This window comes from Flavobacterium arundinis, assembly GCF_038289855.1.
Classification (GTDB): domain Bacteria; phylum Bacteroidota; class Bacteroidia; order Flavobacteriales; family Flavobacteriaceae; genus Flavobacterium; species Flavobacterium arundinis.
Map to the genome: position 1 here is coordinate 641,198 of NZ_JBBYHR010000001.1, position 42,298 is coordinate 683,495.

The window sequence follows — 42,298 nt, forward strand, 5'->3', positions numbered from 1 at the left end:
GCTTCTGAAACCGAAAGGCTTGCGGTAAAGGAAAACAACGATGGACGCACTTATGTGCTCTACCTCCCCGAAGGCGAGATACACGAGCTTGGGCTTATGTTCCTGAATTATGAGTTCCTGCTAAAAGGCTATAACGTTATTTACCTTGGCGAGAGCCTACCGGCTGAAAATATCAGAAACCTGAAAAACTATTTCAATAATATCACGTTTATATCGTATATTACCGTTGCTCCGGAAATGAAGGCTGTAAACGATTATATCGAAGGCCTGAACCAGCAAATTCTTAATGATGACGCAACCAAACTATTGCTGTTTGGCCGAAATACACAGTTCATCCACCCTAAAAACCTGGGAAGCAATATTACCATATACGCGTCCATAAAAGATTTTGCAGAAACAATTAGCTAAAAACACAAAGGCAAAAATGAAAAAGTCCATAAAAATAATCGGTTCCGGGTTTTCGTCCCTTGCAGCAGCCTGCTACCTGGCACAACAGGGGCATAACGTTACCGTTTACGAAAAGAACGCCACCATAGGCGGGCGCGCAAGGCAGCTTAAAAAGGATGGCTTCACTTTCGACATCGGCCCTACATGGTATTGGATGCCCGATGTCTTTGAGCGCTTTTTTGCCGACTTCAACAAAAAACCGTCTGATTATTACGAACTGATAAAGCTTTCGCCCGCATACAGCGTTTATTTTGGAGAAAGAGAATTCATTACCATTGCCAATAACCTTGACGAGATCATTGCTACTTTCGAAACCATCGAAAAAGGCAGTGGCGCAGAACTGAGGGAATTTATAGATGAAGCCAAAAGCAACTACGACATCGCCATCAAGGACCTCGTGTACCGGCCCGGAGAATCGCCAATAGAGCTGGTTACCCCGCAGACAATGATGAAAATGGGACAGTTCTTTGGCAATATCTCCAAGGATATCCGGAAGCGCTTTAAAAATAAAAAACTGGTACAGGTGCTGGAATTCCCTGTGCTGTTCCTGGGTGCAAAACCCAGCGATACGCCATCGTTCTACAGCTTTATGAACTATGCCGACTTTGGCCTTGGCACCTGGCACCCCAAAGGCGGCATGTATAACGTGATCCTGGCTATGGAAACCCTGGCTAAAGAACTTGGAGTTACCATAAAAACCAATTCGAATATTGAAAAAATAGGGGTAAAAGACGGCAGGGCAACACATTTGGTTGTCAATGGAAGCACTGTAGAGGCTGATGTGATCGTGACCGGGGCCGATTACCACCATTCGGAAACATTACTGGATGAGGAATACCGCGGCTACTCTGAGAAATACTGGGAGAAGCGGACGTTTGCACCATCGTCGTTATTGTTTTATGTAGGCTTTGATAAAAAGATTACGAATACAGAGCACCACACGTTGTTTTTCGATACCGATTTTGACATTCACGCAAAGGATATATACGACATCCCTAAATGGCCGGAGGAACCGTTGTTTTATGCAAGTTTTCCATCGAAGACCGATAATGATGCGGCACCCGAAGGATGCGAGGCAGGTATCTTCCTGATACCGCTTGCACCGGGGCTTGAGGACACTACCGAGTTACGGGACCGCTATTTTGAAAAGATCATAACCCGCTTTGAAAAACTGACACAGCAGGAAGTGAAGCGCCATATCATGGTTAAGGAGTCTTTTTGCGTGAACGATTTTGTAAAGGAATACAATTCCTACAAAGGGAATGCTTACGGGCTGGCCAACACCTTGTTCCAAACCGCTTTTTTACGACCGAAGCTGAAAAGCAGCAAGGTAAAGAACCTCTATTTTACCGGGCAGCTCACAGTACCCGGTCCGGGCGTACCCCCTGCCCTGATCTCCGGGAAACTGGTGGCCGGGCTGGTAGCCAAACATAGCTTTAAAGACAATAAAACAACTGAAATACCAAGCCTATGAAATCGATTTTTGACACTATATCCTACAATTGCAGCAGGAACATAACACAGGCGTACAGCACCTCATTTTCACTTGCTGTAAAAATGCTGTCGCCCAGCATCCGCAGGGATATTTATAACATATACGGCTTTGTAAGGCTGGCCGACGAGATCGTGGACTCTTTTCATGATTATGATAAAGAGCAGCTTTTTGCCCGCTTTGAGAGCGACCTTGAAAACGCACTCAACGAGAAGATAAGCCTCAATCCCGTGCTTAATGCTTTCCAGCATACCGTTTATAAATATGGCATCGATAAAAGCCTTATCGACGCTTTTATGTTAAGCATGAAGCAGGACCTTGTGAAAAAAGAGTACCATACCTTTGCCGAATACAACCAGTATATTTACGGAAGTGCCGACGTGGTGGGACTGATGTGCCTGAAGGTGTTTGTAAATAATGACAACGAACGCTATGAAACCCTCAGGCAGCCCGCAATGCGGCTTGGTTCGGCATTCCAAAAGGTAAATTTCCTGCGTGACCTCAAGGCGGATATGGAAGGGCTGGAACGCAACTACTTCCCGACGCTGAACCTCAGCGAAATGAATGACGAGACCAAGCGCGCCATTGTTGAAGAGATAGAGGCCGACCTGCATGAAGGCTACAAAGGCATACTGCAATTGCCCACCGAAGCAAAATTCGGTGTATACACTGCCTATGCCTACTACAAAAAACTGTTGAAAAAATTAAAAAACACGCCGCCGCTCGAAATCAAAAATACGCGCATACGGGTACCCAATTACCAGAAAGTAGGACTATTAGCGCGTTGCTATGTGAGCTACCAACTTAATTTCCTTTAAATTATGACTGCTATACTGTGGATTAATATTTTAGTCTTTTTTCTTACCTTTTTCATGATGGAGTTTATGGCGTGGTTCACGCACAAATATGTTATGCATGGCTTTTTATGGTCGCTTCATAAAGACCACCACCGCAAAGACCATGACTCCTGGTTTGAGCGGAATGATACTTTTTTCATTTTTTACGCTGTGATAAGCATCGGTTTCTTTTTGCTATGGCAGTATGACATCCTTCAAATAGGCCTCGCCATTGGGTTAGGCATATTCGCATACGGCCTTGCCTATTTTATGGTGCATGATATCTTCATTCACCAGCGGTTCAAAATGTTTCGCAACGCAACAAGCCGCTACGGGAAGGCTGTGCGCCGCGCGCACAAGATGCACCATAAACATTTGGATAAAGAGCATGGCGAGTGTTTTGGAATGCTGCTGTTTCCTGTTAAATACTGGAAGAAATAATTTTTACCACTTGATTTTTCAGATGGATTTTTGATTAGATTTATTCCAAAATAATCCACCATGAAAACCATCGTTACCGGGATACTTTTCCTGGTAGTACTGTTTAGTTTCAACACTCCAAAAATAAATTTTCCTAAAGCAAAAACAGTTTATACTGAATTTAGGGCTGACTCCGGTTACATCAAAAAAGGCGAGGCTCTCAGGCTGCTGGCACAGGCAAAGTATGACCTTGGTTACGAACAGGAAGGAAGGGATACCCTCGATTTGCAAGCCAGTAATTATAAATTTTCGGATACTTTGGGGAAATACTATAAAATAGATAATGGCAATTATCTTGCTTTTCTTCCTGAAGTTACCCATCCGGACAGAAGGGTTTATCTTCTCATGGAAACAACCCGGGATGGTATTGTGTTACGCAGCGAACCGTACTGGTCCGGTATGTACCAATGCTGTTGGGATAAGCCATACGAAGGGATCGAAAGATATGGCAATAATTATTTCGGGATACTATCATGTGGCACCGGCTCAGCGCATTGTTCTTCTAACATTCACCTTTTTAAAGGATTTGCACCCCAAAGCAATAGTATATGCAGTTATCTGTATACAGGTTGGTGTGTTGGGCGCGAAATAGCCTGCCTCCTTACATCCGATATGGAAATAAAAAATGATACCGTTACCATGCACTATACTATGGAGCACCTTAAAGAACGCCGCAACGGTAAATACAAAACAGTCGATTCAGAGAAATTCGATATCAAATATGTGGAGCGCGAACAGGGATGGGTTGCGCTGGACAGTACCAAGATATATGAGTTTCCGAATTAATAAAAATCCCCCGAAAGCCTTCACTTCCGGGGGATCTTGTTACTAACCTTAACAAACCTATTTCTTTTTCATCAAGTCCTCTAAGGGCTTAAACTGCTCCATATCCATAGGAGCTTTTTGCAGCAGACCGACAATCGTAAGCACATTATTAGGAGTCATGTTATCTCCCAGCACGCGCACCACGCCAAACCCGGTATCCTGATTGCGTACAAAAACCACAAACTCTTCTATATGCTCATCGTCTCCTTTGGTACTTACAGAAGCGCCGCTTTCGCCATTATTGATCTTTATGAGCTCTTCATACTCCCCTTTCACAAGGCCTCTTACTTTTTCCAGTTCCTGGTCATATTTCTTGTTGCTAACATCAAGGCTGTCCTTCTTATACATAAGCACGTTGAACTTGTGGAGCGATTCCACCGCTGCTTTTTCCTCGGGGGTAAGCTTGATTTCGTTTGTCTTTATAAACGTAGGTGCAATATCCAGGGTTATAAAACCCGGAGTTTCGCTTTTCTCAACATAGTACTTCTGTAGTGACGGTTCCTGCGAACAGGAGGCAATTGCCAACAGCATAATGCCGAATAGATACAGGCTGCTTTTCATGAATCTTATTTTTTTGTTTTAGATGCTTTTTTCAATTCCATACCTCCGGGAAGGCTCAGTTTATCGGTAAGAAGCGATATCTGGCTAATGTCAAAATTACCGGTAAGCGACATGATCACTGTTTCCTGCTTACCACCATCCATAAACATCAGGAGTTCGCGCACCTGGGAAGCCTTTGCACCCGATTTCACATAGATCTTGATGTTCCTTCCGCCCTCGCTCATACGCATCAGTTCATCCATCGGGCTTTTCTTAAGGTAGGTATCGACTGTTGCTTTCATATCGGCGCCGTATTTTGCATTGGTAGTCCTGAATACTTTCAGGTAGTCCAATTTTTTGATCAGGTCGATATATTGCTGATAGTCTGCTTTATCCTTCCCTGTAGCCTTGACTTCAGACATCAGCTGGAACATTTTTTTGTTCACCACCACGCTTTCAATACCTGTCTTGTCTTCAAATTTGTCGAAGGCAGTTATCTGTGCGTGCATCAGTACAGGCATCAGGGCAAGTACCACAGCTATTATTAAATTTTTCATTGTTCTGGTTTTTAATTTTTGTTTTTGGTGTTTTTGGGTGTGCGCTAATTTACTGCTTAAACGCTTCAATATCTTTCAGGTCAAGCGTGCCCGTAAAAGAAACCAGCACCATATCGTTATCTTTAGCGTTTTCGATAAATACAAGCCCTTCTTTTATGATCGACTCTTCTTTCCCTTGGGTTACATAAATTTTTATTTTGGCACCGTCTTTAGTAACGCTCATCAGTTCGGTAAGCGGGTTTTTCTTTACATATTCGGTTACCGCTTTCTTCATGTCGTCCTTATGTTTTTGCTCTTTGGTAGAAAACACTTTCAGCCCTTCTATATTTTCGGCCATATCCAGGTATTTCTGGGCTTTGTCGTTGCCCGAAACTTTTACGTCTTTCATCATCCGGAACATTTCTTTATTAACCGTTACCGATTCTATACCATCCACATCCTGGAATTTATCAAATGCTTTAGTCTGTGCAAAGGTTATAAAAGGCATCGCTGCCAATACTGCTGTAATTATGAATTTTTTCATTTTTCTATTCTTTAAATATTGTTTTTCTTGATTTTTCGTACTCTCCAATATAATTCACGCTCTCAACCCCCACATTTACATTTTTGGAAAGCATGTTCAGCGCTTTCTGCGTTTCCCTGAAGGCTATTTCCGGGTCGTCATAGGTGCCAAGTTCTGCCTGCGAAGGCTGCTCGCGGTTCAAAAAGGTAAACATGCCCAGCATCACCACAACACTCGCTGCCACCGATATCCATCCGGTGTAACGCCTTTTGGTCTTTAACGGTATCTGTTTTTCAAATTGCTGTGTGCCGGCCTGGGCAAAATACCCGAACATTGGCCTGTACTGCTCCAGGTGTGGCGCCACATCCGGTGAAGAGAAGTAGATCTTAAGCTCTCTCTCTTCGGCAGTACTGGTCTCTGCATCAAAATATTTATCCAGTAGTTTTTCAATTGTTCGTAATTCCATAGCTGTGTGTTTTTAAAAGTTCCTCCCGCATCGTTTTCCTCGCCCTTGACAGTGCCACCCTTACGGCGGTCTCGTTCATGTCCATTATTTTGGCTATTTCTTCAAATTCATATTGCTCGATATCCCGCATCTGCATGATCAGCTTTTGCTGTTCGGGCAGTTTCCCCATGATCTTCTCTGCCCATTCCCAACTGTCCCTGTCCTCTGCCTGCTGCTGCAACCCTGCCTGCCTGTCGGTATAGTTACTGTGCACTATCCGCATTTCGGTTGCCCTTTTAGACTTAAGCTGGTCCAGGCAGTAATTCTTTGTCATGGTCATGGCCAGTGCTTCAACGCTCGAGTAGCTTTCCAGCTTCCCTTTATTGTTCCACAGCTTCACCAGTACCTCCTGCGTAGCGTCTTCCGCTTCCTCATTACTCACAAGGAGCCGCTTTGCCAACCGGAATACCCGGTCTTTAAAGGGAGAGATCACTTTTATGAACTCTGATTGATTCATTACTGATGGTGGTTTGTTATCGGTTTATAAAAGGAAGACGAATTGGGATAATTTTTGTTACAAGCTATATCAAAAATATTTAAATTTACGTTCTACTAAAAATCGCTATAATGAAAAAGATGAGATTATTACTGGCTTCGCTGCTGGTTGGCGCCTTTGCCTTCCAGGCCTGTGAAGACATGGACGACAATGCTGTACCTGTAAACGACTTTATATGGAAAGGCCTTAACCTGTATTACTTATGGCAGGCCGATGTACCCGATCTCTCTGATAGCCGCTTTGCCAACCAGGGCGAGCTTAATTCTTACCTTGAAACGTTTTCCAGACCCGAGGACCTTTTTGAAAGCCTGCTGTACCAACGAGGCGTTGTAGACCGTTGGAGCGTGATCGTACCCGACTTTAATGTGCTTGAAAATGCATTGCAGGGCGTGGTGAAAAGCAATGGGGTGGAATTTGGCCTTGTATATACGGATGATACCCAAACGGCTATTTTCGGTTATGTGAGGTACATCATGCCCGACTCTGATGCTTCCACGAAAGACATTCAAAGGGGCGATATTTTTTATGCGGTAAACGATACGCCGCTGACGGTTTCTAATTACCAAAGCCTGCTTGGCGCCGACAGTTACACCCTTAACCTTGCCACCTATAATGATGGCACTATAACGCCAAACGGGACAACAGTTAGCCTGACCAAAACGCAGTATGCAGAAAATCCTGTAAATACTGTACAGGTGGTACAGCAGGGCAGCCACAGGATAGGCTATTTTATGTACAATGGCTTCTTCAGTAATTATGATGCCGACCTGAATGCTGCATTTGCACAGCTGGCTTCGCAGAATGTTACCGACCTGGTGCTGGACCTTCGCTATAATTCAGGCGGCTCGGTAAGGACAGCCACCTACTTGGGCAGTATGATAACCGGGCAGTATAACGGACAGCTTTTTGCCAAACAGCAATGGAATGCAAAGCTGCAGGCCTACTATGAAGGTAATAATCCTGAAGCCCTGGAGAATCATTTTACCAACCAGCTATCGGGAGGGCAGTCCATCAACAGCCTGAATATGTCTAAAGTGTATATACTTACCACACAGTCAACGGCATCGGCAAGTGAATTGGTGATCAACTGCCTTAAGCCTTATATCGACGTTGTTGTTATTGGCGATACCACCACGGGAAAAAATGTTGGGTCGGTAACACTATACGACTCACCGGATTTCTCTAAAGATAACCGCGATGGAAGCCACCGCTATGCCATGCAGCCAATTGTGCTTAAAACGATCAATGCTGACGGGTTTGGCGATTACAGCGCCGGTATTACTCCTGAGATTGAGCTACAGGAAGACTTCGGCAACATGGGTGTGCTGGGCGACCCCAACGAACCGTTGTTTGCTGCGGCCATAGGCGATATAACAGGCAACGGCCGACATGGCCTATCTCCCGCTAAAAAACATAAGAAATTTAGGGATTCGAAAAACATGCAGCGCTTCGGTACTGAGATGTATGTTGATAAGATGCCGGAAGGTTCTCTGGATTTGGTAAAAATCGTACAATAATGCGGGATACTTTTAGCCTGAGCGTAAACATAAATGCACTCCGGCCAGACTTCAGGGTATTTGCAACGTACTTTTTTGGAGATGATATGTATAACTATGACTCCGAAGGGGATAGTTTTCAGGTTACAAGCAAAAGCTGGACAGAACTCTACATGTGTTCAAGGGAAAATGAAGCGTTATGTTTCGATATCTGGAAAATTAATGACGAACCATTGGTTTTTAAAGTAACATCACAAACAAAAGAAATCGTAAACAGGATCGCTTACTTTCTGTCAAGGGAAACAGATGGCGAAATAATAGATGATGAAGGCAATGTAGTATCTGCTGAAAATATAATACAGGGAATGGGAAACTTTGATCTTGCCCAACGGCTGGAACTGTCTGATAATAGTATCTGGAGAAAAGCTACAGAAGATAATCCTTTTCCAAACTTAAATAAATGACAAAAGGCTTCCGCAACGGAAGCCTTTCGTTTTGATTGATGATTGATCTTAATCGATTACTCGTTAAAGTAAAAACCTGCAGGTATTACACCTACAGTGAAGGTGTTTTCCAATGCGCCGGTTAGCGAATAAGTGTACACTTTCCCATTCGAATTGTAATCCATTGCATCGCCTACATAAATGTGCCCGCCTTTAACAGCAAAGCTGTAAACACCGTATACTCCCTGCTCTTCAGTAGTGAATAAAGGTTCTGTTGGCAAAGCAGTAGCATTTACCGGTATAGCGAAAATATTGGAATCTACGGTGTAGTAAATTTTGTTATTCTCGATAACAAGGTTCGAAGGGTGGCTTCCCGCACTTAAATTAAGTGTGCTGGCAACTGTGTTATTGCTAAGGTTGATTACCTTCAGGCTGCCTGCTGTCTCTGCACCTGCCCATGAAGGCTTGCCTTCACATAACACATAAAGTTTGCCGTTTTCCTCTTCCATCGTATTCGGCACATCACCAACTGCTATGCTGGTAACAACCGCATTAGTTGATGCATTAATAACCGTAACGGTATTGCCGTAGCCATACCCTCCTTTGTGGGTAACATACAGCTTACCATTTTCCTCAATGATCCTTTCCGGCCCTTCAGCAACACCGATTTCCGATGTGATAGTGTTATTAGAAAGGTCTACCACAGCTACAAAGTCATCAGTAGTGTCGGTAGCATCGCCCCAGTTGGTCACAAAACCTTTTCCGTTATGGAAAGCGATATACCTTGGATTATCAAGGTCGCCGGTAATAGTAGCCACATGCGCAAATGTGTAGCGGTTAACGATCTCTATTTTGTTCGAGAAATTCATTACAATATAAGCCAGGTCTCCGTTAAAGCCGATGTCCTGCCCGGTATCGCCAAGAATATTCCCGGGATTCACACTTGCAAAAATGTTGTTTTCCAATACAAAATCATTCGAGAGGAAAGACACCGAAGCATCGCCGTGGCCAAAACCGCCCTGGTTCAGGATAAGAACGCCATTGTCATAAGCGCCGGATGGTGCATTGACGGAATCGTCATCGCTACAGGACACGAAAAAAAGTGATCCTGCAAGCGCTGTAAGAAGTAGTTTGTTTAGTTTCATTTGTATTAGAATTTAAAATTAAGGTACATGTTATAGTTTCGTCCGGGCATAGGGCGCACGGCTACATTTTGGTATTCTTCGTTCCAAAGGTTATTTACCTGCGTTCCTACGGACAGTCCCAAAAACACTTTGAAAGTATATTCGGCGCCAACACCCGAGACATTGAAGGCATCAAGCTTGTATGCGTTATCGGAACTGGTAAATACTTCCCCGTTAAACAGGTGGCGGTAGTAAGCCGAAAAGCCTTTATAGCCATAAGCAAGCGATGCTGTAGCCTTATGTAAAGGCACATAGATGAGCTGCTCGCCTTTGCCGTCTTCGCGGGAAATGGTGTAGGCATACGTACCGGTAAGTTCCAGCTGGCCTGCCCCTGCTTTCTTTTTCCAGCTGATAACAGATTCCAAACCGTAGTTGTTAACCTTACCAACGTTTTCCGGCCTCCAGATACCGCCCGTAGAAGGCAGCCAGCGCAGCATATCGGTCAGTTTTATATAATAGCCGGTAAGTGTAAACGTGAAGTCATTGAACCGGAAAATATTGCCCAGTTCAGCCTGGTAGGAACTTTCGGGCCTGAGGTTGGGATTGCCGCTACCCTGCCAGTAAAGGTCGTTGAATGTGGGTATCCTGAAGTTACGGGAGGCGTTCAGTTTTACATTGTAAAAGCTCGCCAGGGCAATGTTAGTTCCCGCCGAAAACAGCAACGGGCTTTCATACGCATTGGTAATCTCTTTACGGATACCCAATTCGTATTGTATTTTTTGTGTAACCTGGTGCTTCATCAAAAGGCTCCCTGAAGAAATATCCCTCTTTTTCGAAAGGATATCCGAACCCTCGCCGTTGTTTTGGGTATAATCAATGATTGTATTGAGCTTTATCTTGTCCGATACATCATAGGTAAGGTCGTACTTGCCAATAAAGGTTTTTACATTCCCGAATGTATAATTGTCATTCTCGAAATTCTCAAAGTACTTGTACTTTTCCTCGAGGTAAGCCACCTTTACTTTGGAGGTAAAGCGGTTGTAAAAGCCATCCCATTCCAGCAGGTTCCTTGTGTTGGTATCATCATACATGCTTCGGGACGGTGCGGCCAGCGTGCGGGAAAAATGCCTGCTTCCATCATAGGCATAGCTATAGAGCTTCAACAGGTTTCTGTCATTGATTTTATAGGCGAAGGCAGCGTTAATACTGGTATTATGATATTGCCCGTTTTCATTCTTACTATTCCATCCCGGATAACTGTAATCGTTATCAGAACTGTTCCTGCTGATGCTTACACCTGTACTGAATTTTTCCGTGGAAGCTTTCAGGTTGTAATTCGCCCCGACTGTATTGAAGCTCCCATAGTCAAAGCGCAATTCATTTGTAAACCTGTTATCAAATTCCAGTTCGCTGTCCAGGTGTACACTCCCTCCAATAGCACTGCTGCCATAAATAACGCTTCCCCCGCCTGCCCTTACGGTGACTGAGTTAAAATCCCTCGCATTAAGTGTATTGAAATCGGTTTGCCCGTTTAGCTGCGAATTGATATTGATACCGTTCCAAATTACGGCGGTCTGTGATGCAGAAGTGCCACGGAAAGATGGCGATGAAACCATACCCAAGCCGTTTTCCTTAAAATAAATTACCGTATTGTATTGCAGCAAAGACGTGAGAGAAACTGCATTCCTGCGAATAACGGAGTCGGTAAGCTTTTGGGTGGATTGCGTTGCCGAGAAATCGTGCAGCTGTGTGTCGGAAATAATGACTTCCTTCAACTGCACAACAGCATTGCCCTGCGCCAAAATAACATGGCACAGCAACAGCATAAACGGTAAGACGCATCTTTTAAGTGTCATAATCCCTGAACCTTTCTTCCCGAAGGTCCGATATTAGTTACACCTAAGGCAGGTCTCCTGGCTTGCGTACTGTTGTTTACCTTCCCGTCCTTGCGGACAGTGGCTTGTAGTTAACAACAGCCCCCCAATAAATCGGGATAAGCTTACAGTTGCGGGAACAGCCCGGGATTTCAACCCGGTTCCCTTTTAATGCGGCACGCCGAAAATGCGCCGCAACCTTAAGTCGGGGCAAATATAGTATTTATATGTAAATAAAATTTACCCACACGATAAAAATATGCCTTTAAAGAAAATGCAAAAAGGGCATCCGTTTATGGATGCCCTTTTGTTATTTAAGTTGGCCTATTATCGCTTAAGTGCGAAGTGAGCCTTGAATTCTTTCGTTACGTCTCCTTCTGTGTAGGTAACCGTGAACCAGTAGTCATCGGCAAGTACAGGGTAACCGTTAAAGGTACCGTCCCATCCTAATCCTGCCGGAGATATCTGTTTCATTAATTTACCATAGCGGTCAAAGATATAGATCTGTACGTTATCAAAATTCTTCATACCGATGATATTCCAGTAATCATGGTAACCGTCACCATTTGGCGTAAAGAAGTTAGGGTAATCAATAACACTTACATCTTCAAGTAACATATTGAACTCATCACATGGATCATCTGTTGAAATATCACGTACATGAATCTCGTGCGGCCCGGCATACACATTGGTAAACACGTTAGAGTTCTGCCAAGGACCGTTATCAAGCTGGTACTGGTATTCACCATAACCCTGAGCCAGTACGGTAATGATTTGCTCATCGCTAAATGCGTTGCTCACCACATAACCAATCCCTATAGGGCTTGCAGGGCCACTGCGCAGTACTGTTACCGGAGCAATCGGGTCAGATACACACCCTGTTGCGCTTGTAGCTACAACAGTATATTCACCCGCAGCGGTTGCTGTATACGTTGGTCCGGTAGCATCCGGTATCACAACGCCATCATGGTACCATACAAAGGTATGCGTAGCATCAAGGCCGCTGTCCATCGGATGAGGACGAAGCACTTCCTGTGTATCAAAATTCACACATATAGTTCCACCGGCAAGGCTTGGCTCAGGTATGCGCTCAACAAAGAGCTCTAAAGTAGTCACCTCGTGGCATCCGCTTACGGTTGACTCATTGGTTACCCTTACCCAAATCATTTGGTAATCCGGTGTATTTTGGTACGCCGTAGGGTTTGCTATAGCGTTTGTTCCTGCTTCAGCATCCTCAGGTGTGGTATAGTATGTTACACTATAATTAGCAGGGTTCTGGGTGCCAAGGGCATCGTCATCTGCACGTGTAAGATCGAACGTAAACACGCCGTCGTTAGTACCATCGTAGTCACATTCAAAGAACGTTTCTGTTACCGGATTGGCTATTGCAGCTTCTTCCACCAATAGTGTAAGCGGCGCTGTTATAGTACATTCTGTATCATTACGCTTCACCTCTACAAGTATGTTCTGCACGTTAGGAGAACTTGTGTTGGTATAGATGTATGGCATTGCAGTACCAAGTCCCTGCGCAGCTGCATCGCGGTAGAAGGTAACGGTATAATCTGCAGGATCGGCGCCAGCCCCAAGGATCTCGTCCATATGGGTATTGAAGTCGAATGTAGCGATACCATCTGTATTCTGCTCACATATTGCATAAGGCGCAATCACACCTGCTACACCAAGTGCAGGTAGCGGATTCACGATAAGTTCAAACGATACTACCCGGAAACATACAGGGTTTGTTGAATCCTGCGTATTAGCTTCAGCCCTTACCCAGATGGTTGCATTGCCGCTGTTATAAGCAGTAATGTTGGTTATCTGGTTTGTCCTGTTGTTAGCATCTTCTTCGGTTTCATAGTAGGTTAATACCATGTTGAAGTCGTTATCCCTTATGTCGCTTTCAGCATCGGTAAGGTCAAATATCTCTTCTCCGTCAGGCGAACCGTTCACGTCGCACAGTACAAGCGGATCAGGATTTAAATCCGGTTGTGGCAGCGGCAGCACTTTTATCGTCAGCGTTGTATAGCTTTTACATCCTTCCGGTGTAGTAACCATTACATAAAGTGTCCTTGGGTTGATGAGAGGCGGAACGCCAGGCTCACTGTTTTGATAAGCCTCAGGATTTGATATAGGAGTTGCCCCTGTAACAGTCCTAGGATTTTGTTCAAAATAGGTAATTGTATTGCCCTGGCCTATTCCGTAGATACCCAGTATCTCATCGTTTTTCACGGTAAGGTCAAATAGCGTTATACCGTCATTTGGCAGGTCTTCATTACATAAAACCAGCATTGTCGGGGTAGTAAGGAGCAGTGGCTCATTAAGTTCCAGATCGAAACTTGTAATACTGAAACATTCAGTGCCCGGTGTCTCAACCCTTACCCAGATCGTCTGGCCGTTGGTACCATAATAATTCGATGCATTAGTGATCCTTGGCGCACCATTCTGAGCGTTGGCTTCGCTGGTAAAGTAATGTATCGTTAGCGTTGAAGGGTTTGTACCCATAGCAGTATGGATAATTGTATCCTGCTGCGTAAGGTCAAAATAAGCCCTTCCATCCTGGCCGTTGTTATCCTGGTCGTCGCATAATACAAGGTCTTCAAGGTCTTCCGGAGCGATTGGCGCAGGCGACACTGTAAGTGTAATCACATAAGGAGTGTTGCTTGTACAGCCTGTTACCAGGTTCTCTACCCTTACATACAGCATCTCTACAAATGGATTAACATTATGATAGTTAGTTGTATTCGGTATAGCATTCACATTGTTGATGGCATCCTGTTGTGTATGGTGGAATGTTACCTGAAGGTTTGGAGCGCCATTTACCATATCAACCACTAAGGCATTAAGGTCGAATTCGCCAATACCAAGTCCGGTCGTATCACAAACAGTAAGTTCTTCGGCAGTCGGAGGAACCAGTACCGGAAGCGGCTCTACCCTCACGTCAAGAAGCACTATCCTGTAGCAGCCGGTTGCTTCAAGTTCCACTTTTACAAAAATAGTCTCAACAGCACCATTGTTGGTATAGGCTTCAGGATTACTTATCGCATTTATACCTGCTACCGCATCGTCATACGTGTGGTAGAAAGAGGTATTGATACCTTGTTGTGGTACACCGGCAACAGTAATGATCTCATCTATTTTAGTGGTAAGATCAAATACTTCAATTTCATTGCCCGGGGTGTCATTGTCACAAAGCGTATATGGCACAGGATTATTAGCAACCGGAAGCGGGTTCACGATAAGCTCAAGTTCCATTACGTCATAACAGCCAGTAGCGTTATTGCTTACCCGTGCCCATACTGAAGCTGTAGCGCTTGGCCAGCTTGCAGGCGTATTAATACGGTCTACACCTGTACCATTTGCAGCACTAGCCGCATTTGTATAGAATGCAATGCTGAATTGTGCAGGGTCCATTGGGCCTAATATCTCTGCTTCCTTAGTTGTAAGGTCGAATATAGCTATACCATCAGTATCATTTGTCCCGTTATCGCAAAGTACATACGGCTCCGGCTCAACAGCCTCAGGTACAGGATGTACGATCAATTGCAACGGCACGATGTCAAAACAGTCGGTAAATGCGCTTTTTACTACTATATATACGGTTTGAACGCCACTTGTAGTAAGTGCAAATACATTCGTATAATTAGATGTATTCTGTATCGCATTTGTTCCAAACTGCGCATCTTCAATTGTTTCGTGAACAGTAAGCGTCACCGCACCGCCCATAGCATCCATAATACCCTGAAGGACAGGATCCATATTAAATGCCGTTACATCATCATTATTGAAGTCACACTCTTCCAATGGGGCAACGTTAGGCGCTATCGGTGCAGGAAGCACTTCAAGGCTGGCAGTCGTGATAACAACACATTCTGTAATTACATTTTCAACCCTTACATAAATAGTAGTATTAGGCGAAAGGTATGTTGATGGAAGATAGTTATCCGGTGTTGGGTTCTGTGCGTCATTCAGTGTAGCATAGTACGCAACTGAATAGCCAGATGCACCCATAGTAACTAAAGTTTCAATTTGAGACAGGTCGAAAAGTCCCTCACCAGGCTGCTCTTCACAAGCATACAGAGGTTCCATATTAGTATCTACAACCGGAAGCGGGTTCACCACAAGCTCAAACGAAGTTGTATTGAAACATCCTAAACTGCTTTCAAGCCTTACCCATACTGTTGCAGTACCACTTTGGTAATTTGCAGCATCGGTTATTTCAGCTGTCTCGTTGATAGCATCCAACTGGGTTGGGTAATAGGTTATAGTAACATCGGGATTATTGGTCACTTCGGCCGCCTTTGTAGTCAGGTCGAAGAATTCCACACCGTCTGGCGAGTTATTGTCATCACACAGCACATAATCACTTATTGGTGAAACCGCAGGTTTTGGCAATACCGTAAGCTGTAGTGGCTCTACAGCGTAGCAGTCTGTAGTGCTGGTCGCTTTGATAGCCCTGATATAAACCGTAGATGTAGAAGCCTGGTAGGTATCAGGCTGCTGGATAGGCTCAAGGTTATATTGTGCATTGAATGCGCTGGTGTGGTAAGACACTACAACACCGCTAGCACCATTTACAACTTCTGTACCTGCCGGTGTTAAGTTAAACACAGCAACCCCATCAAAATTATCGTCACATTCTTTGATCTCGGTAGCAGGCACCAGTACAGGCCTTTTATCAATTTTTACACGGAACTCATATTCATCGCTGCAAAGTACTGTAGCGGCACTTCCTGTTTGCTCGTATATATATAGTGTAATGTTATCAGTAATCTCATCCCCTTCATTATATTGTGTACCTGTACCTCCCTGGCCGGTATAATAATGCTGGCCCGGTGTACTAAGCGGGTCAAGGAAGAAACTTTCGCAGGCTTCAACCCATACAGGCTCGTCTACCACAGGAAGCGGATTTATCGTAACCGTAAAACTTCCCTGGTCGGTACAGTTATTTGGTGTTGTATTGGACTGTGCATATACATAAACGGTTTGCGAAGTAGTCAGCACCGTTCCCGGAGCAAGTTGTGTACCTGTACCGTTTGTACCTGTAAAATAGTTACCCACAGTAAGCGGAGGAAGCGTATACCCCTCATCGCTGCATGCGTACGCATCAGCAGGAACTACTACAACAGGCTTAGGAGTAACTATAAAGTTAACCGAAGAAGTTGCATAACAATCTTCACTATCCACATTAGTTACCCGAATATAGACCGTCTGGCCGTTGGTAACAGGAACTGCGGTAGGATTGGTCACAAGTGCAGTATTGTCTGTAGCACCGCTCAATGTAGTATGATAGCTTACAACAAATTCGTTGGGATCCTGCCCTGCGAGTGCATCGCCATCCAGCGATGTAAGGTCAAAAATCTCTGAACCGTTATTATCATTGTCACACATTTGCTGGTCGGCAGGAGAATTCGCCTCCGGAGCCGGATCAGCCCTTATTATGAATGATGTGATCTCATGACAGTCACTGAAGTAATTGGTTACCCTAACCCAAATTTCTTCCTCTGTACCATCCGTCTCATAAGATGTAGCATCTGATGCAAGGATAGCATTAAAACCATTGTCAGCATCAAATGCTGTATGATAGAAAGTTACCTCATTAACCACAGGATCCAACCCATTAAGTATCTCATCATTGTTCTCTGTAAGGTCGAAAGTGTAAGGTGGCTGACCCACAGCACATACAATAAGATCATTAGGCTCTCCTAATATTATAGGGTCGCGGGTAAAAGAGGCAGATTTTGTATATGTACATACAGTTGACTGATAGGAAACATTTGCTGTAAGCGTAAAAATAGTGGTGCCAACGGGAAGCCCACCAGCCGTAGTATTCAAAGATGCAGGGTTTGCAATACCACCAGCGGTAGCTGTCCAAATAAAGTTGCTGGAGGCATTTACAGTTATTGGAGTACTCAATGCAGGCGAAACCGGTACCGAGAAAATAGATGCCGAAGCAGCCGAACACGAGTTGTCGTTAATAACAGAGTTAATATTGCCCGAAGCATACGTAATAGAAGATGTAGCATTACATGTAGCGTCCAGGTTATTAAAAGTAATAGTTGCATTGGTTAACGCACCCACATCTGCGCCGATACAGTCATATATCTGTACGGCCCATCCACCCTGAGCAGCATTAATACCATAAAGCGGAGCCCAGTTAATAGGTGTAGGCACAAGAGGGCTGCCGGCCATATAGCCACCCCAGGTTCCGCTAAGGGGAACATCCGGCGTACAAACATCGATATAATTGGTCGATGTATTATTGAGCGTAAAGTTGATAACATTATCGGAACTGTTACATATACCACCTCCCGGATTGCCTGTAACACCCGGGTTAGGCATCAGGGCTATTGTAACCCCGTTTGGAGCCACAAGGTAAAATGCAAGGTCGGAAACATAGGTATGCGTAGCATTGAATGTTACGCTTATTTGTGTAAGTGGTGTAATGATCGCTTCCGGAGGCGGTGGATTATAGTACGTAAAAGAACCGTTTATCTGCAGGCTTCCCAGCAGGTTAGACGTATCACAACCTGATGGCTGCGAGGCAGCAGTCATTTGCGCATTCATATTCCAAACCCACGCATTATAACAGGCGATGAGGGTATTCGCAGCGCTGTATACCTGCACGCGGTAACCATCACTGGCAAGGTTAGAGATTGTTGAACTTGTCCCTGTCTGCGTAGTCAGGGGCGCCCATGATGAATTGGTCTGGTTATGGTAAAACCATTTGAAAGTAAATGGCCCTGCACCCGAAGGAGAGGTCGCGGTAAGGCTTCCGGCGGTAGTGCCAAGCCCTTCGCTACACCAAATATAAATGGGGTCATTTGGTGCGCCATTAGTATATGCCGTTACAGCCGAACCTGAATTTCCGTTGGCAACTATTTGCGCACTAAGGCTAACAGATAACAACAGGAAAAGTCCCAGATAGATAATTTTTTTCATTCTTCTTTTTCTTTATTATTTACTGCCCGTTTTTCACAGCCTCAATTCTTTGCAAAACCCTTTGTTTCTCCTGTTCGTAAACAGTAATCCTTTCAGGATCCTCTTCTTCCCGGGCCAATGTCAATTTTCTATCAACATCATACAGCCTTGATTCCAGTTCCGATTGCGACAGCTCCAAAAAAGTTGGAGCGGCCTCCCTGACCTGGACAAAGGGAGTTGCAGAAGCTTCCTGGGGATTTGCAACACCTACACTTTCATAAATAACAACTCCATTAGGTTCTGTCCTTACTACCTTAACACCGCTTTTGTTTTCCTGTGCATGGCAAACAAAGGCAAGCATAAGCGTAACAGCAAGCATATAACATTTTTTCATAGGGTAAATAATTTTCTAATTTTAATAACTCAAATTCCGTTTCAGATTGCCACCTTTTTTATATGTAACTTATGCACAGGCTACAATCACAATAGCTTCAACGTTATATTGAGGTGCGAAATTTACATAAATTTGACTCAAATAAAACACAAATAGGGTTATTTTTTTATATACAACAGGTGTATTTGCATTTACCCTATGTGTTTTTTCTAAAAAATTCCATTTTTAACAATTTACACCTGAACTGTGATTTTTACACCGTTTTTCATTTTAGCAACAATTACATAACGCTAAAAAAACCCCTATAAGTATCCGGCGTACAATCAACTTTTATAATTATCTTTGCCTGCTGATTTTTCCCTGTACTAATAAAATAAAAATAATGATCCATAACGACGACAGCAAAGACGAAAAAGGAGATAACCATATTGCATCGAGTGCGCAAACACCGGTAAGGCCGGATGCTTTTGATATGACTGATGATGAAAAGATTGCATCGATAAAAAAAGACGTAGAAAACATATTACATACCCTTGGTATGGACCTTACCGATGACAGCATTAAAGGCACTCCTAACCGTGTGGCAAAAATGTTTGTCAAAGAAATATTTGGCGGGCTTAACCCTGCAAAGAAGCCGGGATCCTCTACATTTGAGAATAAATACAAATATGGGGAGATGCTGGTAGAAAAAAACATCACCGTATACTCTACCTGCGAGCACCACCTCCTTCCAATAGTAGGTCGCGCGCACATAGCGTATATATCTAACGGTACCGTTGTAGGCCTTTCTAAAATGAACCGCATTGTCGATTATTTTGCCAAGAGGCCACAGGTGCAGGAAAGGCTTACCATGCAGGTAGTACAGGAGCTGAAGAAAGTACTGGGCACAGAGGATGTTGCCTGCGTGATAGATGCCAAACACCTGTGCGTGAACTCCCGTGGCATACGCGACATTGAAAGCAGCACCGTAACTTCTGAATTTGGAGGAAAGTTTAAAGAAAACAGCGTTCGCAGGGAATTTTTAGACTACATTAAGCTGGATACCCAGTTTTAAAACCTATATATTACATATATAACGCCAATCTATCAGCACATGCAGTTATACCAGAACCAGAATTTAAAGATCTACAATACATTAAGCGGCGAAAAGGAAACATTTGTCCCGCTGCACGAGGGTGCCGTGGGCATGTATGTATGCGGGCCTACCGTATACAGTAATGTGCACCTTGGCAACTGCCGGACCTTTATTTCGTTCGACCTGGTTTTCCGCTACCTCAAGCATTTGGGTTATAAGGTGCGGTATGTGCGTAACATAACCGATGTAGGCCATATAGAAGACGATGCTGACGAAGGTGAAGACAAGATCGCAAAAAAGGCACGGCTCGAAAAGCTGGAGCCCATGGAGATCGTGCAGCAATACTCTGTAGACTTCCACCAGATAATGGAACTGTTCAACAGCCTGCCGCCAAGCATCGAGCCAACGGCAACCGGGCATATTATAGAGCAGATAGAAACCATCAAGCACATATTCGACAACGGCTATGCCTACCTGGCAAACGGGTCGGTGTACTTTGATGTGGTGAAATATAACGAAACCCATGATTACGGGATTTTAAGCGGAAGGAACCTTGACGACATGCTGTCCAACTCGCGCGAACTTGCCGGGCAGGATGAAAAAAGGAACCCTGCCGATTTTGCCCTTTGGAAGAAAGCAGAGCCGGAACACATTATGCGCTGGCCTTCGCCATGGGGCGACGGTTTCCCGGGATGGCACCTGGAGTGTACTTCAATGAGTACGAAGTATTTGGGTAATAAATTCGACATCCACGGCGGCGGTATGGACCTGAAGTTCCCGCACCATGAATGCGAAATAGCCCAAAACGAAGCCTGCACCGGCAATGCGCCCGTAAATTACTGGATGCATGCCAACATGCTTACGCTGAATGGCAAAAAAATGGCGAAGTCGACAGGGAATAATATCCTGCCGAGGGAACTGTTTACAGGCAATAACGATAAGCTCGGGAAAGCATTTTCTCCATCGGTGGCGCGTTTTTTCATGATGCAGGCACATTACAGGAGCATCCTCGATTTTTCGAATGATGCTATCGTAGCCGCAGAAAAAGGATATAACCGCCTTATGGAAGCAATAGAAACCCTTTCCGCCATAAGTGCTTCGGGCAATTCCACGCTTGATATTGTTGCATGGAAACAACTGTGCTATGATGCCATGAATGACGACTTTAACAGCCCGATACTTATAGCGCACCTTTTTGAAGGCGTACGTTACATCAACCTGCTGAAAGAAGGAAAAGAATCGCTTACTGCAGCCGATCTGGAAAACCTTTCGAAAACTTTGCACTCCTTTATATATGATGTGCTTGGCCTTAAAGGCGAATCGGCAGATGAAGGCAGCAACGACAAACTGGAAGGAGTAGTAAATATGCTTATAACCATGCGCAACGAGGCCCGCGCCAATAAGGACTTTGAGCTGTCTGACCAGATACGCAACAGGCTTACCGAAATTGGCATAGAGCTAAAAGATGGCAAGGAAGGCACTACCTTTTCAGTCAACTAACAATGAAGGCCCGGCAAATTGTCACATTGCCTTTTGTGCTGTTGATACGGTTTTACCAGATAGCTATCTCCCCTATCCTGCCATCGGCCTGTCGGTACAGCCCTACCTGTTCTCAATATACCATTGAGGCGCTGCAAAAAAGAGGTTTGCTCACAGGAAGCTGGCTTGCCATCAAACGGATTGTAAGCTGCAATCCCTGGGGTGGGCGCGGTTATGACCCTGTACCTGAAAAAGGATGCGCGCATAAACATTAATTTAATACTGTTTTTCTTGGCATTGCCCTGCATTTATTTAATTTTACAAAAACAATAAAACCCACACATGATTCAAAGTTTAAGCATTGTATGGAACTCTCCTGAAGGATTTCACCTCGGCCCGGTAATGCTGCGTTACTACAGCCTCGGATTTGTAGTTGCCTTCGCACTGGGATGGTATATCATGAAACATATATTTGAGCGCGAAGGAGAATCGATGGAAAAGCTTGACAAACTGTTCATCTATACGCTTATTGCAACCTTGCTTGGCGCACGGCTGGGACAGGTTTTCTTTTATGACTGGGATTACTTTAAAGACCATCCGGCAGAGATATTGCTTCCTTTCCGATTAGACCCTTTCGAATTTACAGGATTTGCAGGATTAGCAAGCCACGGCGCTGCTATAGCCATCATATTGTTCATGGTATATTATAGCAGGAAAGTAATACACAGGCCATTGCTTTGGGTACTGGACAGGGTTGTTATCCCGGTAACGAGCGGTGGTATTTTTGTACGCCTTGGCAATTTCTTCAATAGCGAAATTTTGGGCGATCTAACATCCCCGGACACACCTACAGCGGTTAAATTTATACGTGGTGAAGAGTGGCTGAAGAAATCAGATGTTATTGAAAAGACCGGCATTAAAGATTACGACAAGGCTTATGAAGCTATAGAGCATAATCCGCAATTTGCCGATACACTGGCTAAGATCCCTTACAGGCACCCGGCACAATTGTATGAAGCGTTCCTTTATATATTCGTGTTCCTGATTATCTTCTTTATGTACTGGAAAACAGATGCCCGCAAAAAACACGGGCTTATTTTCGGGGTATTCCTTGTACTGCTATGGAGTGTGCGCTTTGTGGTGGAATTCGTTAAGGAAAGCCAGGGAGGATTTGAAGGTAAGCACCCAATACTCTCGACCGGCCAGTGGCTGAGCATACCGTTTATATTAGCAGGTTTTTACCTGATGTTTACAGCAAAGAACAGGCAGGAAACTTTATAAGATAATAACCGCTCCACAAAGGGCGGTTTTTTTATTTAACGGACAGTTGTTTGCGAGTGTCCGGCATTCATTTAATTTTACGAAAAACTTTCAAAATGATATACACCCTTAGCATAGTATGGAATCCCTCAAAAGGAATAGACTTAGGCTTTTTTACACTTCATTATTACAGCCTGCTTTGGGTAGCCGCATTCGGCCTGGGATGGTATATTATGAAAAGGATCTTCATACGCGAAGGCGAATCGATGGAAAAGCTGGACAAGCTATTTATCAACACCATGGTCGCTACTATGCTGGGTGCAAGGCTTGGCCACGTTATTTTTTACCAGCCGGAACTTTTCAGGGAGGATTTTTTCAGTGTGTTCCTGCCTTTCAGGTTTAATCCTGAATTCAAATTTACAGGTTTCACAGGCCTTGCCAGCCACGGCGCTGCGATTGCCGTTATCCTTACTATGGTATATTACAGCAAAAACATCATACACAGGCCTTTGCTTTGGGTGCTGGACAGAGTTGCCATCCCTGTAACGAGCGGCGGAATACTTATACGCATAGCCAATTTCATCAATTCGGAGATACTGGGCAGCGTAACTACCAAAGATATGCCTACAGCAGTCAAATTCATCAGGGGTGAAGACAACCTCACTGAAGGTATTGTAACACGCATAACAGGCGAAAAGGACGTAAATAAGGCCTATGATATTATTGAGAACGGCAACGGCTTTGGCGTTATACTGGATGGAATACCGTACAGGCACCCCGCTCAATTGTATGAGGCATTCGGCTACGTATTTGTATTCCTTATCATTTACCTGATGTACTGGAAAACGGATGCCCGCAAAAAGCACGGGCTCATCTTCGGGGTATTCCTTGTACTGCTATGGAGCGTACGCTTCGGGGTGGAATTCGTAAAGCAAAGCCAGGGAGGCATCGAGGGCGAAAATCCGATACTTTCAACCGGGCAATGGCTTAGTATACCGTTTATACTTGTAGGATTATATCTGATATTTACTGCGAAGAACAGAGAGGAAACGTTATAAATGTTATGGAGATGGAGATATTAAAACTGCGTTCAATAGAGCTATTTTTGAACGCATTACCTTTATTATCCAATGAATTGATCACGAATACTTCTTTGAAAGATAATCAATATAACCTTTTTTGTATTCACTTGTAGGCATCAGAACACCCGTAAGACTTTCCACCAAAGGACTTACTTTAGTTTTAGTTTTTCTTTTAAAAAAGAAATTTTGAAAAACTTCCAAATAATTTTGAAATTTATCTTTCAACATTGTACAATATAATATTAATCCGTCAATGTAAAGTTATAAGGAATAGTACCTACTTGTTTCGGATTATCACTCTTATCAAACTTAGCTTGCAGTGCAGCCTGAATAGCTGCATCAATTAAACATTTTGCAGGCGTTGTAGTGCCTCTAGTCCTTTCTGCCTTTATAACAGTACCATTACCATCAACTGTAATTTGAACAACCACGTATCCTGCTTCATCACAATTGTACCTTGGTTTAGGTTTTGCAAGGGCTTTCCTGCCAGCCAACTGGTAGTCCCCTACTCCTGTTCCACGGCCGGCACCGCTTCCGCCACCACTGCCACTTCCTGAGCCCGGCCCCGTGCCTGTTCCGTTTCCGGAACCCGTTCCCCCACCGGAGCCACCGCCACTTCCTCCTGAACCGGAGTATGCCCCGGAGCTTATATCGCCGTTCCTGCTCCCCTGGTTACCAGCCCTTCCGGTATCGCCATCGCCTGTATTATTGCTGTTAAGAAGGTTATCCAGTGCGCTGTTGGTCGGCTTTTTTGGTGTTACAGGTTTTTCGGTTTCCGGCTTGGCATTTTGCATCCGCGGGTCTTTTTTTTCTACCGGCTTAGTATTGGCTACAGCTTCGGCATTATCATCGTCGCTTCCCACCACTTCTTCCGAAGGTGCGCTGGGAGCGGGTTCGGCTTTAACCTTACTGGCTGCCTCAAGCAGCTCGCTCCTGTAATTTGCCCCAACACCGTCGTTGCTGTCGCCAAAATTCAGGGTAACACCGCCACCCCCGCCGCCGCCTTCCAGCATAACCGTAAGCGGATCAGGGTACGTAACTGTATAGGTAACAAAAACCAGCGGCAGGAATATTGCAAAGAATATGCATACCGTTATTATCGCCGATTCTTTTTCCTCCCTTGTTATTTTTTCCATAGCCTTATTGTTTGGATACAGCTATTACAAACTTTAGCTTCAATCGTTCGCCTACCTGCAGCAGGTCTACCATATCCTGCGCAAGGCAATTGTATGGGAAACGAACGATAACCGTATTATCACCTGTTTTCTTTACCTGTTCAGCGAGCTTGCTTTCCAGCTCTTCGTAGGTAACCGGCACTTTATCTATGAAATATTGCTTCGTTTCATCTTCCATCACCACTACCGATACGCTTGTGTGCGCTTTATCAGTAGTAGCTGTGGTGCGCGCTTTTGGAAGCATAAGCTTAATAACATTCGGGTTGGCAAGCGTAGAGATAATAAGGAAGAACAGGAGCAAAAAGAACATGATATCGCTAAGCGCCGAGGCTGCAATTTCTGCATGAAAGCGTTTATTTCTCCTTACCCTCATTTTCCTGTAGTGATTAGATTAACGAATTGTATCGCCTGTTTTTGAATCCGTAGCGCGAAGCCGTCGATAACCATATTAAAGTAGTGGTAGCCAGAATAAGCTACAACACCAACTATAAGCCCTAAGCCCGAACTGATCATCTTTTCATAAAGACCTTCTGAAATGCTTCCGATGGAAATATCGGCAGTTTCTGATATCTGGTAGAATATCTTGATAACCCCGGCAATGGTACCAATGAAGCCCAAAATTGGGGCTATACCGGCTGCCAGGCCTAACCAGCCCAACTTTCTTTCCATAAGGCCAATCTCTACATTCGTCGCTTTTTCCATCATCCCTTCGATCTCCACCATTGGCCTGCCCAGCATGGAAATTCCACTTTCAAGGATATTACCTTCGGCAGTTCCTGCTTTGGCGGCTGTCATCTGCGCAACCTCTATCTTACCAGTTGTAATCTGGTGGCGCACATCGCTCATAAGCGATTCGTTATGCTTCGTCACTTTTTTATAATACATCGCCCTTTCTATGATCACGTACAGGGTAAAGAAAAACAAAAGCAGTATGGGTACAACCATCACCCCGCCCTTCATCACCAGAGACAGGTAGTTTACTGAAATTTCTTTTGTTTCGACAACTGCAGCTGTAGCATCCTGTGCAGCAGCCGGTATGCTATCCTGTAATAATAAGAAAATGAAATTTGTCATGCTTTGCGTGATTTCTTTAAATAAAATACTTTGGCGAAAATGCCATTATTTATAATTGATAACGAATATATGGTTTTTTGAGTATGGAAAAAAACAAATAAAAAAAAACCTGCTTATCGGATAAGCAGGTTTATTATATAATTAACAAGATGTGTTATTTCAGTTTTTCAGCAACGATCTCATCATTGTGCTCATGCTCGATCCTGTCTTTATCTTTAGCAGACACGGTATCAACAAGCACCGGTGTAGCAATAAATAGTGACGAATACGTACCTACCACAATACCTACAAGCATTGCAAAGATAAACCCACGGATGGAATCGCCACCAAAGATGAACATGATCAATAATACCAGGATCATGGTAAGCGATGTATTCACGGTCCTTGACATTGTTGTGTTGATCGATTTGTTTACAATCTCTTTGAAATTACCTTTGGTTTTACCGGCAAGGTATTCCCTTATCCTGTCGAATACAATTACGGTATCGTTCATCGAATAACCGATTACGGTAAGGATCGCCGCGATAAAGTGCTGATCCATTTCCATGTGGAAAGGCATGAATTTGTAGCATAGCGAGTAGATACCCAACACAAAGATAACGTCGTGTGCTACTGCTGCAATAGCGCCAAGGCTGTACTGCCATCTCCTGAAACTCACCATAAGGTAGATAAACACAATGGCCATAGATCCTAATACTGCCCAGAAAGAGTTTGTCTTGATATCATCTGCAACCACAGCGCTTACTTTCGAAGCCTGCATTATACCAAGTTTCTTGCCCTGGTACGCATTTACAAATTTCTCATACGTTACATCATTAGAATAATGGCTTTTCAAACCTTCATACAGCTTCTTATTAACTTCAGCATCGGCTTCAACCGTATTCTCTTTTACTTTGTATTTTGTAGTGATCCTTAACTGGGAATCGTTACCGAATACTTTTACGTCAACAGCTTCGTTAAATGTTTTTTCCAGCTCCTCTTTTACTGCGTCAGCCGAAACAGATTTCTCAAATTTCACCTGGAATGTACGCCCGCCAACGAAGTCAATACCTTGGTCAAGGCCATTCACATAAAAAGATATACAGCTCACCACCACAACAAGCGAAGAGAAGATGTATGTGAATTTTTTAGCTCCAAGGAAGTTGAAATGGAAGTTGGTAAACCAGTTCTTAGACATTCCCGTAACAAATGTTACAACATTGCCTTTCCTGATATCGTTGTCAAGGAAAAGCCTTGCAATGAATATAGAAGTGAATAATGATGTGAAGATACCAATCAATAGTGTGGTAGCGAAACCTTTAACCGGCCCTGTACCGAATATCAATAGTACCAAACCTGTAAGCACGTGGGTTACGTTCGCATCTGTGATAGATGACATAGCGCCCCTCCAGCTGTAAGATGTTTTAACGGCTTCGTCAAGCGACTTGCCTGCACGTAATTCTTCTTTTGCACGTTCATAGATGATGATATTCGCATCTACTGCCGTACCCATTGTTAGTACGATACCTGCAATACCAGGAAGTGTCAGTACCGCACCAAGGCTGGCAAGGAAACCGAAAAGGAACAATAAGTTTACAAGGAGCGCCACGTTAGCGTACCAACCTGCCCTTCCGTAATATACGATCATCCAAAGGGATACAAGCAACAAACCAACAACAGATGACATTATACCGTTATCAATTGCTTCCTGGCCTAATGATGGGCCTACGATCTCTGACTGTACTATCTCTGCTTTTGCAGGAAGCTTACCAGCCCTTAGTATGTTGGCTAAGTCTTTTGTCTCTGTAACATCGAATGCACCTGAAATTTGCGAGTTACCACCCGATATTGGACCGGTAGTAACACCCGGGGCAGAATATACAACGTTATCAAGAACGATAGCGATAAAGCCCTGCTCCCTGTATGCCTTGCCTGTCATTTCTTCCCATTTCTGGGCGCCCTTAGCGCTCATCTGCATTTCTACCGACGGTTTACCCATCTGGTCGAAAGCTGAATTTGCACCTGTAATAACGTTTCCGGCAAGCGGCGCTACATTATCTTTATTAGTCTTAAGCGCATAAAGCTCAACGAAAGTTCCTTTTTTATCTTTATCTCCACCTGCAGATGGCTTGCCCCATGCAAAACGCGCAAAACGCTGTTCGCCTATAAGAAGCGCACGGATATCAGCCCTTTTCAGGTAAGAGTTTATTTTAGCAGTATCTTTTGCAGCAGCTATACCAATAACCGGGCCTGACTGGCCTGGCATTAGTTTGTCGAAAAGTGGATTGTTTCCTTTTTTAGCAGTATTAACAGAGTCTTTGCTTCCCAATAGTTTTTCTATTGAATCGTTTTCAGCTGTTTTAACCTCTTTAGTATCAACTTTCTTTTCGGTAGCGACAAGGGTTTGGTTTGCAGCCATCAGGAAGTTTTGCATGTCGCTTACTTTATAAGCCTCCCAAAACTCAAGTTGTGCCGTACTGGATACCAGTTTTTTTACACGGTCGATATCCTTCGCACCAGGCAATTCTAACATGATACGGCCTGTCTCGCCAATTTTCTGGATGTTTGGCTGCACTACGCCGAATTTGTCGATACGCTCCGTCAATACGCCAAAAGCACTATCTATAGACTCACTAACTTTTTTCCTTAGCACTGCTTTCACCTGGCTGTCGGTCATTTCTGTATTCACCGCCTGGTCCATGATCCTGTTGGTAAACAGTTCAGGAGAAGCCAGTTTTACAGAGCCTTTAGACACATCGTCAAAAGCTATAAAGAACGCATCCAGATAATCCTGATTACCCTGCCTGTTTTTGGTAGCCTGGTCTAAAGCTTTGTTTAAAACGGGATTTGTAGAGTTATTCGCAAGCCCGTGAAGGATATCTTTTACAGATATCTCAAGCATAACGTTAATACCTCCCTCAAGGTCAAGGCCTTTGTTTATCTGTTTATCACTTACTTCTCCGTATGTATAGCCAAGGTAAACTACCGAATCTTTCATCGATTCGAGGTAGGCCACTTCTTTATCTGTATCGCCTTTAGCTAACGCCTTGGCATCGTTTTGGATACCATGAGATACATAGGTGAAAGAAAGCTGGTAAATACATACTAACGCAAATATGATTGCGAAAAATTTAATGAGTCCCTTATTCTGCATTATTACTTAAAATTAAATATTCCATTTTTTAAAAACGAGCAAATATATAATTTACCAATTGATAAACCAATTTATTTGCTAACATAATCATAAAAAACGAAATCCGCAGGAAATGCTTTATTTTGAAGGTTTACGATGAAAAAATTTTTGTATTTTTGATAAAAGACATGAATTATGAGGCGATTTCTTATCCTTTCCGCAATTGTTTTAGCCACCTTTCAGGCACAGGCACAACAAACCCAATTGTCTCCCAGCCTTACTATTGCCACCAAAGAAAGTTTGCAAAAACTGGAGGAGCAAAAACAGCATGATATTGTATTTTATGCTAAAAGCAATACACCCCAACAAGAGCCGGCAACGGCATGCAGCGATAACAGCACCGATTTTTACCAATTGTACATAACCGACAGCGACAACCGCAATTATAACAATTACCATAATAATACCGACCCTATAATAACAGCAATGCCGGCACCGGGGCCTAACCTTGACTATTATTATGTAGACCCAAACAGCAGCGGCAACTATGATAAAGTAGTGAAGCAGCAATAGTGCCTGCCACGAAAAGCAGATTTGGTTTTTGATAATTCGGAACAGACAATTCAATAATAAGGCGACCACTGTATAATGGCCGCCTTATCTTTTATAGTTGTTTTAGCTATAGCTTGTGCCCTGCCCCAAATGAGCCAAAAGACGTAGCTATGCTTTACTCTGTATCATTAGTAAACTGGATATTGGCATGCAGCTTGATCTCTTCTCCCAATACGAGCCCGCCAACTTCGGCAATACCCGCAGGGTGGATATCATAATCATTACGGTTTATGGTACCGATGATCTCGAATCCCGCCCGGTTGATTCCGAACCCGTCTTTCGCCTCACCACCAAAAAATACGTCAAGTGTGATCTCTTTCGATATTCCTTTTATCGTAAGCATACCTTTCAGCCTGTAATTATCCCCGGCAACAGGGCTGAATGCTGTTGAATGGAACTCCAGTTGTGGAAACAGGTCGGCGCTGAAAAAATCAGGTGACTTTAAATGTTCGTCCCTGTCGCGGTTGTTGGTATCTACACTAAAGGCATCTATAAAAAGTTTAAAAGAAGCGCTGTTGAAATTGTCGTGCTCCGGCGTTACCATAGTGCCTGAAAATATTTTGAATTCCCCGGTTACCGATGAAATGAACAGGTGCCTTATCTTAAAATGAATATCGGAATGTGCGGGGTCGAGAGTCCAGTTTTTTGTTGCCATGATTTTATTAGAATTTTTATCAGTAAAGACTTATTAAGCTCTCACTAAATTACTCAGTATGGCGGGTTTATACTAATGTTTTGAATAAAATTATTTGTTAAACTTATAAACACATCCGTTTTGGGCTTGCCACGACCCCCTGTGAATACTGATGTTTCAGGAAACAGAAATATTCGTGACAGTCTTTTCCCACCAAGGCCGCGTTAATTAGCAATCATAAATTTGAAACCATAGCGAACTTTGTACTATAACCTAAAGCAAAAAGCGATGGCAAATTCAAAACAAACCCCGGCACCCAAATCATCAAGTGGCAAGCCGCTTCATGAGCAGGAAACGCCCGAATTGAAAAAAACAATGCGGGAAGCAGAAAAAGGCGCAGCGAAAAAAACAACGGCAACCAAAACGCCGCAGAAGATACAGGACGGTAATACAGCAGAACATAAAAAGGAATATTAACATCCAATTATATAAAGTTATGCAAACAGACAACAACGGCAATCGCGACAGTACTAGCCGCGATGACCAAAACCGTAACATGAACCAGAACGAATCGCAACGGATGAACAGCCGTGAAAATGATTGGGACACTACCGGCAGGCCGCAAAATACCGATAGCCGCAACAGTGACAGCGATAACCTGCTTGATAACGAATCGCACAATAGGAGAAGCGACAATGATGATTTCAACGATTCCGGATGGGACAATGAAACTCGTAATGCTACTTCAAGGACTTACAACGAAAGCGAGGACACCTGGGAAGAAGAAAAAAGAATGGAAGGCAGAGGCACAACCGGCAATGATTGGAACCAAAACGACCAGATGCAGCGTGGGGAAGGCAGGACTTATAATGAGGAAGAAGAAGGACGCGACGCCTCTTCCAGCGACTATTATGAGGACGATTTAGACCAAAAAAATACGCAAGACAGCAGCCGTAACAACAGCGGCGACGATTTTTAGAATCAGAGGTACGAACTCAATTTGAATTCCGAACCTGATTCAATAGAGAGAGGGATAGCTTAACGTTATCCCTCTTTTGTTTTTAAACCATAAGTGTTGGGAAGAGTTTGTTTGTATAATTAACATACCGCTCCTATTCAATATTTCTATAAACATACCGCCCCGCTGAGGCTATACTCATAAGTCCCAAAAGGACGATATATCTATAGAAAACAATAGACGACACGTAGACGAGTCCCGGAGGAACGGCATGTTATGATTACTAACAATTTTAAACCCTTCGGTTATCTGCCTTCCAGTTTTTGATCGATTTTTTAATTGCGTTGGCCGAAAGATTTTCGCTGATAGCTTTCTGTGCGAGTTCCGCCAATTCTTCGTCAGGGGCAAACCGTAACGCAAACAGCTGGCCTTCGCTTAATTTTTCCTCTAAAGGCTCAAGGCGCTGACCTGTAACCACAAAATACCGGTACCTGAGCTCCCCTATCACAATCCTGTTTTGGAGTGTGAGCGCATAATGCTGGCGCAGCATAAACGCAACCCATATAATTACAGCTGTGAGAGCCGAAAGGAAAATCCACAACAATCTGTCGGGCTCATTATAAATAGCCTGATAAACAGCCACTACAAAGAGTGCCATCATTACAGGGTAAAATACAAAATGGTGCGGCGGATACCAGCGTATGTGGTTTTTATAATTTTGAGATTTCATATTGGTATAATTATTAGGTTATAAAATTCTTTTTTCTTCGGCGCTGGCATTCACGAGCTTTTCAAAACGCGACTGCCGGGTCTTTTCCTGCTTCGCGTTCGTTATAATGTGTATCACTGCATTACGGTAGGATGGCGCCTGTTTGATGAAAAATTCCCAGGCAGTTCCGTTAGCTTTAAATTCCTTCTCCAATTCGGGAGGAAGTACAGCGGCCTCCTTTCGCTCATGCGAATAGATACCCGACTTACTTTCCTTACGCTTTTCGAAAGCGGCAATACCGGCAGGCTTCATGAGGCCTTTTTCCTGCAGCACCTCCATCTTTCTGATGTTTACGGCACTCCAGATGCTGGTAGCCTTGCGGGGGGTGAACCGGATGGTATAGCTTTCTTCGCCTAAGGACTTCCGTACACCGTCTATCCAGCCATAGCACAGCGCCTGGTCTACCGATTCGGGCCATGTCATGCTCGGCTTGCCGCTATTGGTTTTGTAGAAGCCAACAAGCAGTTCCGTTTCTTTTTCGAAATTCTTATCAAGCCATTTCCGGAAATCGGCCTGTGTTTTGAAGAAGTGAGGTTCCATCCTTGTTAGTGTTACAAATACAATTTAGCCAATTCCCCTTAAAGATGAGCGTGTTTTATGAATTCAATAACGACAGCAATTCCGTTATTTTTTCCAACTGCCTGAAGTTATCGTGCTCTATGGTATGGTCTATCTGCTCATGTGCCCATGTGGTATGGAAAGGGATATGGAACCCATGCCCTCCTATCTGTAGTACCGGGAGCACATCTGACTTTAAGGAATTGCCGACCATCAAAAACTCTGAAGGCTGGATCTCAAGCCTTTTAAGCATTTTGGAATAGTCCAGCTGCTGCTTGTCGGACATTACCTCGATATGGTGAAAGTAATGCCCCAGTCCGGACTCGTGCAGTTTTTTATGCTGGTCTTTCAGGTCGCCCTTTGTAGCCACGACCAACTTGTATTTTCCATGGAGCGCTTTCAGGGTATCCTCTACCCCATCGATCAGTTCGATCGGCTTATCGAGCATTTCCTTGCCGTATTCCAATATTTTTTCAACAGCGTCAATGCTGAGGGTTTTATCTGAAATAGTAAGGGCCGCTTCGATCATACTCAATATGTAAGCTTTAATTCCATATCCGTAAATATCCAGATTGGCCACCTCAACCTTAAAAAGTTCCTTGGCGACGCTGTGCGCCGGAAGATAATCTTCCATCAACTGGTAAAATTTCTTTTCGGTCTCCTGAAAAAAGGGTTCGTTCACCCAAAGGGTATCATCGGCATCGAAAGCAATAACTTTAATATTCATAGGGGTTTTGCGAATTTTAGGCAAATGTAATTAAAGAGGCTAAATCTATTTATGTTTAAGGTGTGAATATGCTTGCAGGCGTGCTTTACCTGGGTTTCAGCATTTCGAAAAGTTGGGGGTAGTCCGTTACAAAGCCATCATCATCAACCGTAATTTCTGCACTGAAATTGCTTCCGTCATTTTCGAAAAGATAAACGTTACCGGGCATTTTGGTGTATTTCTGGCGATCCCTGCGCACTTCATTAGCTATGATATCGAAATACACCAGGTCGAACTCCGCACTGTCCCCTTCCTGTAGGTGCAAGGCATTAACGGGAAGCGAATTGGTAAATGGCGTGAGTGATATGTCTACAAAATCACAGCCGTGGAGGTCGGGATGTTCCTTACCGGTATTGTCGGTCCAGTTGTTGTGCTCATCGCGCTTCAGGTGGTACGAGTGCTGGTGGTCGCTCACATGGAAATCCATTTCGATCTGCATTGCCCGCCATCCTTTATCGAGGTGCAATACATATTCCAAGTAAACAGCTTTCCCCTCTGCCCACCCTTCTATTTCCGAACGGATAGTAATGCCACTATCCAGGTAATTTACAGAGCAATGTTCCTCGGTATCATTAGCGAGCCCTTCCCAAACGATGCTTTTTTGCATGGCTTATTTTTACTGCAAGTTAGTAAATTTCTTACCGTCCCCTGCCTAAAATAAAGCCAAAAAAATACCACGCATTTCGCGTGGCAGTTCTTTTTATCATCTTGCATTATCGTGATTTCAGATACCCTATTTTCTTTCCGGCACTATTTACAAGCGCCCCGCCGGAACCTATATACATATCACTGCCGGAGCCTTTATCATCGAGCATCAGTTTATATCCCGGCCTGTCCGATCTTTCCAGGCTGGCTATCAGGTAGACGTTTTCGCCTGTAACCTGTACCAGATTTCCTTTTGTTGTGAGGTAATATTGCCCGTTGGGATTGGAATTTAGATGGGCGTCTGACGCCACATTTTTGCCCGACAGTATGCTTTGCTGTATCTTCTCACGCTTAGTAAGCTCACGTTTCACAACAGGTTGCGCAGTGGCCCTTACAGCTACAGGCTTTTGTATTACCACCGGCCTTTGTGCTACAGCAGGCTGTCTTGTAACAACAGGTGTTGGCGAACCGTTATCGGCAACATCAGAATTGTCGTTGTTATATTCCCCCGCACTTTTCCATCCGGTAGCAATATAGGCGAGGCGGTCGTTTTTAGCAGGGTGTGTATGCGATCCTTTCATTTTCGCGATTAGCGACATGGCAGACTGCGCATCGGCCAGCGACGCACCCATTTTCCGTAATACGAATCCCGAAAATTCATCGGCTTCGAGTTCCGTCTGCGGACGGCTGCCAACGTTATCGAGCGTATGCCCGTTCAGGTGGTGGCCTATCTCGTGTGCGAGTATGCTTATGGCTGCCCATTTGCTCCCCGAAGCTGAATTGATATTGTCCATGAATTTTGGGTTGTACAATATGTATCGTTTCTTTTTCAGTATTACCGCAGCAGCATTGGGCACATTTGCGGCACGAAGCTCAAAATTAGCTTTAAGCCCAATGACCGACATTATATCCTTCACCACTTTTTCGGCAGTATCCCCGGCTTCATAAGCCGTAATATTTCCGGTTATGCTCTCGCCATAATAGCTGCACATGGCAGTATATTTTGCCGAACCGAATGTTTTTTGCGCCGTCGCAGGCACCATGCAGCACAAAGCTGCAACGACGATACAGATCCTGATGCTAATTGTTTTCATGTACAGGAAAATAATGCTGGTTATTAATTGAATACCTCTTATTCCCTTAACGCAAAATGTTTGCCAAAAGTATGGGTGAAAAATAGTGGAGGTATTAATTTGCGACTCATTTTATATCTGCCAAAATAATGATCGCTACATAAACGATAAGCAGGATAATCCCTAGCCAAAAAATTATCTTGCCGTGTTTTCTGTCGCCCTCGCCATAGGTAGGGACGATCTGCCCGTTAGGCAACGTCTTTTTGGATGTCCATAATACATAACCGGTTATAAACCCAAAAAAACCACCAAGGACAGAAAGGGCATATCCAACAATAATCCATGCGTGTTGGTTGCCCTCCGGCTTTGCAAGGTCGTCCATCCGTTGCTTTCTAAGGCTTTTTATAAGCGCCTCATCAATGGTCTTGCCACGTTCAGTCAGCAATTTTCGGGCAAGAGCGTAATCAAATTCGCTCCATTCCTCGTGCTTCAATATAACGTCATATAACTCCTCATCGGTAAAAGAAAGCAGGTAATAATCTTCCGGCAGGCTTGCCAGCATAGTTTCCGCATAACTTTCAAGAAGTTTATCCGCTGGTTCAAACTGTTCCGGTTTCAGCTGCACCTCATATTCCTTATTGAGGTCGCCCATCATAGCGCTTCCCATTTCCGGAGAGGTATCGACGAAAAGGCATTCAATGCCATTTTCTATAAGGAATTGCTGTAAACCCCTTGCACTGGGTGCATCAGGAAATTTTTTATAGGTAACGTAATTGGTTTGCATAATTGATTGTTGTTGCAGCCAAATATATAAAATATGTAACAGAAACAATCCATGCCAACGAATACTGTTTTTCGGCGAAAGGAGAACAGTTTGTTCGGTCATCAATCAGGGAATTATTTATATTTGGAAAAAATATCCGTGAGAACGCTTTTGCTTTTTTTCCTACTATCTGCCAATTTTCTATCGGCTCAAAATGCGGATTATCGCTTTACAATTTCTGACAGCAAAAAATTACGCAGCGAACTTGAAACGGCGATTGGTAAGGATATGTCATTGCGGGATTTTACCATTGGCGATATCACTGCCGATAAAAAGCCGGACATCATAGCGATAGGTTCCCCGGAAGATAAAGAACAGCATCGGAAAATATACCTGTTCGTTTGCGAAAGCGGCAAAAAGTTCACGCTCGCTGCCGTTAATTCTACCCTTATCGAATGTGAAGTTTGCGGCGGCATGGGTGTTGGCGACCCGTACCAGCGGACCGTAATAAATAAAAGTTATTTTTCGTTTGAGCTCTTATATGGCGCTTGTACGAAAGATTTTTTCACCATTACCTTCAGGTACGATAAAGAAAGGAAGTGGTGGTTTTTGCATAAGGATGTGACCGAAAGTTATAACTGCCAGGAGGCCGATAGCGGTGAAATAACTGTAAAGACCGAAATCAACAAGAAGGAGGAATATGGGGTAACGAGGTTTGAGAATTATTGAATTGATGACCGGCAATAAGAGACCCGGATTTTCGTTATTTTTGCAAACCAAACAATCTATTATGAAAAACACATTTGCCAAACTACTCCTTTTAGCCATTGCCTCGCTTGCTATTGCCTGCGGTAAACAGGAATGCAAAAATACCAACCCTGTTTTTGATGCCAATACGCCAGAGTCAAAACCCTATAAAGCAGAGCTGACAAAACAGCTGGCAAAAGCAGATAACAGCCTAAAATACTGGATCAACAGCTACAAAGAAATTGACGGGCAGCAATATATGCTGGTGGATATTACCGGCAACAATCTTTGCGCGACAGCCCAAATGGCTATCAGCCCCGAGGATACGAAACTTCAAAACTTTATCAAGGCAAAAGGCAAGGGTTATGAAGGTACCGAACTGGAAGGCCTGCAGTATGGCATAACAAGCGATAGTAACGGAGGGCATTTTATATTTAAAGATGTTGTCAGCATCATGGATTAATCCTGATTATAATCCACTGGCAATCAGTAAATAAATTAGAAAAACCACAGCATCTTAACAAAAAAAGATGTAGCTTTACGTATCAATTAGTTAATATCATGAAACATATATTACTAATTATAGCGTTGTTGCTGCTTCCACTCTCACTTTATAGCCAGGGCGAAAGTATCTATTTTTCTGATGCGATCAGGATCAATTTCAAAAAATATAAGAAGGACAGCTCACTAGCCTATCGTAAAGGTGATACCGAACGCGGGAAATTCCTGTTTGATTCACTAGTGGACCATCGGCTTGCAGGAACTATATTTGACGATTACACCTTCAAAAAATCAGGAGGCGGCAAGCTTACGCTTTCGTCTGTAGAAAAGCCTATAGTGCTCATTACGTACGCTTCATGGTGTGTGCCCGCACCCGGCGAAATTCCTGCCATTAATAAGCTCGCACAGCAATACGGTAAGGATGTCAAATTCGTCGTGTTATTCTGGAACCGCAGGCAGGATATGAAAAAAGCAGCCCGCAAGTTCAGCAGCAGGATAACGGTTTGCTATGCCCATGAATCTTATAAGAATGATGCCCCGATAATCGCCTCGATGAAACATACGCTGGGATTCCCAACATCCTTCTATCTTGACGAGAACCTCAAAGTGATCGATATAAGGCGCAGCAGTATTCCCACGGGCCCTAAAAAAAGCAATTATAATAAAGGCTATGCGCTGAATTATAATTCGGTGCTGGACGGGCTGGATAAACTGCTTATTAACCGCGAGCTTACAAAAGAGCATTTGGCAACGAAATAAGGCCGCTGATAAACTTTATTCTGCAGCAGCACCTACGAAGATCTCTGAAACCTTATCATTATCCATCGTAAAAATAACACCTCCGTAAATAGAACCTGCCACAAGGCTTTCATCAGACGATTCGTCTTTATTAATATCTGTACCGTAGGCTTGCTTAACTTCTTTCCGGGATGACCCCACCCCAATATTGCGTGAAGTTTTTGATGCTGAAGGTCCATAAACCGAAAAATCTCCTACAATTTTGTCAGCGCTTTTTGGATCTTCAGACTCCATCGCAAGCCGTATGCCTTTATCAGGAAAATCCCACACTTCCGGGTACATGCCGCTCACTTCTGACATTTCGCCGGTTTCGACAACTACGGGCTTACCCAATTTTTCAATGACAGTCGCGGAAGGCGTTCCTATCATAAGCCACTTGTCAACAACTTCATCACCTGGCTCATAGAGTTCGGGCATTTCAGTGGTTTCGGTGGTATCCCGGTTTTGAATTTTAGTTGTTTCGACAGGCGGTGCGTCGTGCTTTACTGTGCCATTACAGGAAAACGCCAGAATAGCCGGGATAAGAAGTAATTTTTTCATGTAATAACCAGCAATCTATAAATTAATATCCCTTTGTCGGGATCTCCATGGTATACGTTTTTCCGGGAGTCACTATAAGTTTCCTGTCACGCAGCCATGGGTTGTGTATCTTTAGCACTTTATAATTAATGCCCTGCTCCTTCGCAAATATAGCAAGGTCCGGTATTGAAGAAGTCACCTCAACGGTTTTTACGGGGATCACCGGGTACAGTTCTTCCTTCATCAGGTCGAAGTTATACAACGCCGGGTTCTGCATGATCTCTTTAAGCGCCAGTATCCTGAAAACGTAGCGTGAGGTTTCTTCTGTCAGCAACAGGTCATAATAGTTGTTCACACCCTGGAACGTGATCTGTTTGTTCACGCCACCAAAACCACCGTTATAGGAAGCCGCAGCCAGTGTCCACGACCCGAATTTAGCTTTGGCATCTAATAAATATTTACAAGCCGCTTCGGTCGATTTCTCGAGGTGGTACCTTTCATCCACAATATCATTGATCTCGAGGCCACGCTCTTTACCCGTATCAGGCATAAACTGCCAGTAGCCCCTCGCCCCAGCCGGTGACACAACATTTACAAGCCCGCTTTCGATCACGGCAAGGTATTTAAAATCGTCCGGCACACCATATTTTTTCAGTATTGGCTCCATTACAGGAAATACCCTGTTGGCGCGTTTTATAATAAGGCGTGTGGTGGCGTCCAGGTTGGCGTTGATAAGCAGTTCCTTATCCAGCCTTTCGCGTACATCCGATATATTGAGCGGTGCCAGTTCCCCTGCAAAGTCTATGCGATCCGGGAAATAGAATTCTTTTTTTACTACAGTCTTTTCATCTGCATTTTTCTCAGGCATCCCGTTGATAAGCATCCCGCTTACCAGCAGTACTGAGGCTATAACGCCGGTTTTTTCGATCAGTTTCATAGTTATATAGTCTTAGTGATTTCTTATTTTTTCTTTGTGCATCGGCATCTGCTGTCAGTTCGAGCGCATTCGAGAACATACCATCTCGACTGCGCTCGATGTGACATACCCAAATGTAAACTTACAAAAATGGAACCAATTTATTCTGCAAGGATAATTCGCGGCAGGTTTTCATTGAGCCATTTTGCCTTATTCAGTATCATAATGTGGGTGCCGCCTTTTACAGGGATATACTCTTTCAGGTATTTTGGAGGAAACACCTCATCGGCATCGCCATGAATATGCACTACCCCTTCGGCAGGTTCGCAACGGTCCCAAAGTATTATATTTTTAAACGCCCAGTCGAGGTATTTCTTATCGCGCACCGAAAGAAATTTTTCATATAAGTTCAGCCGCCTGGTTATCATGTTATTGCCTACCGCGAATTTGGCAAGCCAATCTACACGCTGCATGAGGCTGGTGGGGAACAACCTGTAAGCGCGTGTCATTTTTGCAAAGCGCATTCGCCTCGGGAATTCGGTATTGCATTTTACGCTTGAGATAATGATAACCTTACGTGCCCTGATAATCTTTGCCATTTCCTGTACCAGTACACCCCCAAAAGAAACCCCTATCAGCACCGGGTTCTCGTGTTTTATGTTCTGAACTATTCGCGTTGCATAATCGGCAAGAGGCTCATCGCCATCGGGCAAAACCCATTCGAGGAAGAACATTTCAAATTGGTCTTGAGGTAGTTTTATATTTTCAAAAATCTTTGGGCTTGCCGCCAAACCGGGCATAAAATAAACAGGGATCTTCTCCATCAGGTATCATTTAACGTACAAACACGACAGGTAATCGATTTTTATTACGAAATTTGTATAAAATTAAAGTTTTTATTCCACAACCGTTCCCTGTAATTTTAATTTATCACTAAGTTATGAGGTCAAGACTATTTCCAAAAAGCCAAAGGGGCACGGCCAACCACGGCTGGCTACAGGCCAATTTTTCGTTTTCTTTCGGCAATTATTACAATCCTGATATGGTACAGTTCGGGATGCTCCGTGTCCTCAATGATGACACCATAGGCGCCGGTATGGGGTTTGGCACGCACCCTCACGAGAATATGGAGATCATCACCATTCCGCTGGAGGGAGGACTTACCCACCGTGACAGTATGGGTAACCAGGAAACAGTGCGCTTTGGCGAAGTGCAGGTAATGAGCGCAGGCACTGGAATACAGCACAGCGAATTGAATGCCAGCCAGACGGAACAGGCCAAGACGCTCCAGCTTTGGATATTTCCCGACAAAGAAAACGTAACGCCGCGTTACGGACAGAAGTCGTTCGACCTTGAAAGCCACCGCAACAGCCTTGTAAATATTGTATCTCCTGAAGATAAGAACGACGGTAACGCGCTCTGGATACACCAGCAGGCATTCCTGCACCTGGGGCTTTTTGATGCAGGGCAAACGTTTAATTACGATATCAGGATACCGGAGAACGGGCTTTACCTTTTCCTTATAGAGGGCGAACTTGAAATAAACGGTGAAGCAGTGCACGAACGCGATGCCTATGGCGTGGTGGAATTCGGCAGCCTTACCATTACCACCAAATTGCCTTCGAAAATATTACTTATTGAAGTACCAATGATGTTTAAAGATTAGCTATGGATATAAAAGACAACGAATTCTCAAGGCAGTTTGAAATTACTGTTGACGGCAAAATGCTGTCGATAGAATACTCCATCCAGGAGCGCAAACTCTTCCTTACCAGGATAAACGTGCCGGAAGGTATTGAAGAAGAACCGCTCGTATCGGATATCTTAAAGGAGATTTTGGCTATTGCCGAAGAAAGAAGGTTCAGGGTCGTGCCAACCCACCCCAAAGTAGCGGCTTTTTTCCGGAAGAACCCAAGGTATAAGGACATGCTTCCTCCGGGTATACGGTTATGACGGAAAGCCCTGATTGCCCTCTTTGCAATGCGCCTGCCAGCCATTATTATACCCAGATAACACGTGATTTTTTGCAATGCAGTAACTGTCGTTCGGTATTCCTGCACCCTAAAGACTATCTTTCGCCGGAAGCGGAAAAGGCGCATTATCTCTGCCATAACAATGACCCGGAAGATGTAAAGTACCAGAATTTCGTAAGCCCTGTAACCAATGGGATATTACTGGATTTCGGTAGGCATCATAAAGGGCTGGATTTTGGTTCGGGGACAGGCTCCCCTATCCTGAAGGTTTTGAAGGATAATAATTACGACATCGTGCAGTATGATCTGTATTTTCATGATGAGCCTGAACTGCTAATTCAAAAATATGACTACATCGCGTGCAGTGAAACGGCTGAGCATTTTAAGGAACCTTATAAAGAATTTCAACAATTGCGGAACCTGCTCAATCCCGGCGGTAAATTGTATATCATGACTGACCGCTTTGAGGAAAACCGCGATTTTGCAACGTGGTATTATAAGACCGATCCTACCCATGTGTTCCTGTACCATGAAAATGCTTTTGAGTGGATAAAGGAGGAATTTGGGTTTGGGGAATTGAGGATCGAGGGAAGGGTGGTCGTGTTGGGGGTGTGAAGCTATACCGCAAAGACACTAAGAAGACACTAAGAAGACCCAAAAATCCGCAAAGGATAGACATATCTTAAACCTACAAGGTTGGGAAAACCTTGCAGGTTGGGAAACCGAAAATACGGTAATTCCTAAGAGGTCTTTAAGACATAGGTGTTCGGAAGACAAAAGTTCATTGAAATATTTTCATATATTAGATTTATAAACTTGATTATGCCAAAGAAAATAAGCGTAAGTTCTTTGTTGAAACTAATAGACAAAGATGTTTTAG

44 protein-coding genes and 1 riboswitch (1 of these 45 only partly in view) are annotated in these 42,298 nt (G+C 43.9%); of the genes, 21 read left to right on the top strand and 23 right to left on the bottom strand.

Going from position 1 to position 42,298, the window contains the following annotated elements; genetic code table 11:
- The 5 genes in view from AAEO56_RS02875 to AAEO56_RS02895 are tightly spaced (at most 60 nt apart) and all read left to right on the top strand, a layout consistent with a single transcriptional unit that may run on beyond the window.
- Positions 1–408, top strand: the 3' portion of a protein-coding gene (locus tag AAEO56_RS02875) for a MerR family transcriptional regulator (protein WP_341695512.1). It extends 495 nt beyond the left edge of the window; 408 of the gene's 903 nt are visible here — the last part of the coding sequence; its start codon lies beyond the left edge, outside the window; the stop codon is at positions 406–408.
- A gap of 16 nt (positions 409–424) precedes the next feature.
- Entirely contained in the window at positions 425–1,921 is a 1,497-nt protein-coding gene (locus tag AAEO56_RS02880; protein ID WP_341695513.1) for a phytoene desaturase family protein, read from the top strand.
- Positions 1,918–2,757, top strand: coding sequence for a phytoene/squalene synthase family protein (locus AAEO56_RS02885; RefSeq protein WP_341695514.1), 840 nt, complete (start codon positions 1,918–1,920; stop codon positions 2,755–2,757). The genes AAEO56_RS02880 and AAEO56_RS02885 overlap by 4 nt, the downstream gene beginning before the upstream one ends.
- 3 nt (positions 2,758–2,760) lie before the next feature.
- A complete protein-coding gene (locus tag AAEO56_RS02890) occupies positions 2,761–3,216 on the top strand; it encodes a sterol desaturase family protein (protein ID WP_341695515.1) in 456 nt (151 codons plus the stop codon).
- 60 nt (positions 3,217–3,276) lie between these two features.
- On the top strand, positions 3,277–4,041 hold the full coding sequence (locus tag AAEO56_RS02895; protein WP_341695516.1) for a hypothetical protein: 765 nt from the start codon (positions 3,277–3,279) through the stop codon (positions 4,039–4,041).
- Between the two features lie 57 nt (positions 4,042–4,098).
- Here AAEO56_RS02895 and AAEO56_RS02900 read toward each other — a convergent pair whose 3' ends face one another.
- From AAEO56_RS02900 to AAEO56_RS02920, 5 genes are read right to left on the bottom strand one after another with little or no spacing between them, the layout of a single operon-like run.
- A complete protein-coding gene (locus AAEO56_RS02900) occupies positions 4,099–4,641 on the bottom strand; it encodes a DUF4252 domain-containing protein (RefSeq protein WP_341695517.1) in 543 nt (180 codons plus the stop codon).
- Positions 4,642–4,646: 5 nt separating this feature from the next.
- Positions 4,647–5,177 carry a DUF4252 domain-containing protein gene (locus AAEO56_RS02905; RefSeq protein WP_341695518.1) on the bottom strand — a complete coding sequence of 177 codons (531 nt, stop codon included), beginning with the start codon at positions 5,175–5,177 and terminating at the stop codon, positions 4,647–4,649.
- A 49-nt stretch (positions 5,178–5,226) separates the two neighbouring features.
- Positions 5,227–5,700, bottom strand: coding sequence for a DUF4252 domain-containing protein (locus tag AAEO56_RS02910; RefSeq protein ID WP_341695519.1), 474 nt, complete (start codon positions 5,698–5,700; stop codon positions 5,227–5,229).
- Positions 5,701–5,704: 4 nt separating this feature from the next.
- Positions 5,705–6,145, bottom strand: a complete 441-nt coding sequence (locus tag AAEO56_RS02915; protein ID WP_341695520.1) for a hypothetical protein — start codon at positions 6,143–6,145, stop codon at positions 5,705–5,707.
- Positions 6,126–6,641, bottom strand: a complete 516-nt coding sequence (locus tag AAEO56_RS02920; RefSeq protein ID WP_341695521.1) for an RNA polymerase sigma factor — start codon at positions 6,639–6,641, stop codon at positions 6,126–6,128. The genes AAEO56_RS02915 and AAEO56_RS02920 overlap by 20 nt, the downstream gene beginning before the upstream one ends.
- 110 nt (positions 6,642–6,751) lie before the next feature.
- On the opposite strand from AAEO56_RS02920, the gene AAEO56_RS02925 reads away from it, so the two are divergent.
- Together AAEO56_RS02925 and AAEO56_RS02930 are read left to right on the top strand one after the other, a co-directional pair.
- Complete coding sequence (locus AAEO56_RS02925) at positions 6,752–8,197, top strand: S41 family peptidase (RefSeq protein WP_341695522.1); 1,446 nt, start codon at positions 6,752–6,754, stop codon at positions 8,195–8,197.
- Complete coding sequence (locus AAEO56_RS02930; protein WP_341695523.1) at positions 8,197–8,640, top strand: hypothetical protein; 444 nt, start codon at positions 8,197–8,199, stop codon at positions 8,638–8,640. The genes AAEO56_RS02925 and AAEO56_RS02930 overlap by 1 nt, the downstream gene beginning before the upstream one ends.
- Positions 8,641–8,696: 56 nt before the next feature.
- On the opposite strand, the gene AAEO56_RS02935 is transcribed toward AAEO56_RS02930, so the two are convergent.
- The 4 genes from AAEO56_RS02935 to AAEO56_RS02950 form a co-directional block, all read right to left on the bottom strand.
- On the bottom strand, positions 8,697–9,764 hold the full coding sequence (locus AAEO56_RS02935) for a YncE family protein (protein WP_341695524.1): 1,068 nt from the start codon (positions 9,762–9,764) through the stop codon (positions 8,697–8,699).
- Positions 9,765–9,769: 5 nt separating this feature from the next.
- On the bottom strand, positions 9,770–11,599 hold the full coding sequence (locus AAEO56_RS02940) for a TonB-dependent receptor plug domain-containing protein (protein WP_341695525.1): 1,830 nt from the start codon (positions 11,597–11,599) through the stop codon (positions 9,770–9,772).
- A 30-nt stretch (positions 11,600–11,629) separates the two neighbouring features.
- Positions 11,630–11,835: riboswitch (cobalamin riboswitch) on the bottom strand.
- Between the two features lie 109 nt (positions 11,836–11,944).
- Positions 11,945–18,556: a T9SS type B sorting domain-containing protein gene (locus AAEO56_RS02945; RefSeq protein WP_341695526.1), complete on the bottom strand. Its 6,612-nt coding sequence runs from the start codon at positions 18,554–18,556 to the stop codon at positions 11,945–11,947.
- Between the two features lie 19 nt (positions 18,557–18,575).
- Positions 18,576–18,929, bottom strand: a complete 354-nt coding sequence (locus AAEO56_RS02950) for a hypothetical protein (RefSeq protein ID WP_341695527.1) — start codon at positions 18,927–18,929, stop codon at positions 18,576–18,578.
- A gap of 382 nt (positions 18,930–19,311) precedes the next feature.
- On the opposite strand from AAEO56_RS02950, the gene folE reads away from it, so the two are divergent.
- The 5 genes from folE to lgt (AAEO56_RS02975) all read left to right on the top strand — a co-directional run bounded on the left by folE (position 19,312) and on the right by lgt (AAEO56_RS02975) (position 23,801).
- The gene (folE, locus tag AAEO56_RS02955) at positions 19,312–19,983 is read left to right on the top strand and encodes a GTP cyclohydrolase I FolE (RefSeq protein WP_341695528.1); all 672 of its coding nucleotides are present in this window, start codon (positions 19,312–19,314) and stop codon (positions 19,981–19,983) included.
- A gap of 39 nt (positions 19,984–20,022) precedes the next feature.
- Positions 20,023–21,504, top strand: coding sequence for a cysteine--tRNA ligase (gene cysS / locus AAEO56_RS02960; RefSeq protein ID WP_341695529.1), 1,482 nt, complete (start codon positions 20,023–20,025; stop codon positions 21,502–21,504).
- Between the two features lie 2 nt (positions 21,505–21,506).
- Positions 21,507–21,758: a membrane protein insertion efficiency factor YidD gene (gene yidD, locus AAEO56_RS02965; RefSeq protein WP_341695530.1), complete on the top strand. Its 252-nt coding sequence runs from the start codon at positions 21,507–21,509 to the stop codon at positions 21,756–21,758.
- A 67-nt stretch (positions 21,759–21,825) separates the two neighbouring features.
- Positions 21,826–22,764, top strand: a complete 939-nt coding sequence (gene lgt, locus AAEO56_RS02970) for a prolipoprotein diacylglyceryl transferase (protein WP_341695531.1) — start codon at positions 21,826–21,828, stop codon at positions 22,762–22,764.
- A 95-nt stretch (positions 22,765–22,859) separates the two neighbouring features.
- Positions 22,860–23,801, top strand: coding sequence for a prolipoprotein diacylglyceryl transferase (gene lgt, locus AAEO56_RS02975; protein WP_341695532.1), 942 nt, complete (start codon positions 22,860–22,862; stop codon positions 23,799–23,801).
- Positions 23,802–24,067: 266 nt separating this feature from the next.
- Here lgt (AAEO56_RS02975) and AAEO56_RS02980 read toward each other — a convergent pair whose 3' ends face one another.
- The 4 genes from AAEO56_RS02980 to secDF all read right to left on the bottom strand — a co-directional run bounded on the left by AAEO56_RS02980 (position 24,068) and on the right by secDF (position 29,207).
- Positions 24,068–24,961: an energy transducer TonB family protein gene (locus tag AAEO56_RS02980; protein ID WP_341695533.1), complete on the bottom strand. Its 894-nt coding sequence runs from the start codon at positions 24,959–24,961 to the stop codon at positions 24,068–24,070.
- A gap of 4 nt (positions 24,962–24,965) precedes the next feature.
- Entirely contained in the window at positions 24,966–25,373 is a 408-nt protein-coding gene (locus AAEO56_RS02985) for an ExbD/TolR family protein (RefSeq protein ID WP_341695534.1), read from the bottom strand.
- Complete coding sequence (locus tag AAEO56_RS02990; protein ID WP_341695535.1) at positions 25,370–26,074, bottom strand: MotA/TolQ/ExbB proton channel family protein; 705 nt, start codon at positions 26,072–26,074, stop codon at positions 25,370–25,372. The genes AAEO56_RS02985 and AAEO56_RS02990 overlap by 4 nt, the downstream gene beginning before the upstream one ends.
- Positions 26,075–26,228: 154 nt before the next feature.
- Positions 26,229–29,207 (bottom strand): protein translocase subunit SecDF, encoded by a 2,979-nt coding sequence (gene secDF / locus AAEO56_RS02995; protein WP_341695536.1) that lies wholly within the window; start codon positions 29,205–29,207, stop codon positions 26,229–26,231.
- Between the two features lie 174 nt (positions 29,208–29,381).
- Here secDF and AAEO56_RS03000 point away from each other — a divergent pair, with 174 nt between their 5' ends.
- The gene (locus tag AAEO56_RS03000) at positions 29,382–29,759 is read left to right on the top strand and encodes a hypothetical protein (RefSeq protein WP_341695537.1); all 378 of its coding nucleotides are present in this window, start codon (positions 29,382–29,384) and stop codon (positions 29,757–29,759) included.
- Positions 29,760–29,913: 154 nt separating this feature from the next.
- Here AAEO56_RS03000 and AAEO56_RS03005 read toward each other — a convergent pair whose 3' ends face one another.
- Entirely contained in the window at positions 29,914–30,453 is a 540-nt protein-coding gene (locus AAEO56_RS03005) for a YceI family protein (protein ID WP_341695538.1), read from the bottom strand.
- Positions 30,454–30,720: 267 nt separating this feature from the next.
- Here AAEO56_RS03005 and AAEO56_RS03010 point away from each other — a divergent pair, with 267 nt between their 5' ends.
- On the top strand, positions 30,721–30,909 hold the full coding sequence (locus tag AAEO56_RS03010; protein WP_341695539.1) for a hypothetical protein: 189 nt from the start codon (positions 30,721–30,723) through the stop codon (positions 30,907–30,909).
- Between the two features lie 19 nt (positions 30,910–30,928).
- Entirely contained in the window at positions 30,929–31,411 is a 483-nt protein-coding gene (locus AAEO56_RS03015) for a hypothetical protein (RefSeq protein ID WP_341695540.1), read from the top strand.
- 271 nt (positions 31,412–31,682) lie between these two features.
- Here the strand turns inward: AAEO56_RS03015 and AAEO56_RS03020 are convergent, their stop codons facing one another.
- The 6 genes from AAEO56_RS03020 to AAEO56_RS03045 all read right to left on the bottom strand — a co-directional run bounded on the left by AAEO56_RS03020 (position 31,683) and on the right by AAEO56_RS03045 (position 35,985).
- A complete protein-coding gene (locus AAEO56_RS03020) occupies positions 31,683–32,120 on the bottom strand; it encodes a DUF6526 family protein (protein ID WP_341695541.1) in 438 nt (145 codons plus the stop codon).
- An 18-nt stretch (positions 32,121–32,138) separates the two neighbouring features.
- The gene (locus tag AAEO56_RS03025) at positions 32,139–32,699 is read right to left on the bottom strand and encodes a YdeI/OmpD-associated family protein (protein WP_341695542.1); all 561 of its coding nucleotides are present in this window, start codon (positions 32,697–32,699) and stop codon (positions 32,139–32,141) included.
- A 55-nt stretch (positions 32,700–32,754) separates the two neighbouring features.
- Complete coding sequence (locus tag AAEO56_RS03030) at positions 32,755–33,444, bottom strand: HAD family hydrolase (protein ID WP_341695543.1); 690 nt, start codon at positions 33,442–33,444, stop codon at positions 32,755–32,757.
- An 85-nt stretch (positions 33,445–33,529) separates the two neighbouring features.
- Positions 33,530–34,090: a putative glycolipid-binding domain-containing protein gene (locus AAEO56_RS03035; protein WP_341695544.1), complete on the bottom strand. Its 561-nt coding sequence runs from the start codon at positions 34,088–34,090 to the stop codon at positions 33,530–33,532.
- Between the two features lie 106 nt (positions 34,091–34,196).
- Positions 34,197–35,222 (bottom strand): M48 family metalloprotease, encoded by a 1,026-nt coding sequence (locus AAEO56_RS03040; RefSeq protein WP_341695545.1) that lies wholly within the window; start codon positions 35,220–35,222, stop codon positions 34,197–34,199.
- 106 nt (positions 35,223–35,328) lie between these two features.
- Positions 35,329–35,985: a hypothetical protein gene (locus AAEO56_RS03045; protein WP_341695546.1), complete on the bottom strand. Its 657-nt coding sequence runs from the start codon at positions 35,983–35,985 to the stop codon at positions 35,329–35,331.
- Positions 35,986–36,123: 138 nt separating this feature from the next.
- Here AAEO56_RS03045 and AAEO56_RS03050 point away from each other — a divergent pair, with 138 nt between their 5' ends.
- From AAEO56_RS03050 to AAEO56_RS03060, 3 genes are all read left to right on the top strand, one after another.
- Positions 36,124–36,693 carry a hypothetical protein gene (locus tag AAEO56_RS03050; RefSeq protein ID WP_341695547.1) on the top strand — a complete coding sequence of 190 codons (570 nt, stop codon included), beginning with the start codon at positions 36,124–36,126 and terminating at the stop codon, positions 36,691–36,693.
- 61 nt (positions 36,694–36,754) lie between these two features.
- Entirely contained in the window at positions 36,755–37,174 is a 420-nt protein-coding gene (locus tag AAEO56_RS03055) for a hypothetical protein (protein WP_341695548.1), read from the top strand.
- A 98-nt stretch (positions 37,175–37,272) separates the two neighbouring features.
- Positions 37,273–37,971 carry a TlpA family protein disulfide reductase gene (locus AAEO56_RS03060; RefSeq protein ID WP_341695549.1) on the top strand — a complete coding sequence of 233 codons (699 nt, stop codon included), beginning with the start codon at positions 37,273–37,275 and terminating at the stop codon, positions 37,969–37,971.
- Between the two features lie 15 nt (positions 37,972–37,986).
- Here AAEO56_RS03060 and AAEO56_RS03065 read toward each other — a convergent pair whose 3' ends face one another.
- The 3 genes from AAEO56_RS03065 to AAEO56_RS03075 all read right to left on the bottom strand — a co-directional run bounded on the left by AAEO56_RS03065 (position 37,987) and on the right by AAEO56_RS03075 (position 40,269).
- A complete protein-coding gene (locus AAEO56_RS03065; protein ID WP_341695550.1) occupies positions 37,987–38,550 on the bottom strand; it encodes a hypothetical protein in 564 nt (187 codons plus the stop codon).
- Positions 38,551–38,572: 22 nt separating this feature from the next.
- A complete protein-coding gene (locus tag AAEO56_RS03070; RefSeq protein ID WP_341695551.1) occupies positions 38,573–39,466 on the bottom strand; it encodes a lytic transglycosylase domain-containing protein in 894 nt (297 codons plus the stop codon).
- A gap of 140 nt (positions 39,467–39,606) precedes the next feature.
- Positions 39,607–40,269: an alpha/beta hydrolase gene (locus AAEO56_RS03075; protein WP_341695552.1), complete on the bottom strand. Its 663-nt coding sequence runs from the start codon at positions 40,267–40,269 to the stop codon at positions 39,607–39,609.
- A 116-nt stretch (positions 40,270–40,385) separates the two neighbouring features.
- On the opposite strand from AAEO56_RS03075, the gene AAEO56_RS03080 reads away from it, so the two are divergent.
- The 3 genes from AAEO56_RS03080 to AAEO56_RS03090 are packed head-to-tail and all read left to right on the top strand — an operon-like array spanning position 40,386 to position 42,033.
- Positions 40,386–41,111, top strand: coding sequence for a pirin family protein (locus AAEO56_RS03080; RefSeq protein WP_341695553.1), 726 nt, complete (start codon positions 40,386–40,388; stop codon positions 41,109–41,111).
- A gap of 2 nt (positions 41,112–41,113) precedes the next feature.
- A complete protein-coding gene (locus tag AAEO56_RS03085) occupies positions 41,114–41,398 on the top strand; it encodes a GNAT family N-acetyltransferase (RefSeq protein ID WP_341695554.1) in 285 nt (94 codons plus the stop codon).
- A complete protein-coding gene (locus AAEO56_RS03090; RefSeq protein WP_341695555.1) occupies positions 41,395–42,033 on the top strand; it encodes a class I SAM-dependent methyltransferase in 639 nt (212 codons plus the stop codon). Before AAEO56_RS03085 ends, AAEO56_RS03090 begins: the two co-directional genes overlap by 4 nt.
- The last annotated feature ends 265 nt before the right edge of the window (positions 42,034–42,298 follow it).

Coding starts and splice junctions, on each gene's coding strand:
- AAEO56_RS03020 (WP_341695541.1), bottom strand. CDS start 32,120: ATGAAATCTCAAAATTATAAAAACCACATACGCTGGTATCCGCCGCAC.
- AAEO56_RS03060 (WP_341695549.1), top strand. CDS start 37,273: ATGAAACATATATTACTAATTATAGCGTTGTTGCTGCTTCCACTCTCA.
- AAEO56_RS03005 (WP_341695538.1), bottom strand. CDS start 30,453: ATGGCAACAAAAAACTGGACTCTCGACCCCGCACATTCCGATATTCAT.
- AAEO56_RS03070 (WP_341695551.1), bottom strand. CDS start 39,466: ATGAAACTGATCGAAAAAACCGGCGTTATAGCCTCAGTACTGCTGGTA.
- AAEO56_RS02890 (WP_341695515.1), top strand. CDS start 2,761: ATGACTGCTATACTGTGGATTAATATTTTAGTCTTTTTTCTTACCTTT.
- AAEO56_RS02920 (WP_341695521.1), bottom strand. CDS start 6,641: ATGAATCAATCAGAGTTCATAAAAGTGATCTCTCCCTTTAAAGACCGG.
- AAEO56_RS02945 (WP_341695526.1), bottom strand. CDS start 18,556: ATGAAAAAAATTATCTATCTGGGACTTTTCCTGTTGTTATCTGTTAGC.
- AAEO56_RS03000 (WP_341695537.1), top strand. CDS start 29,382: ATGAGGCGATTTCTTATCCTTTCCGCAATTGTTTTAGCCACCTTTCAG.
- AAEO56_RS02915 (WP_341695520.1), bottom strand. CDS start 6,145: ATGGAATTACGAACAATTGAAAAACTACTGGATAAATATTTTGATGCA.
- AAEO56_RS03075 (WP_341695552.1), bottom strand. CDS start 40,269: ATGGAGAAGATCCCTGTTTATTTTATGCCCGGTTTGGCGGCAAGCCCA.
- AAEO56_RS02980 (WP_341695533.1), bottom strand. CDS start 24,961: ATGGAAAAAATAACAAGGGAGGAAAAAGAATCGGCGATAATAACGGTA.
- AAEO56_RS02895 (WP_341695516.1), top strand. CDS start 3,277: ATGAAAACCATCGTTACCGGGATACTTTTCCTGGTAGTACTGTTTAGT.
- AAEO56_RS03065 (WP_341695550.1), bottom strand. CDS start 38,550: ATGAAAAAATTACTTCTTATCCCGGCTATTCTGGCGTTTTCCTGTAAT.
- AAEO56_RS03080 (WP_341695553.1), top strand. CDS start 40,386: ATGAGGTCAAGACTATTTCCAAAAAGCCAAAGGGGCACGGCCAACCAC.
- AAEO56_RS02940 (WP_341695525.1), bottom strand. CDS start 11,599: ATGACACTTAAAAGATGCGTCTTACCGTTTATGCTGTTGCTGTGCCAT.
- AAEO56_RS03025 (WP_341695542.1), bottom strand. CDS start 32,699: ATGGAACCTCACTTCTTCAAAACACAGGCCGATTTCCGGAAATGGCTT.
- AAEO56_RS03090 (WP_341695555.1), top strand. CDS start 41,395: ATGACGGAAAGCCCTGATTGCCCTCTTTGCAATGCGCCTGCCAGCCAT.
- AAEO56_RS02900 (WP_341695517.1), bottom strand. CDS start 4,641: ATGAAAAGCAGCCTGTATCTATTCGGCATTATGCTGTTGGCAATTGCC.
- secDF (WP_341695536.1), bottom strand. CDS start 29,207: ATGCAGAATAAGGGACTCATTAAATTTTTCGCAATCATATTTGCGTTA.
- AAEO56_RS03035 (WP_341695544.1), bottom strand. CDS start 34,090: ATGCAAAAAAGCATCGTTTGGGAAGGGCTCGCTAATGATACCGAGGAA.
- cysS (WP_341695529.1), top strand. CDS start 20,023: ATGCAGTTATACCAGAACCAGAATTTAAAGATCTACAATACATTAAGC.
- AAEO56_RS03085 (WP_341695554.1), top strand. CDS start 41,114: ATGGATATAAAAGACAACGAATTCTCAAGGCAGTTTGAAATTACTGTT.
- AAEO56_RS03030 (WP_341695543.1), bottom strand. CDS start 33,444: ATGAATATTAAAGTTATTGCTTTCGATGCCGATGATACCCTTTGGGTG.
- AAEO56_RS02985 (WP_341695534.1), bottom strand. CDS start 25,373: ATGAGGGTAAGGAGAAATAAACGCTTTCATGCAGAAATTGCAGCCTCG.
- AAEO56_RS02880 (WP_341695513.1), top strand. CDS start 425: ATGAAAAAGTCCATAAAAATAATCGGTTCCGGGTTTTCGTCCCTTGCA.
- AAEO56_RS02925 (WP_341695522.1), top strand. CDS start 6,752: ATGAAAAAGATGAGATTATTACTGGCTTCGCTGCTGGTTGGCGCCTTT.
- AAEO56_RS02950 (WP_341695527.1), bottom strand. CDS start 18,929: ATGAAAAAATGTTATATGCTTGCTGTTACGCTTATGCTTGCCTTTGTT.
- AAEO56_RS02990 (WP_341695535.1), bottom strand. CDS start 26,074: ATGACAAATTTCATTTTCTTATTATTACAGGATAGCATACCGGCTGCT.
- AAEO56_RS03055 (WP_341695548.1), top strand. CDS start 36,755: ATGAAAAACACATTTGCCAAACTACTCCTTTTAGCCATTGCCTCGCTT.
- AAEO56_RS02910 (WP_341695519.1), bottom strand. CDS start 5,700: ATGAAAAAATTCATAATTACAGCAGTATTGGCAGCGATGCCTTTTATA.
- AAEO56_RS03040 (WP_341695545.1), bottom strand. CDS start 35,222: ATGAAAACAATTAGCATCAGGATCTGTATCGTCGTTGCAGCTTTGTGC.
- AAEO56_RS03015 (WP_341695540.1), top strand. CDS start 30,929: ATGCAAACAGACAACAACGGCAATCGCGACAGTACTAGCCGCGATGAC.
- AAEO56_RS02885 (WP_341695514.1), top strand. CDS start 1,918: ATGAAATCGATTTTTGACACTATATCCTACAATTGCAGCAGGAACATA.
- yidD (WP_341695530.1), top strand. CDS start 21,507: ATGAAGGCCCGGCAAATTGTCACATTGCCTTTTGTGCTGTTGATACGG.
- AAEO56_RS03010 (WP_341695539.1), top strand. CDS start 30,721: ATGGCAAATTCAAAACAAACCCCGGCACCCAAATCATCAAGTGGCAAG.
- AAEO56_RS02935 (WP_341695524.1), bottom strand. CDS start 9,764: ATGAAACTAAACAAACTACTTCTTACAGCGCTTGCAGGATCACTTTTT.
- folE (WP_341695528.1), top strand. CDS start 19,312: ATGATCCATAACGACGACAGCAAAGACGAAAAAGGAGATAACCATATT.
- lgt (WP_341695531.1), top strand. CDS start 21,826: ATGATTCAAAGTTTAAGCATTGTATGGAACTCTCCTGAAGGATTTCAC.
- AAEO56_RS03045 (WP_341695546.1), bottom strand. CDS start 35,985: ATGCAAACCAATTACGTTACCTATAAAAAATTTCCTGATGCACCCAGT.
- AAEO56_RS02930 (WP_341695523.1), top strand. CDS start 8,197: ATGCGGGATACTTTTAGCCTGAGCGTAAACATAAATGCACTCCGGCCA.
- lgt (WP_341695532.1), top strand. CDS start 22,860: ATGATATACACCCTTAGCATAGTATGGAATCCCTCAAAAGGAATAGAC.
- AAEO56_RS02905 (WP_341695518.1), bottom strand. CDS start 5,177: ATGAAAAATTTAATAATAGCTGTGGTACTTGCCCTGATGCCTGTACTG.